The sequence below is a fragment of the Arsenicibacter sp. R0_47 genome (assembly GCF_057652235.1).
Genome location: NZ_JBYFCJ010000003.1, coordinates 401,935 through 459,605, shown reverse-complemented (window position 1 = coordinate 459,605; position 57,671 = coordinate 401,935). Strand labels below are relative to the sequence as shown.

The following is a 57,671-nucleotide window of genomic DNA, read 5'->3' as shown; positions in this document are numbered from 1 at the left end:
CCCCTATCTTCAGTTTGCCTGTTTTGGCGGCAGCATCGTATGAATCAATAGTATAACTCCCTGAAAAAGAATTGACGGATGACTGCCCGTAGAGTTTTAACTCTCCTTTATCACCGGCACTCTCCTGCGTAAACGTCACATTCATCTCCTGCACTTTCCCTTCGTTCATAAAGCCGCAAGCGGCATCCATCGCATCCCCCATCAGTACATTTTTCAATACCCAGGTTCCTTTCAGATCATCTGCTTTCGTTACAACTGAGGCAGCCTCATCTTTACACCCCGCTGTCCAGCTCATCATTACCAAGCCTAACAGACAATAAACCAGATTCTTCATAGTAGTAAGCTATTTTAAAATGAAATAACCTACTTATGACGGAAAATCGTAAGCAGGTAACAGGTATACAGGTTACCGCAGCCACCCATCAATAATCTCATAGCCAAAGCGGAAAATCAGACCAAAGACTACAACCAGAAACAGCATACGGATAAACGAGCTACCGCGAAAAATGGCGGTCCGGCTACCGATATACGAGCCCAGCATGTTGCAGGCCATCATCGGTAAGGCCAGTTCATAGGCGATGTGGTGATTCATGATGAAGAAGCTCAGCGACGAGACATCGGCAACAACATTGATGATCTTCGCCGTTGCTGATGACCGCAGAAAGTCAAAGCCAATGATACTGACAAAGCCAAACACCAGCAGGCTCCCCGTTCCCGGCCCGACAAAACCGTTGTAAAAACCGATGACCATCCCAACCAGCAGGCTGTAATATGGCAACCGCTCCGGCGATACCCGCAGTCGTTCCTCCTGACCAAGATTTTTATTCTGATAGGTGTAGATAGCAATGGCTGTCATCAGGACAAGAATGACGGGTTTCAGTACAGCCGCACTGATCAGGCTCGAAATCTGCGCGCCGGTATATGACATGACCGCCGCCCCAACCGCTGCCCATGTAACTGCACGCCACGGAACCTCCACTTTCCGGATATACTGACTGGCCGCTACGGCAGTACCCATGAAAGACGAAAACCGGTTGGTTCCGACCACGCGCGGCACCGGAAACTGCGGAAATAAAATGAATAATACCGGAATCTGAACCAGCCCTCCTCCCCCTACCACAGCATCAATAAAACCGGCTAATAAGGAAGCGGAGCATACAATAAGAATTAAAAAACTATCTGTTTGGGCCATATGGCCCAAAATTAGCACACATGAAATTATACTTTTAGAAGAATTTGCACTTTTCGATGTTTCACGCCCTTTAGCAAATCATATTGTAGAGAAAGAGTTATCCCTTTTTTATAATTCTTTGCGTGAAACGTAGTTGGACATTTCCCGTGTGCTATTGACTCATGTATCATTTTTGTCAAACTTAGGTAGTCCAACGGTTTATGTTTCACTTTAACAATCGTGGATATGAGACTGCAAATTCATGCTGTTCATTTCGCAGCCGACCAGAAGCTGCTTGAGTTCATTCAGAAAAAACTGAATAAATTAGAAACCTTCCATGACCGGATAACCGGCGGTGAAGTGTTTTTGAAATTAGAAGGTTCTGAAACCAATAAAGTAAAAGATAAAATCATCGAAGTCCGGTTACACATCCCCGGTAAAGACCTCTTTGTAACCGAGCGCGACAAGTCATTTGAGAGCGCCACAGACCGCGTCCTTGAAGTCCTGAAGGACAAACTTGTCCGCACAAAAGAGAAACGGAATGACTTCTCAAGTCCGGCCATCGCCGAAGCGCGGGAGCGCATGGAGGTGGAAGAGACTGAAGAAATAGATGACCTCTGATTATTCCTGATCCTGAATAAAGAAGGCCGCCTTAATCACTTAAGGCAGCCTTCTTGTTTTATTAACTGAAACGCAACTAAAGATTAAACGATTCTTTGATCGCGTCGACGTAGTCCAGTTTCTCCCACGTGAACAGTTCCACTTCAAGCACCTTCGTTTCGCCGTTTTGTGCGAATGACTTCTTCACAATCTGATTCTGACGGCCCATGTGCCCATAAGCAGCTGTTTCTGAATAAATCGGGTTACGCAGTTTCAGGCGTTTTTCGATGGCGTACGGACGCATGTCAAAAATCTTCTCGATCTTCCGGGCGATTTCGCCGTCAGTCAGGTCAACTTTCGCCGTACCGTACGTGTCGATAAACAAACCACAAGGCTTCGCCACACCAATCGCATACGAAACCTGTACCAGCACCTGATCGCACAGACCGGCAGCTACCATGTTTTTCGCAATGTGACGGGTTGCATAGGCAGCCGAACGGTCAACTTTCGACGGATCTTTACCCGAGAACGCACCACCACCGTGAGCGCCTTTACCACCGTAAGTATCTACGATGATTTTCCGGCCGGTCAGACCCGTATCGCCGTGCGGGCCACCGATTACGAACTTGCCGGTTGGGTTAATGTAATACGTAATATCGTCGTTGAAGAGCTCCTGCAATTCTGCTTTCAGCTTCACCTTCACGCGCGGAATAACGATGTTGATCACGTCTTCGCGGATACGCTCCAGCATGGCTGCATCATCAGCAAAGTCGTCGTGCTGTGTTGATACAACAACGGTATCGATCCGGATAGGCCGGTGGTCGTCGCTGTATTCAATCGTTACCTGTGACTTGGCATCCGGCCGCAGATACGACATGATGTTGCTGTCGTGGTTACGGATGTATGACAGTTCCTGCAGGATTTTGTGGGCCAGATCAAGCGCCAGCGGCATATAATTGTCCGTTTCGCGGGTAGCAAAACCAAACATCATTCCCTGATCACCGGCTCCCTGTGCGTTGGCTAATGTTTCAAAATCTTCCGTCGTTACCTGACGGTCAACGCCCTGGTTAATGTCGGCCGACTGGTCATGGATAGCCGAAAGGATACCGCATGAGTTGGCTTCGAACATGTACTCGCTCTTGGTGTAACCGATTTTACGGATTACATCACGGGCGATCTTCTGTACATCCAGATACGTGTTGGTTTTAACCTCACCTGCCAATACAACCTGTCCGGTTGTTACCAGCGTTTCGCAAGCAACCTTGCTTGATGGGTCAAAAGCCATGAAATGGTCAATTAGTGCATCGGAGATCTGGTCGGCTACTTTATCAGGGTGTCCTTCAGAAACAGACTCGGACGTGAAAAGATATGGCATTAGTAGGCAAATTTGTCTGATTAATACGCAAAGGTAAATTATTTTATGTATTGCATCAGCACCCTTTCCGGTTTCTCACCCATAGTCCGGCCGGATTCCCTGACTGTACGCTATTTATGCTGCTGTTCATAGTGTATGCGTAGCATATCTTCGCCAAAATCATTGGTTAAGTCCCTGACTACTGAATGGATATGGTTTGCCTGATTCTGGCTGTTATCGTATTCGATCAGGATCGTCGGGCCGTGAATCCGGTAGTACTGACCCTTCCCCGGCCCGAAACCCGGCTCGCGGTCGCCCGCCCAGGCAAATACCAGCTGATCCAGTCCAGCCTGCTTGAGTTTATCCAGTTGCTGGTTCTTCAGCGTCACATGGTAATTATCGAGGTACGTCCCCAGCAATTGCAGAAACGCTTTTTGCTGCGCACCGGTTAATTCACCGTAGGGAATTCCCTCCTTCTTGTCAATACTGGCTTTCCGGGTATTGGTGGTTACGATATCGCCCGGACACCGTTCTGAAATAACGGCTTTCTTCAGTTGCTCTTCCGTCAGTGCATTCAGCAGTTTGTAGGCCAGATCGGCCTCCTGTTGCAGGATAAATTTACCTTTCTGCGGCACCTCGGCCCGGACAATGCCCGGATTGCTACCCATAAAGGCCGGTGTGAAGCCAATGATTTTCCCGTTCAGCAGCTGAAACTGAAGGGCCACGTGGTGTCCGTCAATCCGGAAGCTCCACGGGGCTTTGGCCTGGTCGGGATCACCGAAGATGGTAAAATAGTAGTTTTCAGGATCGCGGTAGGTGTCGTTGGGCGGGCGGTTCTCCACAACACGCAGGACATTTTCCAGATCAATAATGGAGGTTACTTTCTGATAGCCGGTCTGACTGAGCAGGGTCTGTAGCGCCTGCATAGCTGCCGTACGCTGCTCCGGCGTCATTTTTTTAATCGGCAGGCCTTTTCGTTCGCGGGGTACGTAAAACCAGTTATACCGTTCCTGGTCGTCAAAGGCAAATACCGCCAGTTGCCGCTGTTCGGGATTCAGCGAATGAACAAATTGCTGCACCGCCGGTGTGGTTGATTCCGAAGACCTCTTCTGGGCATACGCAGCTGAGGCGGCCAACACGAGCAGCAAACACGATATAGAAAAGGATTTCATAAGGCAAGGGGCTTTCCGGAAAAAGCAGACGCCATCGAAGATTTACCCCAGGTAAAGTGTAAAACGGAATGATATTCCGTTCTATGTTTTTTACTCACAGAACGGAATATCATTCCGTTTTACAGGGCTACAATTCGCGGATGCGGATGTTGCGGTACCAGACTTTCTCGTCAGGGCTGTGGTTTTGCAGGGCAATTTTCCCTTTGGCATGGGCCGTGGCATATGGCCAGCTGGCAAATTTGCTCTTCGCTACGTCGGCCTTCCACTTATCGGTGCCGTACTCGTAGTCAACTACCTTTTTCCCGTTCACGAAATGCTGTACGTGGCTGTTATCCACCACAATCCGGCCTGTATTCCATTCGCCGGCGGGCTTAACAGCGTTCATATCGGCCGGCTCATAAATATCGTAATTGGCACCGGTCAGCTGACTACCTTTCAGCTTGGCACCATTGCCCAGCGGGTATCCCTTATCATCAATGACCTGAAACTCGGGCCCGGACATATAGGTTGACTTAATCTGCGCATCGTCAATTACTTTGTATACCACCCCGCTGTTGCTTTTTGGCGGAATCTTAAACTCAAACTCCAGATCGAAGTTGCCGTATTCCTTGTCGGTTACCAGGTCGCCGCCCGTACCATCCGGTGTCAGCGCACCATCCTCTATCGACCAGCCGACTACCTTGTCTTTGTGGTAGCTGTGCCAGCCTTTAATTTCTTTTCCATCAAAAAGCGTCGTCCATTTACCAGGTTTCGTGGCCGTTGTTGCTGCAATAAACACAGCAACTGCCAATACACCTGAGATAAGGAAAGAAAGTCGTTTCATCGGTTTACCAGATTTGGTTTGCTATAAAAGAAAACAGGGTTGAAAGCCTACGCTTCCGGGCCAAAATTTAAGCTCTTTCGCGCAGGGTTTCAACCCTATTTACTGAATATTTACTAAATCCGGCTATGTCGCCATTTCGCGGGCAATTTCCGGATCGTTGTAATTCCGGTCAAGATTATCCGTTGACTTACCGTCAGCCGGCGAAACGTCCGGATCTTCGTCCATATCCGCCTTTTTTACCGAGGCTTCGTCCAGCATTTCACGCGGTTGCGTCTGAAGCTGTGCAGCTTCCTGCGGCCGTTCACTTGACTGATAGTCAGTCGGTACATGGGCATCGACTTCATACGGGTGCGATGAATCACCGGTTTCCGGATCTTCTTCCATACCGACATCTTCCATACCAGGAATCATGGTATTACCGGTCAGGGCTTCGCCGGGTTTCACCTTTTCCGGCTCAATTTCGTCATGACCTACCGGCGGATTATTTTTCGGGATTGCCTTCCCGGGCAGTTCGATACCGAAATAGGTCGAGGTAAAGGTTACGTCGCTGCCATCTACAGCGACCGCATTTATTTCATGCGAGCGGCCGGGCTGTGTCGGATCCTGGATTTCGGGTTCCGTATTCGGCATCGGGTTTGGCGTTGGCAGTTCCGGCTGCGGGTCGTGCGGTACCGGAGGCTGCGGCGTATCCGGGGCCGGTGGTACTGGATTGTTCGGGTCAGGCACCGACGGCGATGGCGACGGAGGCACCATATCACCCCGTACCGGCATGGTACTGTTTACGGTCCAGTAACCGGCGGTAGGCGTCACCTCATCCTCATCACCGGCCTCAACCGTTGTGCCGGCCTCGGGATTGTCGGTAATGCCGGCTTCGGCGATGCGCGGTTCGTCTGAATCGTTTTCGGTTTGTTCAAACCCGTTACCGACCCGCAGGGCTGCCGCCGAGCGTTCGTATGTAGTATCGTCAGAATTTTCGTCAAAGCTTTGCAGCGCGCGTTCTTCATCGCTGCTATAGCGATTCCGGAGCTGTTCGTCCTGCACATCGTCGTGCGTATCGCCAATAGGCTGCAGACGTCCATCGACCAGTTTTACCATATTGGTTTCGGCCTGGTCGGCACCGTACATTGATTCGGCATTCTCGTTTGAGACCATATTGGCCTGCTGAGCGCCATCGGAAAGGGCTGATGAATTTGGCATAACGTTGATGATTTAAAAGACGGTTAGTTCATCCCTGATTACTGTTAGTTACTGATTTGCAGCTTGTTTCGTAGTCAATACTACTACAGAACAATCAGCAACTCAGCAACCGGTACAAAAAACAGCTGGTAACTAAGCATCTGAATATATAAACTTCATGGATTAGGAAAGGTTTTGTAAACGTGGCATTGTATTTGTACTGATTCGGTTAAACAGCCTTAACTCAGGATGTAAAGACAAAATCAGGTATGAAACGGATTGTACTTATTGGTATTGGTTTGCTGATTGGCGGTCAGTTGTATGCGCAGAAAGCGTTCATTTTGAACCATCAAAGCAAAAACGGTTTTTTGAACGTGAACGGAGGGGTGAGCTTGCCAACAGGAAACTTCAGCAATAAATCATCTCAGAATGACCTGGCTGGCATGGCCCTCAAAGGGTTTACCAGCAACGCCTCGGCAGGCTATCGTGTTGCCGGACCGGTTGGCCTGATGGTTCGCTATGAGCGCACCCGCAACCAGATGGATGCCTCGGGCATGTTAGATCTGGTTTATAAAGCAGATGGCTCCTCGTGGTCGGCAAAAGCCGGTCAGTGGTCGCTGAGTACGGTGATGGCCGGACCTTATGTGAGCATTCCGGCAGGGCTGTTTACTATTGATGTACGGGCCATGGCCGGTCAGCTGACGGCTACATGCCCTGCCACGTCGATGGAAGGCAGCTTCGGAGATATTCCGATTGCGGTCCGCACAAACTCAGCCCTGTCGAAAGCCACGGCCTACGGCACCGGTCTAACGGTACGCTATCGGTTAGGCACCAGCTTTGCCGTGCAGGTAAACACCGACTATAGCCACTCAAAAGTTACATTCAGCGAAATGACGACATCCAGTTCTTCGGGCTTCGACCGTGAACAGACAGCGACGTATTCCAGCCTGAAACCGATCTCGTTTGTCAGTGTTTCGGCCGGTCTGACGTTCCTGTTCGGTAACCGCAACCGGGTGTTCTAAGCTAAACCAGCATTTATTCTCTCGCTATAAAAAATGCCCCTTCCCTGTTTCGGCAGCGGAAGGGTTTTCTGTTTCTGCCGATTTTTACCCTGATAATCAAGCCGGTTTTTCAACCGTCTGGCCATGCTGCGATCTGTTCATCCCTAATTTCTTGCAACCCCTGCCCTAATGCGGTAGTTTAGCAGCAGAACGACTTCTTAAACGCTATGACACCGCTACGCCGCAGGGCTATCATCCGACAGATTAAAGACATTTCGATTGGCACTACCCTCAGCCTTGCTCTGCTCAGCAGTACGGCTGTGCTGCAAAGCTGCGGCAATAACCGCGACGACAACCGTGATTCGACCTATGAATCGTCGGGATCATCGGATCGTTTCGGTAAAGGTGTAATGACCTATATCACGGAAAACTCACCAGGCAATTTCAGAATTACCGACGAGGTACAGGTTGACCCCTCAAAAGCCGGTGCCATTGTCAACTACCACGACGGGCACCGCGATACGCTGAGCGTTGAAGCCGCCCGCCGGCTGGTCCAGAGCGATCCGTCAACCCGTACGTATTTCAACAATCCGTCATCGTATCACACGCACCATAGCAATGGTCTGGCCAATGCACTGCTGTGGGGTGGGCTGGGCTATATGATCGGCCGGTCAACCGCCCCGCAATACCGCGACTATGAACGTCGGTACAGCTCCGGTTTTTATGCCAGCCCGCGCGTATATGAGCAGAGCAGCCGCGTCCGCGAGAGTGTGCGTACGTCACGGGTCAGCAGCAGTCGTCCGTCCGGTGGCCGCAGCGGTTTCTTCAGCCGGATGAGCCGTGGTTTCTCTTCATAATCTTAGTACTACCCACATGGTATTAACACGAAAAATGGCTACAGGCCCGGATCAGCAAGTGCATAACATTGGCTGGGACTGGATGCTGGGCACCGATACATTGCCCTACCTGGTCAACGAACAGGTTGTGGTGTCGCCGGAAGAGGCTGATGCCTACTACGAAGCGGCCAATCAGCTGTTTGATATGTACATTAGGGCCGGGCAGCATATAATTGATCATAACCGGTTTGCGGAAGCGGGTATTCCGGCGAACCTGATTGACCTCATCCGCTATACCTGGGACGATGACCGGCAGATTCACCTGTACGGACGTTTCGATCTGGCAGGGGGTATCGGGTATCAGCCAATCAAGCTCCTTGAATTCAACGCCGATACAGCCACCTGCATTCCGGAAACCGCCGTTGTGCAGTATGCGCACCTGAAAGCCAACAAGCTCGATGAAAAGCAGCAATTCAACGCCGTATACGAAACGCTGGTCAGTCAGTTCCGGTATCTGCGGCAGCAAAATCCGGACATGGACCCGAGCCTGCTGCTGTCGGCCATGCGCGACGCCCCCGAGGATGATGCCAACGTTGCTGTATTGGGTGAAGCCGCACGGGAGGCAGGTTTCGATGTAGCGTTTGCCTATATCGATGAAGTGGAATTTTCGGCAACCGACGGGGTATTCCGGCACGACAGCATCAGCGGCAAGTTTGTACGCTACGATTACTGGTTTAAACTCGTTCCGTGGGAATACATTGCCGAAGAAGAACCGGAACTGACAACGATCCTGACCGAAGCCGTACGCAGCCGGAAAGTGATTGTACTGAATCCGGCCTATACGCTGCTGTTTCAGACGAAATATATTCTGAAGGTACTTTGGGAGCTGTTCCCGAACCACCCGTTGCTGCTCGAAACCGGCACCACACCGCTAACCGGCAAACCGATGGTCGAAAAGGTACTGTTTGGCCGGGAAGGGGCTAATGTCAGGATTCTGGAAGCCGACGGCAGTCAGCGCCTTGCCGTTGAGGGGGAGTACGGTGACTATCCGAAGATTTATCAGGCGTATACTGAATTGAATAAAGATGAAGCCGGCAACACCTATCAGGCCGGGGTTTTCTTTGCGGGTGAAGCGTGCGGACTGGGATATCGCCGGGGCGGATTGATTCTGGATAACGGCGCGCAGTTTGTCGGCCACCAGATTATGTAAAAAAAGTAAGGAGTAAGACCAGCGTGTTTTCCGAACAACTGATCTTACTCCTTTTGCCTGGCAACGTTCATGGCTTATTTTTCTACGTTAAAATGCAGACGGGCCGTATATGTATGCTCCGGATCTGCATCGGGAAGGTTGACCTTACGCCCTGTAAGCTGCTTGATCAAACTGGCATTTACCGACTCATTTCCTGAGTGGACAAGCAGTTTTGAAATACGGCCTTCATCGCTCACATTAAACTGAATCACGACGACACCGTTACGGTTTGTTTGCTGTAACTCTTCGGGACACGAAATGTAGGTCGACAGTTGCTTTTCCAGCATTGCCTTTGCCTCTTTCGGCTCCGCTTTTTTCACGGGTGTATGCCGCGGAGTGGCATACGCGCCTGCCATCAATAATACCATGCAACCAGCTAGAGTGAGTACTTTTTTCATGTCTTTTTCCTGATTTTATATTGTTTTTCTGCCGCCATCACCTGTGTCAGCGTCTGTACAATATTACTAAAAAGTTAACGCAATGTTAAGCCAATGTTAAGAGAACGATGAAAACTTAACATTGGAAAATAACAGCAAATAATCAAATCGCTGTTTATCAGCAGATTGACATTTTCCCGTAAAATAACACACATAATATTGGGTTAACAAAAAAGCCTGCACTTAGTGTAAGTGCAGGCTTCGCAACAAGGCAATATGGATTACTGACCTAACAAAATCTTGTTTGTCACTTCCTGATCAATGGTAATGTAGCCGGGGTAGTTCACCTGCTTACCGGCCAGATCCAGCGTCGGTTTGATTTTGATCGTTAGTTTCGTTGGTTTCGCATTGGCTGAACCAGCCAGATTACCCAGAAACTCCGTAAAAGCATCGCGCGTTTTCGGGTCGGTCAGCAACTGGTAGGCGTTGGCGTTTACCCGAACCGGAACACGGGTACGTCCGCCGCCCGGCGGCACCTCAATACGCTGGTTCAGGAAACCGCTGAACAACTCGGTACCCGCCAGAATAATTTTATATTCCAGCTGGTTAATGGCCGCCAGCCGGTTGGTCGGATTCAGCACGTCCAGATTAATCCGTGCATCCAGCGGAACACTGCGGGTCAGAATCCCGCTGGCGATCCGCGGAAATTTCAGCGGATTCAGGTCTTCGGGGTTGCGGAACTGGCGCACATCGTACCCCGCCACAAAAATAGAATCAGCCGACACTATGGAATACCGGCAGTCGCCGAGTGCTTTGGCCTGTGAAACCTGTTTATTAACGCCACATTGGCTTAAGAGCAGCGGCAGCATGGCCACTGCCAGCAAAATGAATCGTTTCATGCGTCTATGTCGAATTTTAGCCGTATCGGCACCACGAAAGTAGTGGTTACGTCATCTTTGACAAGCCAAAAGGCGGTTGGTTTATCCAAAGATTCTGATTCTACGGTTATTATTTCTTAATAAACACCATTTGTACCCGGTCAGCCTTCGCGATTTTCTTCCGGAAGTCGACCCACTCGGTATAGGCAGTAGCCGGATAGCGGCCGCTGTGCATGGTTACCTTACGGGTATACACCAGTGTTTCACCCTTAACGGTAGCGGCAACGGCGTAGCGGCCAAACCTTGATTCGATCGTCACCGGCTCCAGCATAAACTCCGGTGCATAGCCCTTCGGCAGCTGATAGGTAATCGTATCGGCATCGTCAAACTCGTATTCGCGGCCCAGCACCAGCGCAAACTTCCTCGGCTTATCCATCGGCGTTACCGCCGGCAGGTGCGACATCAGGTTGAGGGGCACAAACATCCGGGTACCGCTCGGGTTACCCCACCGCCGGACATGGAGCGACAGTTTTTCACTGACCACCGGAATCCGTTTAGGATCGGCCTTAAACGCATACTGCTCCAGTTCAAACGCCGGAACCTGTATACTTTTGATTACCCAGCTCCGCTGATCGGCCTGACTCAGGTAATTCATCACATCCGAATACGACTCCTGCTGAATACCGGTATAAGCGCTCAGCACCTCGGCTTTCGCTTCCCCGTCGTCCTGAAGAGCTACCTGAATACGCCGGTGCTGCAGGTTGTCGGCCGCTTTGTAGACGGGCGTCTGTATGAGTTTACCGCCGTCGGGCAAGACAATCAGCGCATGGCGCCCGCCGGTAAACGTACCCATATAGCCGAGCGGATTATGCTGGCTCGTACATTCGAGCCAGAGCGTATCGCGCCCGTCGGGCACGCACAGGATCACGTGGTTAAACTGAAACCCCGGAAAATCAGCGTGGATATCAGCCGCATCCTTACCGGCCCGGATAATGGTTTCGTAGGCCGGGATGTTAATTGCCTTCAGCAACGCCTTTGCGTAGTTAGTCAGTGCCTTGCAATCGCCGTATTTACTGGCAGCTACCTTGCCGGCTTCTATCGTCTGCCAGCCACCGATACCCAGCTGAACCCCTACATAGCGCGTCTGGCTCTGTAGAAACGCATATACGCTGGCTACCTTACCCGCCGTTGTTTTTTCTCCGGCCGTCAGCTGGATAACCTGCTGACGCAACTCCTCGGGAATGACATCACGGCCTTTATTCAGATTGTAGTAAAACCGGCCGATATCCTCCCAGGTCTGTAGCTTACCTTCATACCCCTGCACCTCAAACTCGGCCGGTGCCGTTAAGACAATCGGCAGAAACTCCTGCGCTTCCGGTGAAAACGGCTCTTCCTCCACCGGCAGTACGTTGGCAACCGACCACTGATAGAGCGTCCGGTTGCCGTCCTCGCTGATCTGCACCGGCTTCGCCATGTTGTATTCCTTGTAACGCAGCGCCTGGCCTTTCGGCATATCAACCACAAACGATGCCTGTTCGACAGCCAGGTATTCTTTGGCCTGCGGAGCCCACTGCGGGTAGAACATCAGGTTCCGGCTTGTCTGCTCGATGGTAAACTCAACCGTATACGGGTAGCTGCTCTGCTTCGGAAACTGCGCGATCTTCATCCGGTTATCGCTGAACAGGGTCCCGTCATCCGTAGCGCTATAGTCAACGATCTCGTTTTTCTTTACCTTTTTGACGACCTTCCCGGCCGCATCATAGAGCGTCCCCTCAATGTTGTTTACCTTCGAGAGTTTATCATAGGGCACTCTCAGCATCGCATGCGGGTCACCGGTCTTATCAAGAATGGTGATGATGGTATGGGTCTTTTCAACGGCTTCGCCCGGCGATTTTACGGTATAACTGGTTTGGGAGCGACGGACAACGGCATGCGCATTGGCCTTTAACGGTTCCGGAATAGCCGATGCCTTGTATTCGTCCTGACTCCATGCAGGCGCGCCAACAGACAACGTCCCTGCCAGTAACAGCAGGAAACGAAACGGGTGTTTATTCATGACTGGCTGGTGGTTGTATTATTTTTTTTCTGCTACGGGAGCGGTTCGTTTGATTACGACCTGTTCGGCCTGCTTGGCAACGACCTTATCAAAAAACTCACGCAGCATCTGGTACTGCTCTGCATAAAACCGGCCTTTGCGCAGCAGCATGCGGGAGGTAACCGTAAACCGGTTGCCATCAACCGCGACCTGATACGTAAACCGGCCCTCGTTTTCCGGCAACGACATCACCATTGGCTTAGGTGATTCTTCGACTTCATAGCCGGCTGGCAGTATAAAGGTGGTGTAGTAGGTTTCATCCATCGGTACACCCATATCCACCGGAAAAAGACGCTCCGGCTCCTTAAACGGATTCGAAAACCGCGCTTCGGTCAGCATCGGCCTGATGTACATCCGGTCACCGGCGCGCTGGCAGCCATCCGGAATCTCCAGCATATAGGTTGCCTCAAAGCCGTTTTCAACCTCGCTGACGTTGTTAAACGCAACCTTGTTGATCTGCCAGGCCGGCCGGCTTTTCCGGATACTTTCCAGGTATTTAGCTTCACCGTCTACCACATACTCCCGGCGGTGCTTCAGGCCGCTGTACCCGTTATGCGTTTTTTTCAGGGTGCCTTTCAGGTCGCCGCCGGTGCTGATGGTAAACTCCCCGCCGGCGACTTCAACCTCGCGTTCTACCGGTACAATCGGCAAAAACCGGCTGTCGCGGCCGGCGACCAGACGCCCGTGCCCGTTCAGGCATTCAAATGGCAGCATACCGGTTTTCAGAAACGGGTCTGTGGCGTCCAGCAGCATGTCTTTTCCGTTTACCATCACATGGGCCACCACATAGTTAAACTGGCGCAGCAGCGCATATTCTTCCATCACATGCCCGTGTGAACGCGTGCTGAGAATAACCGGATTCGCCGGTAAATCCAGTTGCCGCAGCAAGGCAATCAGCATCAGATTAATATCTCCGGCATCGCCTTTGCGATCGTCAAAGGCTTTTTTGATGCTATACGAAAAAAAGCTGTTCGACTTATCCCAGATGACCTGCGAGCTGATGAACTGACAGGCAGCCCGCAGGCGTGACAACGTATCGGGATTTGTTTTGATGATAGCTCTGGCCGCATCTTTCAGAAAACTACCTGCCCCGTTGAACTGCCCCGAAAAGGAACTTTCGGCCAGCAATGTTTTATCCATATCGGCCCAACTCACCGATATTTTACGCGGAAAAGACCCCGGAATCGAATAGCTGGCCAGTTCAAAATCAATTTTCGAGATATAGTCGTTCGGGGTAGTAATGAATGCTTCATCACGGAATGCCGGTGCATTTTGTACCACAAAGCGGTAAGACTGGCCAGTTGACCCGTTTTCGTTAATCGCCAGTTGCAGGTACCCACCCATAATCATCTTGTAATAGAAGTATGCATAGACATTGATCCGGTACTCGCTCCAGAGCACCGGAATCCGTTGCTGGAATTTCCACGTCCGCGGGTTATGGTTCACCGAAAACGGGGTTGTTAACCGGTAGCGGTACTCAATAATTGAGCCTTCACGTACATTCGGCAGCGTAAACTTCTGGATTGAAAATTCGTTTGAGACCTTTTCGATAAATACTCCCTCTTTGGTAAGCTTATCGGTCTGGATCGTACCACCGGATTCATTATAGGTAAATCCGTCGATGTTATTCACAAACTCTCCCGGACCACCTTTTCCCTTAAACAACGGAATTTCCACCGTTGCGTGGTCATAGCCGGCTTTGCGCCGGATTTTTATACGGGTCTGGTATTCCAGAATAATCTGAATATCATTTCCGGCAACAGAGAAGTGAACATCGCCCCGTTCATAGAGCACAACGGCTTCGGCCGTCGAGTCATTTTTAGCTACTTGCTGTGAGAAATCAGCGGGCGTGATTCTGCCGAATCGGATGTCAGGGTCGGTTACGCTGGCCTCCTTTTTCTGGGCAATTGACAGATTTACCCAAAGCAGGCAAAACAAAAAAACAGCCGTAAACCGGTGCGGTAAGGTAGAGTTGCAGAACATACGGTGCGACTAATAGATCGTGGATGAATTACGGAGCAAGATATTCTTTTTTGTCCATAACGTTTCCAGGCTTTTATTAATATGTATACAAAAAAGCCAGTCGTATTGACTGGCTTTTTTGTAAGCAATATATCGGCTAATCTGATCAGGGATTCGCGCTGAAAAACTGCATTGTCGCCAGCAGGAAATCCGGCAGGGCCGTATCGTGGCCTTTACCCGGTAAAGGGGTCAGCGTAACATTGGTCGCCCCTTTAGCCTTCATGGCATTGTAGGCGTTTTCTGAATTCAGGTAAAACACCAGCTGGTCGCTTGTACCATGCGTCAGCAGCGTCGGTGTTTTCGGCACGAAATTATACACGTCGTTATCCTTGAGGGCGGTCAGGAAACCGGTATCCGTGCCGTCGTTAAGGCCTTTCCTGAAGCTGTCCGTCATGATTGTGTTCAGGCTTACACCAACCGATGCAGACCGTCCCTGAGCCTGAATCTGGGTAGCATAGGGCTCTTTGAAGAAATCAGTCATCGGCCGCTTCAGGTTGTATAGCCGGTTGTAGGTTGTCAGTACCCAGATATACAGGCTATTGGCCGAAGGCGCTCCCGCTGTGGTATTATTAACCAGATACTTTGTAAAATTCGTCTTGTCATAGGCTCCCGCACCACAACTTGACGCTTTCAGCTGAAACGGACTGTTGCTCAGCTGTTCCAGTTTCTGCTGAAGTGCCATCGTCGCAAAACCACCTTCCGAATAACCGGCAATGTAGAGTTTGTTGTTCCAGCTGACGCCATTCGTGGCGACAAACTCCTTCGCCGCCATCAGCATGTCCAGACTCGTCGCCCCAAGGCTTTCACGGTGTTCATACGGGTGTTCGGTCTGCTGGCTGGCACCGTAGCCCAGGTAGTCCGGATACACGACAATGTAGCCCAGCGCAGCCGCAAACGGACCAACCAGCGTGGCCTCTGCTCCTGCCGAGAATACCGACGGTGCCTGGCTGTTGGTGGTTATGGTCCCATGCTGTACGCTCATCATCGACAACGCTCCCGAGCGGTCGGGCACCAGTACCAGTCCCGACGCATCAATGGCCGTGCCATCAGTGTTTTTGGTGTGGTACGTCAGCCGGTAGACCGTGCATCCGTTCTGAATAAACGCGCTGACCGGAACACCGGCCGCCAGACCAGACTGCGTGATCTGCGTAATAATCTGTTCTTTGGTCAGCTGGGTAATTTTTTCGCTGCTGACCAGATACGAATTAGCCGGATTCGGGTCTTTAGGCGTACACGACGCTACCAGCAGAATCATCCACAGGCCAACCCAGGCACTCACTTGACGGGATAAGAATTTCATAGATGTTTTTTGTGCATTACAGGAAGCAGGCTACGACCGCATCTGTGCCCGAAAGCTACCGATGTTTCAGCACACCAACACGCCCGCATTCAGCTGATACAGGACAAGTTGAGCAATGTGGCAGCGTACCCGTACAAATATACTTACCAAAAGGCATAAGCAGTCGGTTTACATCTATCCACCGGTCACGCGGGATGCGGTCTTCCAGTATGGTTAACGTTTGTTCGGGCTGTCTGGTATGCACAAAACCCCAGCGGTTGACCACGCGATGCACATGCACGTCCACACTGATTGCCGGCTGGCCGGTTGCAACGCCCAGTGTCAGGTTCGCGCATTTCGGCCCCACGCCTTTGAACGACGTTAAGGCAGCATACTCCGCAGGCACCTGACCGGCAAATTCGTCGGTTACGCGACGGGCGATGCCAAGCATGGTATAGGCTTTCTGGTCGGGATACGTGGTTCCGGACAAAAGCCGGGTGAGTGTTTCCACGTCCAGTTTCAGCAACTTTTCCGGCGTGCGGGCCACCTCAAATAACCGCAGCGAAACCGGTATCGTGGTTTCGTCCAAAGTCCGGATCGAAATGATGCAGGACATCAGCTGCTCAAAAACCGTAGTATAGCCCCGGTCAGCCAGTTCGAACATAGCTGCTTTCGGAAACGGCCGTACCGCTTCCTCAATCCGGGCAAACAGGCTGGTTATATCGACGTTCTCGTTCACGCCTTGATAACCACCATTTCGACCCGGCGGTTTTCAGGACGTTCTTTCAGGCTCTTATTCGTATTGATCGGCCGCGACGGGCCATAGCCAACCGTTTCGATACGGTCAGCCGCGATTCCTTTCTGAATGAGGTAGCGCTTCACCTCATTGACCCGGTTGCGCGACAATTCAACGTTGGCGTCGAAATCGCCCAGAATATCCGTATGCCCTTCCAGCCGAATACTCATTCCCGGATTCTCCCGCATTACCTTCAGCAACCGGTCCAGTTCCGGAAATGACTCTATTTTCAGGTCATATTTCGAGGCGTTGAAGTAAATATTTTTCAGAGTGATTTTAGCACCGGCCTCAATCGGCACCAGACTAACATCATGCACTTTATCGGATTTGAGCACGGTAACCGTATCAGTCTGGCCAAAATACCCTTTGGCCGATACCGTTACCGCATAGACAGACAGGGCTTCGGCATTAATCGAAAACTGCCCGCTGCCCGGCTGACTGCGCACCGAATCGGCCACCCCACCGGTACTTTCGGCTCCCGAGATCAGGCGGTAACTGATGTTGGCAGTAACGGGTTTCCTTGTCTTCTGATCCAGCACCGTCCCCTTCAGCGCCAGTATCGGGGCAGCAACAACCGTATCCGCAGGTGGTGGAGTTACCGGTGCCGGTCTGGCCTGTACCGGCGGTTTTGCAGGCGCTGGGGTTGCCGGTTTCGGTCTGTTTACCGGCGGCTTCTTCCGAGGGTTAATAACATGAACGCCCCAGAAATTAAAGCATATAGTGTTTGCCTGGCGTCGGTCACTGCATTCAAATAGGTCAAAGGTTGTGATGCCTGGAGCGAGCCGCTCGAAGTAGACAGCAAAATCAACACGTTCTCCCTCCACAACACTGCGGCTTCTGGCTGTCGGAATATTTTCGGCTTTGATAAATTTGAATGATCGTGCTCCCTGATCGGCATATAGCCTGGCCCCTGGCTGAAAATTGATTGTTCTTGGAGTATTGCTCAACTCAGGCGGCAGCTTCAAGCCAGGGATTTCTTCTCCCTCCAGAAAAGTCATGTAGATTATTGTGTATTTATCCGTGAGTTCAATTCGCCGGATCTTAATCAATGGGTCATTTACATCATCAACCCTCGGGCGGTCTGTTACATACTCTACCTGCGCATTTACTGTCACTGCCATGAGCAGCAGCACGGTCAATAGCCAATATAATCGCTTATTCATTCGTTCGTGGAGCATTTGTTTACCCAGTCTAAACGTTTAGATCAGCCGGTGTATTTCAATTCATACCCAAGTCCAAAATACAAAAATCCCGGAACACCTTACAAGGTGCTCCGGGATTGATACCCGACTAACTAAAGGGTCGATTATTGCAATACGTTCAGGCGATAGAGGAACGGTGAGCTATAAAATGCCCCCCCTGTAATATTTACACCTGTGTTTGCAGCAGAATAAGACTTACCATTTGTAAGTTTCATTACCGCTGTTATTTCAAACCGGTCACCGGCAGACACATCAGCTGCGGTCAGCTTAGTAGCCGTTAAAGCTTCTGTTCCTGTTACACTGATTGTTGCTCTCGGATAACCAGTTGTCGGATCTTTAGCAAACGTACTGGCGGCCAGCGATTTAAGAGCAACAACAGCTGTCGTTTTATCACCGTTGGCAGGGGTTGCATCAATAAACCGGATAGACAGGTCATAACTGGCAAACAGTGCGCCTTTGTCAGGCGTAACAGCCTCTGCCACAAACTCCATTTTTGTACCGGACATATTTGCCTTACTGACATTAAATGTTGTAGCGGCAACCGGATATGGAGATACCGTTCTCATGTATCCTCCACTCTCAAGGTTAAAATCATCCAGCTTATCAATCATTTGTGTTTTACATGAAATAATTGACAAACAGCCGGCTGCTAATATGAAAAAAATCTTTATGCGTTTCATAGAGCTAAATTTTGCATGTTAAACGTAAGCAAACTACTTAATGAATCCGGCAGGGTTGTTGTCCCAGAAAACCTGCACAGCGACGTTTGCTTTTTGTTTTGCATTCGCATTACGGGCAATGAAGGAAGTCGGATAATAATATGAACGCGCAAACTGACCCGGGTTCGGATCAAGCGCAGGCTGCTGGTTGGCCGGCTTGCCGGTACGGCGATAGAGGTTATATGACTCAATACCATTTCCGTACAATGCATACCAGTATTCTGTGGCCACCACATTCAGCTTCGCATCCGGTGTTGCCGCATTGTCATAGTCAGCCATTACCCGGTTAACATACTTTGTTACTTCGTCAGCCCAAACGATTTTCTGGTCAGCTTCGAAGGTTGCGATCTTGCCGGCCTCTGTTGTTCCAAGCGCCATCGCCCGTACATCTGCCATTGATTTTTCAACCGCAGACTTCAATAAAGCCTTTGCATCGCCGGTTGTCCCTAAGGTTATAGCCGCTTCTGCCAGCATAAAATCAATAAATGATCGCATCATAATCGGGTGCAAACCTGCCCCTCCGGCACCGGCACCCAATGATACCGGCCGGCCGGCATCGTTATCATATAGACCGCCGGCAGGATACAAGCCCCACGCCGTACGTCTTAATCCATCTGGTGGAATACCTTCGTTGCTGAGATGGTCACGTCCCCAATAGCCCACTGTGGTTGGAAGGCAGAAAACGTCATTTGGTCCGTAATGAGCTGGTTTCTGGTTAGTGATACACCGTAACTCGTTTACATCTTTCGTATTTACAGTTACCTGACGATAGAAGTAGAAACGAATCCGCGGATCCTGGAAACCTTTGCTCTGATACATGCTACCCATATACGAGTTTGACTGGTAATCCCCCCCTCCTGTCGGTGAGTACTGACCGGAATATCTTGGATGACGGGTATCCGGGTTTGTCAGGTTTGTCCCAAATTTAAACACGAAGTTCTGCGCAGCTGTCGAGATCAGTTTTCCATCAGCGATAAGGGCGTTGATGCCTGATGTTGAGCCTGTTTTATCAACCAGGCGGCGATTAAGCAGTAATTTCAGTTTCAGGGCATTTGCTGCACGAATCCAGCTGTCGGCAGTCCCTCCATAATAAAGGTCTCCGGTAGCACCTGCCTTTGACTTTGCATTAAAGTTTTCAACAGCTTTGTCCAGGTCAGCAATTGCTGCGGTATAAATACTGGCTCCGGCGTCTGTTTTAGGGTTAAAATTGGCCGGATCAAGCGCTTCAGCATACGGTACATCCCCGAAAGCATCCACCATGTTAGCCATCACCGACGCACGGATGGTACGGGCAATACCTGCATGCACGAACAGTTCACTTTTTTCAGCCAGCGGAATTAATGCTTTCACATCATTCAGAATACCGGCATAAGCAGTTGTCCAGGTGCCGTTAAAGTTGCCGGGAGCAACGGCGTTATCATAAAAAGCCGATCCCTGATTCAGCATACGCGTTAAGCGCATTCCCGGATCGCTCATCTGATTGAAGTGGCCGGCATAACTGACTTCAATCTGATTCAGTAAGTAATTTATATCCGTATTACTTGTAGTTACTGCATTCGGATTATCTAACAAATCCAGCTTGCAAGAACTAACCAATACCGACATAACTGCAACAAGTGGTATTATTAGCCTTTTAAACATGGTTAAGAAAATTTATATCGTTGATAGACCAAAGTCGTTGATTAAAATGTCAGTTTCAAGGTTCCGCCTACCCGACGGGCACTTGGCCCTGTCAGGAACTCAAATCCCAGACCATTGCCTACCCCTAAACCAAGGTTATCGGTATCAAAATTCAGACCTTTAGGGATGTACAAAGCTTTGTACCAGAGGTTGTTTCCTGTAAAAGCCAGCGATACTCCTTTGAAGGGCAGCTTGCTAACCAATTTTTTAGGCAGCTGGTATGACACAGAGGCTTCCTGGAGACGGATTGTTGATGCATCAAAAATCCGTCCCTCGTCTCCGAAGAAATAAACGTTATTGAATCCGACATCTGAAGCTGTCACCTGAATATCATTTGGTGTGCCATCTGCTTTCACACCAGGGAAGATATAGGTTTGAGCACGGTCATAACCCTCTTCCAGCGAGTTATCAACCGTCAAACCACGGCCTAACAATGCACCTGCAGAAGACGAATACATAATACCACCATGGCGATATGACAGCATAAAGTTGAATGTCAGACCTTTATAGCTAAAGTCATTGATCCAGCTCGTAACAAACGCCGGGTTAGGGTCACCAAGGATTACCGGAGATGTTGTTGCCTGCAGGTAGCCCTGGGCATCAATCAGGAACTGTCCCTTATCGTTTCGACGGAATCCGGTACCTTTTATAATATTAAATGGCTGTCCGACGATGGCGTAGTTACCTAAAGCAGCTCCAAATCCTGTGACCTGAACCTCCTGCAATGTTCCGCCAAGATCCAGTACTTTTGGCTCGTTCCGTGAATAAGTCAGTGTAACATCCCAGGCAAAATCACCACGGCGTACTGCCGTTCCGTTCAGGCTCATCTCAAGCCCCTGGTTTCTGATTTTGCCAATATTAATGGTCGTTTGCGTAAAGCCGGTTGCATCGTCCAGCGGTGAATTTGTAATCAGATTCTTCGTAATACGACGATATGCCGTGATGTCAAAGCCAATCCGGTTGTTAAATAACTTACCTTCCAGACCCAGCTCATACTCAGTGTGCAACTCAGGTTTCAGATTCGGGTTACCAAGCGTGTTATCTACCGAGTGTGTCTGCACGGCATTCCCCGAGCTATTCAGCCAGCCACGGGCACTCTGATTCAGGATATTACGGGTACTGTACGGGTTAGGAAAACCAGCCGACGTTCCGTAACCAGCCCGTAGTTTGAGGAAGTTAAGCGTGGCAGACTGTAATCCTTGAATTGCCGTTGTCGGTACAAAAGAGACACTACCCGAAGGATAAAAAATGCGGCGGTTTTCGCGCTCAACAGTAGATGTCCAGTCATTACGGCCTGCAAGGTTCAGGAACAGATAGTTGTTGAAATCAGCTGTGATTTCGCCGAAAACACCCATTCGTGTCTGTTCGCTTGTAAAGTTTGAGGCGACGTTGTCAATAAAGTTTGAGTGACGGAACAGGTTTCTGGCTAACTGGTTCTGGCTTGTCACATTATACAGGCTGAAGCGGTCATTCCGCAGGTTCCCGCCCAATTTTCCTGAGAACGAGAACTTTTCGCTTACGCTCTTATTGTATGACAGGATGACGCTGTTGTCCCAAATTGTATTTTTGAAGTTCAGCGTGTTATACAGACCGTTTACCAGCTGGACACCGCCCTTGTTGAGCATAAACTCCTGAACTTCATCATATGTATCCAGACCAACTTTGTAGAGCAACGTCAGGTCTTTCCCCAGATCATAGTTGGCTGTAGTTGCCATGAACACACGGTTAACTTTCCCTGTGGTCTTGTAGTTCTGCAATACCCATCTTGGGTTTGGAATATCGTTACCGCTACGGAAATAGACAGAGCTCCCGTCTGTAGGGTTTTCATACGGCCACCCCATTAAGTCTACCTGACGCGGTGTATACATCACGTTGGCCAGTACCGAAGGGAAATCATTGGCATTATTCCCCTGACCTGCGCTCAACGGCGGAGAATACTGATCGGTATTGGCAAAGTTGATTGACGTATTCACTGACAATCTTTTTGTCATCTGCGCATTTACCCCTAAGCCAAGATTCAACCGTTTCAGCCCGTTATTCGGAATATACCCCTGCTCATTGTTATAGCCTGCCGAAACATTATAGCTTACCTTCTCACCACCGCCTGAAATATTAAGGGAAGTATTAGCAATCTGCCCTGTACGGAAGAAATCCTTAATGTTGTTAGGGAAGATCTGCATTTTGTACGGACTCACGGAAGCCACATAATCTGCCATAGCAGCCCGTGTTGCGGCTACCGACAAAAACGCATACGGGTGATTGGTTAATGCAGTATTAGTATTCTGTGACGGATAAATCGACGCCTCCTCCAGCGTCGGTCCCCAGTTACTGAAGAAATAACCAAGGTTCTGCTGGAAACCACCTACGTACTTATTTTGGTATTTGGGTAAGTGTGCCTGATTTGTGAAATAAGACTGAGTAAGTGTAAACTCCGTTTTACGGGCTTTCTTAGACCCATTTTTAGTTGTTACCAGAATTACACCGTTCCTACCCTGATCACCATAGGTTACGGTCGCGGCCAGGCCTTTCAGAACGGTTATATTTTCGATATTGTTCGGATCTAGATCAAGGAACCGGCTCGATGATGATTGTCCGCCTCCGGTAAAGCCCCCGCGCGTGTTCGTATTTGAGTTAAACGGAACACCATCTACCACGAATAGTGGCTGAACCGAACCGGTAATTGACGAATAGCCACGAATGGTAATGTTTGTACCCGTACCGGAGACCCCTGATGTTGCCGTGATATTTACACCCGGTACTTTCCCTTGTAATACCCGGCCAACATCCGCCTGTGGCCGGTCCTGTATCATCTTGGTATCAACCGCCGTCACAGCATAGCCCAGGGCCCGCTTTTCCCGCACAATCCCCTGGGCAGTTACAACAACTTCCTGCAGACTTTTGGTATCACTTTCCAGTGTGATATCAATGATTGTCCGGTTACCGACAGGAATTTGTTGTGTAACTGTACCCACAAAGCTAACAATCAGCACATCACTACCAGACGCCATCAGGGTGTATCCGCCCTGTGCATCGGTGTTGGTTCCCTTGGTCGTCCCCTTCAGCACGACTGACACCCCAGGCATAGGCGAGCCGTCTTCCGACGAAACCACCTTTCCCGAAATTTTCCTATCCTGAGCCCACGACGGAACCCAGAGGCAGCATACGAAAAGTAAGCTCACCAGTAGAAATTTTCTCATAGATGAAGATAAAATTAGGTTAAGAAAACGTAGATAATTTTCTACAAATTTAAACGTACCCCCTAATAAAACAACTGATAGATTAAAATTAAATTAATAGTATATTATTTTACCTATAAAGAAGTTGACAAAATATTATATTAAATATACTTACAAAAACTACTTTATCTAAACAGAAGCCTTAAAATAGTATACATCTAATCATTGGTCTTACCATAAGAATAATTATAAAAATAATAAAAATAAAAACAACAAAACTGAATCTATTTATACTTAAAAGTTCCATATAGTGTACATATTAGTAAACACTATCTACACTTTAACTAATATAAAATTAATTATATTCTACTTCTTTTAAGTAAAACACAAGTATACTTATAGACAAGTATCTGTATGACGACACTGCAAATTGGTTGCACGATACAAACAAAAAAGCCTCTCAACGTTTAAATAGCTGAGAGGCAATGGCAAAGGAAAAAAAATATCGTTATACCAGCTGACGGGCAGGTGCAGCGAGCATTTTACTGATCTGTTCTTCGATAGAATGAGTATAGGTATAACCGATGCGGAACAGATCACGCGCCCGCCGCACATCAAAAACATCAAATTTTGCCAGCTCCGGCGGCTCAATCAGGACGTTACACCGGGCAAAACGATCTTTTGTTTTGCTTTGTACGGCCAGTACCAGACTACGTTCTACTACCCCGCGGATCGATGTAACCGGTTTCTGCCACTGTACCGGGTTACAATGGGAGCCAATAATGTAATCTACTTTATTTTCGAGCGCTTCGACAGGCATATTATTGAGAATGCCGCCGTCAATATACTGTTTCCGGTTCAGCAGCATGGGTTCAAAAATACCGGGCAGACAACATGAGGCCAGTATAGGCCTGATGAGTTCTCCGCTGTTAAACTCCGTTATTTCGCCCTGATTCAGGTCAACCGCGACAACATGCAGCGGTATATTGAGCCCTTCGAACGAATCATGCGGAAAATACTTCTGGTAGACCGGAAAAGCGGTGTCAATCCGCAGCAGGCCCATGCGGTTCCAGGCCGGCCGCAAATGCCTGAAGATACCGGCGCTTTCAATAATCCGGAGCCCTTCGTCGGGTGGATAACCTGCGGCCAGCAACGCCCCGGCAATAGCCCCGGCACTCGTACCCGAAACACGGTTTACAGTTACGCCTTGTTCCTGTAATGCTTTAATAACACCCAGGTGCGCAATCCCGCGCGCGCCGCCTCCTGATAAAACCAAGCCTACATTCATATTGATGGGTAAGACTTAATAATGTCTGTTTGTGTATAAAAGGTGTATATACTACCAGCAACGACGAAGCCAGGCATTTAGTTTTTCAGGAACTTAAGTCTCAGATAAAATCTGCCAGGCGGCCGCTGTCTTTTAGCCGGACACCTTTTTCGGTACGTTCGACGGTAGCCGCTTCCGTAACGGGATCGTGTTCAAATACCAGCACCCATTGCTCTTCGGCCGCTTTATCCAGTAAACGTGCTTTCTCATCCATCGTCAGCAACGGCCGTACGTCGTAGCCCATTACGTAGGGCAACGGAATATGAGCCGATGAAGGGATGAGGTCCGCGCAGAACAGGATTTTTTTACCACCCGCCTCAATCAGCGGAAGCGTCATTTTTTCGGTATGGCCGTCAACAAATTCCGTTGTCAGCCCGTCCAGCCCAAGCGGTATTTCATCTAGGAACCGCAGTTGCCCACTTTCCTGCAACGGCATCAGGTTTTCTTTCAGGAACGACGCCCGCTCCCTCGGATTCGGATGAATAGCCCATTGCCAGTGGGCAGCATGCACCCAATACGTTGCATTGGCAAACGCCGGACGAATGGCCTCACCGTCGCGGAGGGTGGCTCCGCCAACGTGATCAAAATGGAGATGGGTCAGTAAAACGTCGGTAATATCGGCGGCATCGTAACCCGCTGCCCGGATCGACGACAGCAGGGTGGCATCGCCGTGCGGGTCATAGTAACTGAAAAACTTTGCGTCCTGTTTATTACCCATTCCGGTATCTACCAGCATCAGCCGGTTGCCTTCCTCGATGAGCAGGCAGCGCATCGCCCAGGTGCACAGGTTTCGCTCATCGGCAGGGTTCAGCCGGTTCCAGATCGATTTAGGGACAACACCGAACATAGCGCCTCCGTCCAGTTTGAAGAGGCCGGTATCAATTGTATGCAGTTTCATGTGGCAGTAAGGTTTAGGGGAGCAAATAAAACAAAATCCCCGCCGGATTTAGTCAGCGGGGATTGCTTTATGTGGGCCAGCCAGGACTCGAACCTGGGACTTACTGATTATGAGTCAGGCACTCTAACCGACTGAGTTACAAGCCCGTTGCTATGGTTTCAACCGTAATAGCCCTGCAAATTTACAATTTTTCCGGACAGGATAACCAGAATTTCTGAAAATTAGTTAACCGGTCCGGCTTTCCGGGAGTTAGTTAACAGTACGTTTCTCAGTATCAGAAACGAAAGCACGCTATTTTTCTGTTTCTTTACCGCGAACCTGCGCAATCACAACTGACCATCGTCACGCAGCCGATTTACCTGATGTCAGCCATTATAAAACGAAAAATACTGAACGACCCTGTCTATGGGTTTATTACCATACCGAATAAACTGCTGTTTGATCTGGTGGAACACCCCTACTTTCAGCGGTTGCGCCGCATCAAGCAGCTGGGTTTATCGGAATACGTGTATCCGGGTGCTTTGCATACCCGTTTTCACCACGCCCTGGGTGCCATGCACCTAATGGGCGAAGCGATTCAGACACTGCGCAGCAAAGGCCACCCGGTTTCGGATGATGAATGTACGGCAGCCCAGGCAGCTATTTTATTACATGACATCGGTCACGGCCCGTTTTCGCACGTGCTGGAATCCTGCCTGCTCAGCGATGTACCGCACGAGGCGGTTTCCCTGTTATTGATGCAGGCCCTGAACCGGCAGCTGGGCGGTGGCCTTGACCTGGCCATCCGGATGTTTGAGGGCACCTACGAACGGCCGTTCTTTCATCAGCTTATTTCGAGTCAGCTCGATATGGACCGCATGGATTACCTCAACCGCGACTGCTTCTATACCGGGGTGGCTGAGGGCACCATCGGAGCTGACCGGATCATTAAAATGCTCGATCTGGTCGATGATCAGCTGGTGGTAGAAGCGAAAGGAATTCTCAGTATCGAAAACTTTCTGAACTCCCGCCGGATCATGTACTGGCAGGTATATCTGCATAAAACGTCGATCTGTGCTGAATCGATGCTGATTCAGGTTTTCCGGCGGGCCCGCTTCCTGATCCGGCAGGGCGCTACGGACCTGGTGGCCTCCCCGGCTTTTCTGCTCTTTCTGACGCACGATATTTCCCTGAACGAGTTCCGCGAAAACCCCGGCTACCTCCAGGCATTTACGCAGCTCGACGATCATGACGTCTGGTTTTGCCTGAAAGCCTGGACCACGCACAGCGACCGGATCCTGTCGACCATCTGTACAATGCTGGTCAACCGGCACCTTTTTAAAATCGTATTGGCTAAAGAGCCGTTTGCGCCCGAATTAGTTGCTGAAATTGAGGCACAGCTCCGCAAACAGGGCCTTACCGACGAAGAGCTTTCGTATTTTATGGTACAGGGTCAGGCGACCAATGCCGGTTACCTGCCTTCGGGCGATACGATTGATATTAAGCTCAAAAGCGGTCAGATTATTGACATTGCCGATGCCTCTGACCTGCCGACAATCAAGGCGTTAACCAATATTGTGCGCCGGCATTACATCTGCTGGGCACGGGACTTATCCAATACGCAGCTGGCTGAGCAGCCGGCCGGATTTACCCGCTGACAGTTAGTTGATTCCGCTATGCTTACGTACGCGACAGCCTGGTACTTGTACGCGGTCAATATTTTTTTAAATTATTCGAATAATCATCCGAATAATCCTATTTGTTATCTACCTTAGCGGCAAAAAAACCGTTCGTAAATAACGGTTAGTAAGCGTTACTCTAAAAGCATGGAGTTTACAGTCAGGCAGATTGCAGCACTGCTGGATGGAAACGTTCAGGGTGATGATTCTTTATCAATCAATACCTTAGCGAAGATTGAAGAGGGCACACCCGGAAGTATTTCGTTCTTATCCAATCTAAAATACGAGCCTTTTTTATATACGACTCAGTCATCGGCAGTCATCGTTGACCGTACATTTGAGCCTAAAAAACCGGTATCTGCTTCGTTAATCTTTGTAGAAAACTCCTATTCTGCATTCACAAGATTACTGGAAGAATATCACCGTTTTATTACCTACAGCCGCTCCGGTGTCGAACAACCTTCGTTTATCGGAGAAAACAGCCAGACCGGAGAAGCTGTCTACAGAGGTGCCTTTTCTTACATCGGCCGCAACTGTAAAATCGGCAAAAACGTCAAGATTTATCCGAACGCCTATATCGGCGATAACGTGACCATCGGCGACTCGTCGATTATTCATCCGGGCGCCCGGATTCTCGATAACTGCGTGGTTGGCAGTCACTGTACCATTCATCCGAACGCGGTTATCGGCAGTGATGGTTTCGGCTTTGCGCCGCAGCCGGACGGCAGTTACAAGACCATTCCGCAATTAGGTAATGTTATCCTGGAGGATTTTGTGAGCGTGGGGGCTAACACCACCATCGACTGTGCAACGATGGGATCAACCATCATCCGTCAGGGCGCTAAACTTGATAACCTTGTTCAGATCGCTCATAACGTTGAGGTTGGCAGGCATACGGTTATTGCGGCCCAAACCGGCGTTTCGGGATCAACAAAGATCGGCGACCAATGCGTAATCGCCGGTCAGGTTGGTATTATCGGCCACATTTCGATTGCTAACAAGACGAAAGTCGGTGCCCAGTCGGGTGTTATGAAACCGGTTACGGAAGAAGGGGTATCGCTAAACAGTTCACCGGCCTTCGATCTGAAAGAAAGTATGCGGGCAATTGTGGTTTACCGCCGTCTGCCCGACATAGAACGAAGGCTGATCAGTTTAGAAAAAAAGATTGGAAATTAGGTATCTGATACCGCCATAACCCTTGATCAGATACGAATCATTAAGCTATGAATATCAAACAGCAAACAATCCAGAAATCCGTTTCGGTGTCGGGCGTAGGTCTACATACGGGGGTATCTGCCACGATGACTTTTCTCCCTGCGCCAACGAACCATGGATTTAAGTTTCAGCGTACAGACTTACCGGGTCAGCCTATCGTCGATGCCGACGTAGACAACGTCGTTGATTTGTCGCGCGGAACAACGATCGAGCAAAGCGGCGCCCGCATTCATACCGTCGAACACACACTGGCGGCGCTGGTTGGTTTGCAGATCGACAATGCACTGATTCAGCTGGATGGTCCCGAACCACCGATTATGGACGGCAGCTCTATTAAGTTTGTAGAGGCGTTACTGGCGGCAGGTATCGAAGAACAGAATGCAAACCGGAACTACTTCGAAGTTACGGAGGCCATTCACTACCAAAATCCCGAAAAAAATATTGAGATTGCAGCATTGCCGTTGAATGATTACCGGCTGACGGTAATGGTTGACTATAACTCGCGGGTTATCAGCAGCCAGCATGCAACACTCAATGATATTACCCAGTTTGCCGACGAAATCGCCAGCTGCCGTACTTTTGTTTTCCTGCATGAGCTGGAAGCCCTGTATAAGCAGAACCTGATCAAAGGCGGTGACCTGACCAATGCCATTGTTATCGTTGACCGTGAGGTGGAAGAAGGCGAACTGGATTACCTGGCGGCCCTGCTCAAGAAGCCTAAGGTGGGCGTTAACCGGAAAGAAGGGATCCTGAACAACCTGGAGCTGCACTATCCGAACGAAATGGCCCGTCATAAACTGCTGGACATGGTGGGTGATCTGGCGCTGGTTGGCCGTCCGATTAAAGGACAGATTCTGGCAGCCCGACCGGGCCATGCGGCAAACGTGGCCTTTGCTAAAAAAATAAAGAAACAGATTCAGAAAACGGCACAGAATCAGGTTCCGCAGTACGATCCGAAGCAGCCGCCGGTGATGGACATCAGCAAAATTTCCGGCCTGCTGGCACACCGCTACCCGTTCCAGATGATCGACAAAATCATCGCCCTGGATCAGACAAGCGTGGTAGGGATCAAGAACGTAACCATGAACGAGCAGTTTTTCATGGGCCACTTTCCCGGCAATCCGGTTATGCCGGGCGTGATGCAGCTCGAAGCCATGGCACAGACGGGCGGCATCCTGGTGTTGAGCCAGGTTCCGGATCCTGAAAACTACTGGCCATATCTGATCGGTATCGAAAATTGCCGGTTCCGCCGCAACGTTCTTCCGGGAGATACCGTTATTTTCCGCTGCGAATTTACCTCACCGATGAAACGCGGTATCGTAAAAATGCAGGGACGGGGTTACGTAGCAGGACAACTTGTCTGCGAAGCCGATATGATTGCCAGTCTGGTAAAGAAAAAGTAACCTGGTGATCAGTGTTAATCAGTTCGTGTCTACTCTACACGCTGATCCGCTGATTGCTGACCACTAAGAAACATGATTCAACCATTAGCATACGTCCATCCGGAGGCTAAAGTAGCACCTAACGCTATCATCGAGCCTTTTGCCATTATTCACAAGGACGTGGAAATTGGCGAAGGAACCTGGATCGGTTCTCATGCCGTGATCAACGAAGGCGCACGTATCGGTAAGAATTGTAAAATTTTTCCAGGTGCTGTTGTTTCTGCTATTCCTCAGGATTTAAAATACAAAGGTGAATATACCCTGACCATCATCGGTGACAATACGACCTTACGGGAGTATGCCACTATTAGCCGGGGCACCGAAGAACACTGGAAAACTGAGATTGGCTCACACTGCCTGATCATGGCTTACGCCCACGTTGCCCATGATTGCCGGATCGGCAGCAACTGCATTATCGGTAATACCGTACAGATGGCCGGCCACGTAACACTGGGCGACTGGGGTATTATCAGTGCCTTCAGTGCGGTTCACCAGTTTGCGCAGATCGGAACCCATGCCTTTATCTCAGGCGGTTCGCTGGTTCGTAAGGACGTGCCTCCGTTTACGAAGGCAGCCCGCGAACCGCTGACCTACGCCGGTATCAACTCGGTTGGTTTACGCCGCCGCGGCTATACAAACGATCAGATCAACCAGATTCAGGAGATCTACCGCTACATCTATCTGCGCGGATTAAACAACGCAGAAGCTCTGAGCGCCATTGAACTGGAACTGCCTCCTTCAGATGAGCGGGATGAGATTGTGAATTTTGTCCGCAACTCAGAGCGTGGAATCATGAAAGGCCCGGGCGGTAACGACCGCGACTAGCCTTTTCGTTGCTGATTGTTTCTGCGTGCTGCGTCGGTTCTCTGACAAACAGCTATCACCAGTAACAATCAGCAACGACCAACCACCATTTTAGTAAATAGCAGGCCGTTTTTTATCCGATCATCCAGATCCGGTCGGCTTCATTCCCCTGCTCTTTCCACTCGACCAGTACCCGCTGCGACTCCAGCGTATTTACCCGCATACCGGTATAGTCCGGTTTAATCGGCAGGTCGCGGTTATAGCGCCGGTCAATTAATACCAGCAATTCTACTTTACGGGGTCTTCCGAAGGCCGTCATGGCATCCAGCGCCGCACGGACCATACGGCCGGTAGCCAGCACATCGTCAATCAGAATGACATTCTTATTTTCAATCAGGAAAGGCACCTGTGTTGTATTCGGCCGTAAGGGCGAATCCCGCCGGCGGAAGTCATCGCGGTAAAACGTGGCATCAAGGCGGCCAACCTGAATGGTTTTACCCAGAATCCGGCTCAACTCACGGCTTACGCGTTCAGCGAAGTAAATTCCCCGGGGCTGCATACCCAGAATAACTGTATTATCAAACGTCTGATGTGTCTCGATCAACTCCTGGCACAACCGGCTGATAACAATCTCCAGTAAAGGGCTGCTTAAGATAAGGCGTTGTTGGTTCATAGGTCAAAAATAGCGGTTACGGGTTTGTGGTTTGCGGTTTAGGGTTAGTTTTTCAAAGCAAGGATTGCGATTTTTGCTTTTTTCGCTGCAGATAAACAGACAAAGATGAAATTTTTACTTGTCGGACTCGGTAATATCGGTGCTGAATATGCACTTACCCGCCACAATGCCGGTTTTATGGTTCTCGACCGCTTAGCGGCTCAACATGGATTCAGTTTTTCCCTTAACCGTCTTGCCTACACCGCTAAATGGTCTTATAAAGGCAAGCAGCTTTTTTTTATAAAGCCGACCACCTACATGAACCTGAGTGGTAAAGCCGTGCAGTCATACATGCGCCAGGAAAATATTCCGGTTGAAAACCTGCTGGTTATCACGGATGATAAGGATTTACCGTTTGGTAAATTACGCATGAAGCCTAAAGGCTCTCCCGGGGGCCACAACGGCCTTAAGCATATTGACGAAGTGCTGGGTACGCAGCAATATGCCCGCTTGCGGTTCGGTATCGGGAATGATTTTACCCGCGGCCGTCAGGCCGATTTCGTTCTTGGTCAGTTTCCTGAAGCCGAATTAGCCGAATTACCGCTGTATTTGGACAAAGCCGGCGATGCTGCCCTTGCATTTTGTACTATGGGCATACAAAACACGATGAATAATTTCAACCAATGATATGATTTTTTAAAGAACTTTTACTTTTTTCAAAAAAAAATTTTGCATTGATTAGTCATTTTTACACAAAATATAATTCCGATTTTAAACCCAAAACAAACACTAATTCAGAAAAACAAACATCAAACAAGGCTTTATACTTTTATTTTATTCCGATTTCATGGTTCTTAGATTTTGTAATCTTCAAACTTCTACAGACCTTTGTGCGTTCTCAAAACAAAAACAAAATAGAACAAAACAATGAAATCGCGTGTTATCTTTGCATCACTGATTCTTGGATTAGGATTACTGATCACTAAGGCAAGCGCGGCTACCACCATCACTGATGATAGCCCGGCTTCCAAAACGCCGGCAAGCGCAATGCTAGTCAATGGTACAGAAAAGCAATTCGCCGCTTATGTAGAACAGAAAGCGCAGCTTTTCAGCCAGGGAAACGATTGGCAAAACTTTATGCGGGTTGTCTCGTTATATAATAATAATCCAGTCTCAGTTTTATCTGTCAGTGCTGCTGACCGTGACAAATTCAATGAGGCTGCGTCACAAGTAACAAAAGTACTGGCTAAGCAACCGGCAGACACCGAAACGGTACGCTGGATTAAGCAGGCCGACTTTACAAAACGGGTAATTAATTACCTGTGGTCAACAGAGGCTCAAATTCAGGAAGCTGCTGATTTATAATAGGTTAATCCTAAAAAATCAGACACATTCCGGAACGGAAATGGGTAAAAGTTAGTTTTTCATGTAGAAAAGGTTAAGGGTTTAGGAATAGTCAGTATAAGGCTCTCTGCGAAGATCAGGGAGCCTTATCTTTTTTATATCCCGTCAAACATTACCTTTACAGCATACGTTATTCTACGTATCTTTTCCCATCCGCTCGATGAAAGCACTATTCTTATCAGTCTGTCTGGGTTGTACTGTTGTTTTTGCGCAGGCACAATCCGTTCCGAAAAAAACTACCGCTGCCTTACCAGCCGTTTCCACCGACCTGAAGAAGCCGATTCCGTTTGACCCGCAGGTAAAAACCGGAAAACTAGCCAACGGCCTTACGTATTACATCCGGAAAAATGCCGAACCCAAAAACAGGGCTGAACTACGGCTTGTGATCAAAGCCGGTTCGGTACTTGAAACGGATGCCCAACAAGGGCTGGCCCACTTTATGGAACACATGGCCTTTAACGGCACGAAGAATTTCCCTAAAAATGAACTGGTCAGCTTCCTTCAGTCATCAGGCGTTAAATTTGGGGCAGACCTGAACGCCTATACCAGCTTCGACGAAACGGTGTATCAACTACCCGTCCCTACGGATTCGGCCCGGCTGTTTGAGCGCGCGTTTCAGATTCTGGAAGACTGGGCCCATAACATTACACTCGATCCGGTTGAAATAGATAAGGAACGGGGTGTCATTCTGGAAGAGTGGCGGCTCGGGCGCGGTGCGCAGCAGCGTATGCGGGACAAGTACTTCCCGCTTATCCTGAATAACTCTCAGTATGCCAACCGGTTGCCGATCGGTAAAGAAGATATTATCCGGAACTTTAAGCCGGAAGTATTGCAGCAGTTCTACAAAGACTGGTACCGGCCGGACCTGATGGCAGTGATTGCCGTCGGCGATTTTGACGTTGCGAAGGTAGAACGTATTATTAAAGAAAAATTCAGCCGTATTCCGGCCGTTGCATCTCCTAAACCGCGAACTGAATACACAATCGCTCCTCATCCGGATTCAAAAGTGGTTATTCTGACCGATCCGGAGCAACCAAATACCGTTGTACAGGTAATTACCAAACGGCCGGAAATCAGGGAACGTACGCTCAACGACCTGCGCGAAAGCCTGAAACGGAGCTTGTTCAATGCCATGCTGGGTAACCGGACGGAAGAACTGACCCAACAGGCTGATCCTCCGTTTGTATTCGGATTCAGCAATTACGGTGGCTTTCTGGGTAACCTTGATGCCTTCACCTCGGTTGCCGTACCCAAAGATGCAACCGGCGTTGAACGGGCTATCAAAGCTGTCATGAACGAAAACGCACGGGTACAGAAATTCGGCTTTACGGCTACTGAGCTGGCCCGCGCAAAGCAGGAACTGTTAAACGGAGTTGAACAAACCTATAAAGAACAGGACAAAACCCGTTCCTCAGCACTCGTCGGACAATACGTCCAGCATTTTCTCGACGGCGACCCGTCGACCGGCATTGGCTATTATTACGAATTTGTCCGGAAAAACCTGAACGGAATTAGCCTGCCGGAAGTCAATGCTCTTGTCAATCAATTCATTGTCGATACGAACCGTGCCGTAATCGTGATGGCTCCCGAGAAAGACAAGGACAAACTGCCGACAAAAGAGCAGGTGCTGTCGTATATCAACAGCACCGGTCAGAATCTGACGGCTTACGTTGATGAAACGGTTAATAAACCGCTGCTGGCTAAAACCCCTACCCCTTCGCCGGTAACCAGTGAGAAAAAGATTGCTGACATCGGGGTTACTGAATGGACGCTGAAAAACGGCATTAAAGTCGTGCTTAAACCGACCAATTTTAAAAACGACCAGATTTTGTTCTCAGCCATCAGCAAAGGCGGAACATCACTCTATGACCTGAAAGATTTCCAGAATGCCCGGTTCGCTTCTACCCTGATCTCGCAGGGCGGCACCGGCGAATTCAATCAGATACAGCTGGGTAAGTTTCTGGCCGGCAAATCGTTAAGTGTTTATCCGTATATCAGTGAGCTGAATGAAGGTATGAGCGGCTCCGCATCGCCTAAAGACCTGCCGACCGCTCTTGAGCTATTGTACAGTTACTTTACGCAGCCCCGCAAAGACCCTGATGTCGTTAAAGGCTTTTTGTCAAATCAGCGCGGCCTGCTGGCCAATCAGCTCGCAACGCCAACACCTAATAAGGTATTTCAGGATACAGTGCAGGTAACGCTGGGGAACCATAACCCGCGCCGCTATCCGCTGAAACCTGACGATCTGGACCAGATTGACCTCGACAAAGCCTTTAAAATCTACCGGGAACGCTTCGCGGATGCCGGTGACTTTACCTTTTTCTTCGTCGGTAGCTTCGACGAAAAGACCATCCGGCCGCTGATTGAGAAATACATCGGCGGTTTACCAACCGGCGGTACGCATGAATCCTTCAACGATTTAGGCATACGTGCCCCGGAAGGTCAGATCACTAAGACCGTTTATAAAGGTATTGATCCCAAGAGCACCGTCCAGCTGGTATACAGCGGCAATTTCACCTGGACACCGGAAAACGCCACACAGGTTGACGCCCTGAGCGAAGTCCTTGAAATTAAACTGCTTGAAAAACTACGGGAAGAAGAAAGCGGGGTCTACGGTGTCAGTGCCAGCGGTTCATACAGCAAGTTTCCGGTTCAGCGCTACAGCTTCCGGATCGGCTTTGGCTGTGCACCGGAAAATGTTGATAAGCTAATCAGTAAAACACTGGAGCTGATTAATGAACTGAAGAAAAACGGAGCCGATCCTAAAGACATCGCTAAGTTTAAAGCCGAGAGTATGCGGGAGACCGAAGTTCAGTTAAAAGAAAATAACTTCTGGCTGGGCTATCTGACCAATCAATACTTCAACGGTGATGACTTATCGGAAATTCTGCACGAAACCGAACAGTTAAATAAAGTTACACCAGAGAGTACTAAAGCTGCCGCTAATCAGTATTTCGGTACTAATTTTATTCAGTTTATCCTGCAGCCGGAGAAAAAGTAATCACTCTGAACGGTTTTTTATATTTAGGTAGTCTACAGGTTAGTAGACTACCTATTTTTTTGGCTTTTCTGATCAAAAAAAAAGAGAAAAAAGCTAAAAAAGTCATCAAAACATAAAAAAGCCCCGTTTTGACGATAATTTCGCTATCCTGGAAAGGTCTAAAAATAAGTAGATTTCGTACAGGTTTATGCTTTCTCACTATATCTAACCTCTGATCTCTTTAATGCATGAAGCCATACGCTACTTATTCTGCCGAAGAGCTAGCCCTCGACGACCTGTTCGTTCGTTGGGTAAAGCACCCTTCGGACACAGAAGTAGTCAGCTTCTGGAACACCTGGTTAGTGAGGCATCCTGAGTGCTGCCATACGGTTGAAGAAGCCCGTCAGCTGATCCTGACCTTCTCCGCACCGTTGTCCGATGATCAGCTTGTGGCCGATGATATTTCAACGCTCTGGCGGCGCATCCGGGTATCCCTTCAGGAGATAGATGATGTAAAAACATTACAACCCAATATTCAGAATGTCATTGCCTGGTGGTACTTCATCCGTACCGTTGCCGCGCTGATTGGCATTGTTCTTTTTGTCGGGTGGGCCTTCTGGATTCAGTGGAACCCGCCTTTACTGACGATCCGTACGCAGGTAACCGAGAATCAGACTGTCCGTCTTCCTGATGGCTCCCGGGTACAACTACACCCCAACAGCCAGCTGAAGTATGCCCATCAGTGGACCGAAGAGAATCCGAAAGCGGTCTGGTTAACGGGTGAGGCTGATTTTGAGATTGCCCGCTGTGCCTTTAAAGCACCGGATCAGCAATTCCGCGTTCATCTGTCTACACTGACCCTTTCGTCGTGTAGTACAACGTTCAGGGTTTCCGATTGTGATTCCGACACACGGGTTACCCTGGTTACCGGTACACTGGATGCCTTTCTGCCAACTAAAAAAGAATCTTTTTCCCTTAAGCCCGGCGAAACAATTGTCGTCAACGATGGAAAGGTGACCATTATCCGGTCCGGGCACGCCGTAGCAAAACTTGACTAACTATAAATAAACGTTTACCAACCTAATTCTTATCTTAATTTATCATGAAACACGTTTTCCGATCTGAGCATCGGTCGGGTGCGCAGTCTCTGCGCCTGACAGCCATGTGCATGGCAGCCGGTCTGCTTCTGACCGCGCCGGTTCTGGCAGCAATGCCCCGGCTTAATTCTGCTACAACCCAAAGCCCGATGCAGGAACGCACGATAACGGGCAAAGTGACCTCCTCCGATGATAATGCACCATTACCGGGTGTAAACGTGTCCGTAAAGGGGACAACACGCGGTACAACTACTGACGCATCAGGCACTTACCGCCTGACGGTACCGGCTGGCAATATCGTACTGGTCATTTCATCAGTAGGTTTCATGTCTCAGGAAATAACACTGGGCAACCGCGCTTCTGTTGATGTCAAACTGCAAACGGACACACGGGCACTAAACGAAGTTGTAGTCGTTGGTTACGGTACGCAGAAGAAAAGCCAGACCACCGGTGCGATCACCTCTGTGGGTGCCAAGGAAATTCAGGAGATGCCGATTACAAACCTTGGTCAGGCCCTGCAAGGCCGGGCGGCCGGGGTAGACGTTACACAAACCGGCTCAAAACCAGGTACCGTTCCGAAAATTCTGATTCGCGGCCGTCGTTCATTTAGTGCCAGTAACGATCCACTGTATGTAGTTGACGGGATTCCGCTATCGGCAGGTTATGAAGACATGAACCCGAGCGATGTGGCCTCTATGGAAGTACTGAAAGATGCGACCGCAACGGCCATCTACGGTGCACGGGGTGCCAATGGTGTCGTACTGATTACGACTAAGCGGGGTGCGCAAAAAGGGAAAACAACCGTTACCTATGATTCATACGCCGGTGTTTCTAAACCGCTTGATAAAGTCAATCTGTTCAGTGGTCCGGAGTTTGCTGAATATGTGCGTGAAGCTTACCGGGCAACCGGTGGCTATAAAGATGCCAACGGTAATGCTGTACCGACGGGGGTTGCCGATCCGGTTGCCGATGCCAAAGTAGCGGTATTAGGCGGTGACCCTGCCGTTGCCAAAGGTATTGCCAACGGCACTAGTACCGACTGGCAAAGCCTGATCCTGAAAAACGGGGTAATGCAAAACCATTCTGTTGGCGTTCAGGGCGGTACAGAAAAAACACAGTTCTACATTTCGGCCGGTTATTTCCAGGACAAAGGTATTTCGGATGGTCTCGACTTTACCCGTTATTCGCTGCGGGCTAATATTGATCATCAGGTAAATAAAGCCTTGAAAGTCGGGATTTCGTCATACATGATGTATAGCCTCCGTAACGGAGAAAACCTGAACCCATACGGCTTTACCATTCAGCAAAACCCGCTGGCAGTACCCTATGACGACAAGGGTAATCTCATCTTCTCACCAACGAATGACGCTCTGCTGACTAACCCGTTATATGAAGTTATTCCGGGTGCTCAGGTTGATCAGACAAAGCGGTACCGGATGTTCAACAGTATCTTTGCCGAAGTTAAGATTCTGGACGGTCTGAAATACCGTGTCAACTTCGGACCGGACTTTACGCTGGCACGCTGGGGCCGCTTTATCGGTGCTGCTACCAATGCCCGTAAATTTGGCGATCCGCAGGCTACGAATGAAAACCGCTGGGGCTTCAACTGGACACTGGAGAATATCGTAAACTATACGAAAACCTTCAAAGATGTTCATAACCTGAACGTTACACTACTCCACTCAATCCAGCGCGATAATTACGAAGTATACCGCGCAGATGTACAGGGTGTTCCGGCAGAAACGCAGCAATTCTACAATATGGGGGCAGCCAGCTCAGTACTGGGTACCGCCAGTTCGCTGACGCAATGGACGATCAACTCGTACATGGCCCGGGTGAACTATGACTTCAACGATAAGTACTTGATTACGGCCACTATTCGTCGTGACGGATCGAGCCGTTTCGGGGAGAACACAAAGTACGGTAACTTCCCCGGCGTTGCTTTAGGCTGGAACGTAAGTAATGAGCCATTCCTGAAAGCAGTTCCATGGGTTGACCTCCTGAAACTGCGCGCCGGCTACGGGGTAGTAGGTAATCAGGCAGTAAGTCCTTACCAGACACAAGGCTTACTGTCACGGACGGCCTACGCGTGGAACACAACCGCTGCTTTTGGTTTCCGTCCGAACACAATTGGTAACCCTGACCTACGCTGGGAAACATCTGCTACATCGAATATCGGTCTTGATTTCAGCTTCTGGAGAGGCCGTCTGCAGGGTTCACTGGAATTGTATCAGACCAATACAACCGCTCTTTTGTTAGCCGATCAGCTGCCGGGCTCAATTGGTTTCGGTGCCGTAACGCGTAACGTCGGTGAAACCCGCAACCGTGGTATCGAACTGGGCTTTACAACCTACAATATCAACTCGCCTTCGGGCTTCAAGTGGAATACGGACTTCCAGTTCACCAAGAACACCGAGGCTATCCTCTCGCTCTACAACGGAAAAGTGGATGACTTAGGAAACGGCTGGTTCATTGGCCGCCCGCTGAGCACTATTTTCGATTATAAGAAAGTAGGTATCTGGCAGGCGGACGAAGCAGACAAAGCCAAATCATACGCCAGTGAAGTTGGTCAAATCAAAGTGCAGGATACGAACAACGACGGCAAAATCAATGCCGATGACCGTGTCATTATCGGTTCCGACGTTCCGCAATTCAGCAGCGGTATCACCAATCGCTTCTCATACAAAGGGTTTGACCTCTCGTTCTTCTTCTTTGCCCGTGTTGGTAACATCATCCGGAGTGAATTCCACCGCAACAACAACGCGCTGGCTGGCCGTTATCAGCAAATTAAAGTTGATTACTGGACACCAAACAACCCGACAAACGAGTTCCCGCGTCCGAAGAGCAACCAGGAGTTCCCTGTGTACAACACAACGCTGTTGTACTTCGATGGTACGTTCGTCAAACTGCGGAACATCAACATTGGCTATACGTTTACACCGGCAATTGCTCAAAAGCTCCACATGGAATCACTGCGTCTGTACTCAAGCATTCAGCAGCCGTTCATCTGGGCTAAATACCGGAGCAAATACAACGGCGTTGACCCTGAAACAACTGGTTTAGCAGCAGGTGGTACGGGTGTAACGCCGGCAACAACCGTGTTCACTGTTGGTCTTAATGCACGCTTCTAAAACCGGTTTCGTGTAAGACAAACACATTAAACGTACAGAATCCAATGAAACTTAATTATATCTCAAAATCAGTTAAATTATTTGGTCTGGCAACCCTGTTGCTGACCGGCCAGTCGTGTAAGGATGTCCTGAAGGAAGAAGTAGTTTCTGGCATCGGCAACGATTACATGAATACAACAAAGGGCTTCAACGACGCTCTGAATGCGGCTTATTCGACCCTGCGCTATTATTATGGAACGCAGCAGGGCCTGACCATGACCGAATACGGAACCGACATATATGCGACCGGCGCGGACGGTGGTTACAAAGGTTTTCATTTCTATGACGGTCAACTTAACCCAACCGTAGATTACCTGACTAATACCTGGGATGAGCTTTACAGAGGCATTAACACGTGTAATGCCATCATCGGGCGCGCTCCGAGCGTAGCCGGCGTGGCCGAAGCAACAAAAAAGATCCGTGTGGCGGAAGCCAAATTTTTACGGGCGCACTATTACTATCTTTTGCTGATGCAGTGGGGTGGGGTTGACCTGCGTCTTACCGAGACGCTAGCCCCTACAAAAGAAACAAAACGGGCTTCTGAAGCAGACATGTATGCAGCCATCATCAAAGATCTGAACGAAGCTATTGCCGATCTGGACGCAAAGGCACAGTCAACAGACTATGGCCGCGCTACCAAACCGGCAGCCGAAACTCTGCTCGCCAAAGTGTATCTGGCAAAAGCGTATTCAACGTCAAAAGCGGCAGATGATTTCAGCAAGGCTGCGGCCCTGTGTAAGTCCGTAACTACTAACTATGGCTACAAACTGCTTGATGACTTCGCGAGTGTATTCGACGAAACCAACCAGCTGAACAGCGAGGTAGTCTTCGCGGTACAGTATACGTCTGACCCGCTGACGAACCTGACCAACAACACCGGTGCCGTAAACGGCGGTAACAACCTGCACCTGTTTTTCGGGATGCAGTATGACGTTCAGCCGGGCATGAAACGTGACGTTTTCTATGGACGTCCGTTTAAGCGCCTCCGTCCGACAGCCTACTTGTTAAATACTGTCTTTGCCGACCGCATAAACGATTCGCGTTATAAAAAGACGTTCCGTGATACTTGGCTTAGCAATAACCCCGGGTCGTTTAATGCGGCTGCGTTTGATGACTCAAAAACACGGGTAACTTTTGCAGCGGGTGACACAGCGATCTTTATTCCAGGTGTCGAATGGACAAAAGCGCAGCGGGCAGCCAAAAAATACCAGGTGCTGGTTCCTAGTCAATATAACGAAGCCCTATTCCCTACTTTAACAAAATTCTTTGACACAAAGCGTCCTGATCTGACCTACGAAGCCGGTAGCCGCGACTACTTTGTGTTCCGTTTAGCAGACGTTTACCTGATGCTGGCCGAAGCCTCACTGGGTGCAGGTGCAACTGCTGATGCGGTAACGGCAATTAACGCTGTTCGTTACCGTGCAGGCTGGCCAGGCAAAAAAGATAATATGCTGGTAACTGCTGCAACACTTGACCTGGTCATGGAAGAACGCGCCCGTGAACTGGCAGGTGAGCAAACCCGATGGATTGACCTGAAGCGGTGGGGTAAGCTGGTAGAACGTGTAAAACTGTATAACCCACAAGCAGCAAACATCCAGAGTTTCCACTTATTGCGCCCGATTCCGCAAACACAGATTGACCGTAGCGCGAAAGGAGCAGACGGCAAATCGGTATTCGCTCAAAACCCGGGCTACTAACCATTTTGTGGTTTTACAACGCCTGAAACAACCCGGAAACCAGTGGTTTCCGGGTTGTTTCTTTTTCCGGCATTTTGCTGACAAACTGAGTATGAATGCACTTTGTACTTCTTTTTCTGACAAACCAATCTAAGCATTTTTGATCGCTGACACCCGTACGCTGATGTCCGTCAACGGCGGTTGTGTTTAATTCAAGACATAGTTATGCAGGATTCTGTAAACAGACGCCGGTTTCTTCAACTCTTTGGCGGAGCTGCCCTCACCGCATCCATCAGCGCGGATTTATTAGCCGGTTCGCTCAAAAAAAGCGACCTTAAAATTGCGTATTCTGCCATTACCTGGGGCGGGAAAGACGATCAGGCCATCAAAGACCTGGCCTCTCTGGGCTTCAAAGGCATTCAGTTGCGGGCCAATACGTTTGGACCCTACCGTAACAAGCCTTCAGAGCTCAAAGCGCTGCTGGACGAACACAAACTGACGCTGGCCATGTTCTCAAGCGGCAACGTTGAGGTAGATCCGGCGAAACTGCAGAGTACAATCGATATGCACGTAGCGCACGCCAGCTTCGTAAAGGCGCTGGGCGGCTCGGCCTTCCAGATGACCAACAGCCTCCGCAAAGGCGGTGTGGCGCCGACCACCGAAGAGCTTAAAAAACTCACGCAGGTCATGAACGAAATCGGGAAGCAAACAGCCGATCTGGGCGTTCAGGCGGTGTATCACAACCACATGAACCAATGGGGTGAGACGCCGGAAGAAGTGGATGTAATTGTGCAGAACATGAATCCGAAATACGTGAAGCTGCTGCTCGATATTGCGCACTACAAGCAAGGTGGCGGCGAACCGGAAAAAGCCGTGAAGCAGTATAAGGACATGATCCACTCGCTTCACCTGAAAGACACCATGTCGCCCCTGCCCGACAAACCCGATAATCCGAAAGCCTATAAGTTTGTGGAACTGGGACGCGGCAACGTCAACGTACCAGCCGTTTTCAAAGCCCTCGACGATATCAAATTCAAAGGCTGGGGCGTTGTTGAACTCGACGGTGTGCCCGAAAAAGACAAATCGCCGCTTCAGTGCGCCGAAATCAACAAGGAATACATCACTAAAACATTGAATCACCCACTTTAACAATTGTGATTGAGCCATTGAGCGAATGAGTGACCTCTTACAGCGCTTTCATGTGTGCTAAACGCTTCACTCAAGCACTCAATCACAAATCACTCATTAATTATGAAATCTCTCATCCTGACCGGCATGGTGCTGGCGGTGCTGGTAGCGGCCGGGCCGCCGCAGGCACCCAATACATTAACGGCAAAAGAAAAAAAAGACGGCTGGCGGTTGCTGTTCGATGGTAAAACCACGAACGGCTGGCGCGGTGCCTATAAAGACAAATTCCCCGAAGCCGGCTGGACTATCGAAGATGGTACGCTGACGATTGCAGGGAAAGACGGCCGCGAATCGCAGAACGCGGGCGATATCGTGACGAACGATGAGTTCACCAACTTCGACCTGATGTTTGATTTCAAACTGACTGAAGGTGCCAACAGCGGGGTCAAATACTTCGTACCCGAATACTCGCCAAAGCCGTCGGGTTCGGCCTACGGCCTCGAATTTCAGGTACTTGACGATGCCAAACACCCGGACGCCAAAATGGGCCGCGACGGTAACCGGACAATCGGCTCGCTCTACGATCTGATTCCGGCGGTGAAAGACAAAGTGGTAAAGCCAATCGGCGAATGGAATCAGGGACGTGTCATCGTAAAGGGGACGCACGTTGAACACTGGCTGAACGGCCACAAGACAGTTGAGTATGAGCGGGGCAGCGAGGCATTCCGTAAACTCGTCGGCATGAGTAAGTACGCTGCCGCTTCGTATAATTCGCACGGCCCGTTCGGCGAAGCCCCTAAAGGTCACATTCTGCTTCAGGATCACGGCGACCGGGTGTTTTTCCGCAACATTAAGATCAAGACCCTATAGTCTGAATAAACAGATAATGAGTAATGTAAAACAGATTGCATTATACATTATCCATTAGCGTTTAAACCAACCCTTTAATTTAATTCATTCGTTAAAAACGATTAATCATGGAAAACCGCAGAGATTTTATTAAAAAATCGGCACTGGCAGGCTTAGGCATGAGCTTCTCTGCCAGTAGCTACGCCCGCATTCTGGGAGCGAACGAACGCGTACGAGTAGGCGTAGTTGGTTTCTCAGACCGTTTCCGCAGTGCCCTGGCGCCAAGTTTTGCCAGCCACAGCAAAGATTTGAATTTTGAATTTGTTGCCGTATCAGACATCTGGAGCCGCCGCCGCGAAGAGGCAGCATCGTTCCTGAAAGGAAAAGGCTGGGCCAGCGACAATTTCGTACAGTGCCGCAACAACGAAGAATTATACGACCGCAAAGACGTTGACGCTGTCATTATCTCTACGGCCGACTTCCAGCACGCCCTGCACTGCGCCGAAGCCGTTGAGGCCGGCCGTGACGTGTATGTGGAAAAACCGTTTGCCGAATCGCTGGAAGACGCCCGTAAGGCACTGAAAGCCGTTGAAAAATCAAAGAAAATCGTACAGGTTGGTTCGCAGCGCCGGAGTACACCAAACTACTGGGCCGCCAATGATTTCATTAAATCCGGGAAATTCGGTGACATTATCATGGTCGAAATGACGTGGGATGTAAACCAGCCGGGTCGCTGGCGCCGGCCGAAACTGGTGTCGGAAATCCGCAAGGAAGATACGGACTGGAAACGCTTCCTGATGAACCGCCCGATGGTTGACTGGGATCCGCGTAAATACTTAGAATTCCGCTTATTCTACCCGTATTCATCCGGTATTCCGGGCCAGTGGATGTCGCACCAGATTGATACCGTACACTGGTTCAGCGGTTATGAACACCCGCGCAGTGTGGTGGCCAATGGCGGCATTTATCTATGGAAAGACGGCCGTGTGAACCCGGATACCTTCACCGCCGTATTCGATTACGGTCCGGACAACGATAAATCGAAAGGTTTCCAGGTAATGTATCACTCACGGATGACCAACGAAGCCGGTGGTACGAAAGAGCTGTACTACTCAAACGGTGGTATGATTAACCTCGATACCAATAAAATCACGCCGGAAGGTGGTCTGGAAGAACGCTATGCCAAGGAGATGGGCATGAAAGCCAACCTCCTGACGGAGCAGACGCTGCCGACAACCGGTGAAAAAATGATCACCTCGGCGAACACTGGCGCGGACCCGATGACCTCACGTCACATGCGCAACTGGATGGAGTGTGTACGGAGCCGCAAGGAGCCGAATGCACCCGCAAAAGCAGGTTTCAACCACTCGGTAGCCAGCATCATGTCGACCATCGCCTTCCAGACCGGCAAACGCGTGACGTACGATAATATCAAGCAGGAAATTCTGGCAGATGGCAAAGTGGTAAAAATCTAGGCTGGTCATTTTCACAATCCATCGTCACTATGAAAAAAGCCTTATTACTGTGCCTGGTCGCCTGTACGATGGCTATGGCACAAAAGAAAGCGCGGATTCAGATCACGCCCAATGACGCTCAGAAGAAAATAGAGGTCACTATAGACGATAAGCCTTTTACGGCTTATATCTATCCGGGACCCGATGTGCTGAAAAAGCCGGTGCTGTACCCGATCCGGACGGCAGGCGGCAACTTCATCACCCGGGGCTGGCCAATGGACCCGCGGCCGGGCGAGCGTGTTGACCACCCGCACCACGTGGGGATGTGGTTTAACTACGGCGATGTAAACGGCCACGACTTCTGGAACAACTCCAACGATGTCAAGGGTCATGGCGGCCCGTTCGGAACGATCGTCCACACGGGTGTCAAGTCAATGAAAAGCGGCAACGATCAGGCTGAACTGACCGTTACGGCCGACTGGCTTGACAAGGACGGTAAACCGATGCTGAAAGAAGAAACTACGTTTATTTTCCGTGGCAAAGGCAACGAGCGTTCCATCGACCGGAGCACGACGCTGAAAGCGCTGGATAAAGATGTTGTTTTCAAGGATAACAAGGAAGGAATGGTCGCTATCCGGTTAGCACGCCAGCTGGAACACCCGTCGAACAAACCTGAGGTCTTTACCGACGCCAACGGTATTGCCACAAAGGTTGCCCAGATGGATAACAGCGGCGTTGTCGGCCATTATCACAGCAGCGAAGGCGTAGAAGGCGAAGATGTCTGGGGCAAGCGCGCCAAATGGATGAACCTGACCGGCGAGCTAAACGGCGAGAAGGTGTCCATTGCTATCTTTGACAACCCTAAAAACGTTGGCTATCCAACCTACTGGCATGCCCGCGGCTACGGTCTGTATGCGGCAAACCCGCTCGCGCCAAGTGTATTCACCAACGGTAAGGAAGCCGCGATGAACTATACGCTGCCAGCCGGCAAATCCGTCACCTTCCGGTATAAGGTTCTGATTACATCAGGCGCAGTATCGGATGCCACACTGAATGCAATGGGCCGGTAAGTATCCCTTATTGCTGATCATATAAGCCTGTAAAACGACCTGTTTTACAGGCTTTTTCTTGCCACCATATAACACAAATAACTGATAAACAAATACTTAAAATCAATTATACATCTATTTCGCCAACTGGCATACATTTTGTTACTGAGAGTCGTATAACGACAAAAGTCAACTCAGTATGTTCTGTTTTAGATCTTGGTGTACTGGTTGGTTCTGGGCTAGACTTTTTGTTTTCACCCTGACCCCATCCGCTTTACTCCTGGCACAAGCTCCCTGTACAAAGCCTGATGCGGGCCAGGATATTACCATTCAGACACCCGCCTATAAACTGCCGAACGCGCCTGCCAACAACTTCTGGTGTCCGGTAACGACCAATCCGGCCAGTGCGACCATCAACGCTCAGACAGGGCAGATCAGCGGGATGACAACACCCGGTAAATACCAATTTGTGTTATCGTCGATTGCTGACGGGATGACCGGTCACGCAGGACAGGTACTGCCCCAGGATGGTCAATTGCAGAAGAATAAACTAAGTGGCCTGGAAGTACTGAATAACGGGGTTATCCGCGTAGGCGTTGACTCGCGGTATGGCGGTGCCATTACGCACCTTGCTTCGGCAACCGGCCCGAATATGGTGAATAACTTTGACCTTGGCCGGCAAATTCAGATTGGTATTTATGATGGGCCGGTCCCCTATACACCACCGGGCGTTGAGTTTGATCAGGGCTGGGCCGCTGGTCTGGGCTATAATCCGATCCAGGCCGGCGACGTTTTTCACAACCCTTCTGAGGTCATTGCCTTCGAAAAGCGGGACAATCTGCTATATGTTAAAACGATTCCGAAACATTTCCACCTCAAAAATTACCCGGGCGAAGCGTATATTGAACACTGGGTACGTTTACAGGGAAATGTGGTAAAGGTACACGTCAAGATGACGATGTTCCGCGCCGATAAAACCCAGTATCAGGCCCGCGACCATGAGTTTCCCTGCATGTACCTGAACGGACCGTATAACCACATCTGGGGCTATTCGGGCAATAGTCCGTTTACGTTCGGACAACTGGAGCACGTAACACCGCCGATGGATTTTGCTAACTTTCACGTGAGCGAACCATGGATGGCTGCTACCGACGCCAATGGGTTCGGAGCGGGTTTATATTCACCCAAAAACTATTTCTGGCGGAAGGGATATTTCGGCCGTGAATATGTCGGCGATGAGTTTTACAGCGAAACATCGTATGTAGCAGCCACCCCGTTTGAGCAGCTTGACCATAACTCGGTTACGGAGTTTGACTATGAACTGGTAGTGGGGCATATCAACGACATCCGGTCCTATATTTACTCACAGCCGCGGCCGGCAACCGGCCCCAATTACCGTTTCAACAACGGCCGGAAAGGCTGGCATTACTTTGACGTGCATGATACCGGCTGGCCTATCAACGGCTACCTGAACGTACAGCTGGATGATAAGCAGCGGAATCAGATCAAATCGCCGGCGGCGTTCTGGCAGGGTAAAGACAACCCGAAAATCTACATCCGCGCAGCCTTCAAAACCCAGCATGATAAATTCCGCTTTTTCTGGCGAACAGTGGAGGACAGCGACTTTAAAGGACTCGGTAACCGGTTCAAGGACTTTACCATTCAGAACGATGACCAGTTTCATACGTACGAAATTGACCTGTCGCAAACCGACTGGATGAATGTAAACATCAAGCAGATTCAGTTCCGGCCTCCGTGGGACGGGCCGGATGTAAACGGTACGGTCAAAATTGAGTGGGTCTCCACCAGTCCCGACGGGCCGCCGGCTGACCTGAGTGATGTAAGCGGCAATGTTTGTTCAGATACCATCACCATCACGGTTAATGCGCCGGTACGCCCGCAGGCAGGTGCTGATCAGGTACTGGTTTGTAACGGGACACAGGCGCCTGTCTCAGCAACACTGACGGCGGCTACCGACGGAACGGCATGGCGAATACTGAGTCAGCCGGCCAGTGCATCAGCCGTTATCAATGCACAGGGATATGTATCGAATCTGCTGAAACCGGGGAATTATCGGTTTATCCTGCAAAACACAAGCTTTACCAATCTGGCTGATACGGTTCAGATTTCGGTTCCGGACTGTTTACCGCCGTTTATGCTGACCGGACAGGTGTTCAAAGATAAGGGCGGTACAGCATCAAACGGAGTACTCGATGACGGAGAAGCACTGGTAAAAGGCGTGGCACTCTCCTTATATTCTGACCCTAACGGCGACGGAGATCCGGCAGACGGCGTATTAATCGCCAGAACGACTACTGACGCCAATGGCCGTTATTCGTTTGCCGGCCTGTCCAGTAACGGTACTTACGTACTCGTTTTTGACAACAGCAATTTTACGCCGAATCAGCTCTTATGGGGATTGCAGAACAGTACGCTGCTTAAACAGACCAGCGCCGGCTGGGTCAGTAACAGCATTAACGGCAGTATTCCGATAAAGCAGGGCGTTAACCCGCCGGTAATACAGTTCACTATCGGCTTCCTCGATCCCTGCCAGGGAACTACTCCTGAATGTGTACCTATTTCCGTAAGAAGGCTACGCTGATGATTCTATCTGGCATGAATTTTGGTAACATTAAATAGCGCTTCCTTTAGCTCCATTTAAGTTACCGTTAATAGCATTTCAACACCTAAACAGTGTGTATAATGCCGTATTTCTCTATTCCGGAGGAATGCGGCATTTTTTTTGCCCCTTGCTGAGCCAAATACAGGCACTTTGGCATCGAACACTTTAAAGGAATGGAACTAAGTAACGGTAAAAAAATCATGCACACGCTTACTCCCTGATACGCTGACTGACAGCGCCAGCTAACTCATTTGTGTACATCAGAAAAAACATCGTCTTCAGGCGATGCAGGGTTTTTATTGCCTTTACCAAAGCAATGATGCGTATGAAAATAGACAACTACCTCCACTCAAAAGACATTCGAAAGGAGCATATTTTGTTGAAAAGGCTGGTTCTCTGCCTTCTTTCCTGCTTCTTCATAAACATGCTGACGGTTCACTCTGCTTCTGCTCAAACGGGTAGCTGCGGTATCACCGTCTCAACGACAGCAGGCACCTGTGCCAATAATATGTATACCTTGTCGGGTATTGTTAACCTGACAAATACACCAGCCGGCAGCCTGACGATTATCGACGGCAATGCAACGGTTGAAGTCAGTATACCGGCAAATACAACATCGGTTGGGTTTACACTCAACAATTTAACGGCCGGAACCGGAACGCACGTCGTCACGGTTTTCTCGTCGGCAACAACTTGTGATGCGGCTGCAGGGGTTTACGAAGCCCCCCCTGCCTGCGCCACAACGCCCTGTTCGATTTCGCTGGTTACGAATGTCGGCGAGTGTGCAGCGGCAACTAACACCTATTCGCTAACCGGTATCCTGACAGCCGGTACCGTTCCCAGCCCGCCGCTCACGGTTACCATTACAACCGGTACGCGTACCATCGTACAAAGCCTTACGGCCAACAATAACAACTTTGTTTTTGTCCTGAATAACCTGCCGTCAGACGGCCAGTTAAAAACCATAACCATTGCGAGTTCCTCCCTTGAGTGTCCCGGCATTACGGATACCTATGCCGCTCCGGCCTCCTGCTCGGTAGCCAGTCCTTGTTCTGCTACGATTTCGTTATCACCAACGGCGTGTAATTCTGTCAATAACAGTTATACATTGAACGGGCTCATCAGTATTGCCAATGTACCGGCATCAGGAACAATTACCATTACCAACGGTTCGCTCACGGCTACTTCACCCCTATCCGTCAGTATCGGAACCTATGGATTTACCTTCAACAATCTGCCATCAACCGGCGGCACAGGTACCATTAACGTAACCTTCACCGGTGCCGATTGCGGGCCGGTCAGTCAGACGTATGCCATTCCGGCCTCGTGTTCGGTTGCCGTTCCGTGCTCCAAAACACTGACATTATCACCGACGGCCTGTAACGCAGCAACCAACAGCTACACCCTGAACGGGACAGTCAATGTAGCCAACGGTCCGGCATCGGGTATTCTGACAGTATCAACGGCCGGAGCCAGCATCACATTTGCGGTCGGTCAGGCAAACGGCAACTATACATTCAATTTCGGAAACCTGCCGGCAAACGGCGCGTCAGGTACGGTAACAGCCTCATTCTCCGATACAGGCTGCGCACCCATCACACAAACCTACACGGCCCCTCTCGCCTGCTCGGTCGCCCAACCCTGCAGCCTGTCACTGGCACTGACGCCGGGCAGCTGTAATTCAACGACCAACGGTTACTCACTGACGGCGGTGCTTACAGCCAGCAACATTACTCCACCGATGACGGTCACTATCAGCGGAGCCGGATTTGCTTCGTCAGTACAGACGCTGACGGCGGTGAATACCATCTTCAGCGTCAACATCAGCAACCTCTCCGCAGATGGCTCTGTCAAAACGATTTCGGTAGCTACCTCATCTACCGACTGCGGGGCCGTCAGCCAGACCTATACCGCACCGGCAGCCTGTTCGGCAGCAGCTCCCTGCTCCGTCTCGCTGGCCGTTAGTCCCGGCGCGTGTAGCTCAGCCACAAACAGCTATACGCTTTCCGGTGCAGTCTATGTTGCCAACGGCCCGTCCTCGGGCTCATTAACGGTCAGCAACGGATCAGCGACCGTAACGTTCCCGGTATCACCAACGGTAGGTACGTACTCATTCAACTTCACAAACCTGCCTGCAAACGGTGCAACCGGAACCATTACCGCAACCTTTACGGGTACTTCCTGCGGGCCGGTCAGCCAGACCTACACGGCCCCTGTCGCCTGTTCGGTCGCCCAGCCTTGTGGGTTGTTGTTCGCCGTAAATCCTACGGCCTGTAATCCGGCCAACAATACCTATGCGTTAGAAGCCACATTGATAGCGAATAACGTCACCCCGCCGTTAACCGTCACGATTACCGGTGCAGGTGCACCGATTGTTCAAAGTCTGACGGCGGTGTCAAACACATTTAATTTTACGATTGTCAACCTCAGCTCTGACGGTCAGTCGCATATGCTCTCGGTAGCGACATCGGCTACGGCCTGCGGATCCATCAGCCAGACCTATACCGCGCCAGCCGCCTGTACTGCTGCCGCTCCGCCATGCTCCGTCTCGCTGGCACTGAGCCCCTCGGCCTGTGATGGCGTCAGCAACACATACTCCCTCACGGCAGTGCTCACGGCCAACAACATTACCCCGCCGATGACCGTCACCATCAGCGGAGCCGGTTTCACTTCGCAGGTCCAGACCCTGACAGCCGTCAACAACACATTCTCCCTGGGCATCAACGGACTCAACGCCGACGGTTCGCTAAAAACCATCTCGGTCACGACATCCGCCACCGCCTGTGCCGGCATCAGCCAGACCTACACGGCACCGGTCGCCTGTACAACGGCCGCTCCGCCGTGCTCGGTCTCGCTTACCCTCGCTCCGTCGGCCTGTAATCCGGCAAACAACAGCTTTACGCTTTCCGGTGCGGTTAACGTCGCTAACGGACCTGCGTCGGGTGTGCTCACCGTCACGAACGGGGTGCAGAGTGTGACCTATGCGGTTGCTGCTAACCTAGGGACCTACTCGTTTAACTTTAACGGACTGCCGTCAACCGGAGCAGCCGGAACGGTCACCGCTACGTTCTCAGGCACATCCTGCGGACCGGTCAGCCAGACCTATACCGCGCCAGCCGCCTGTAACGCTGCCGCTCCGCCATGCTCCGTCTCGCTGGCACTGAGCCCGTCGGCCTGTGATGGCGTCAGCAACACATACTCCCTCACGGCAGTGCTCACGGCCAACAACATTACCCCGCCGATGACCGTCACCATCAGCGGAGCCGGTTTCACTTCGCAGGTCCAGACCCTGACAGCCGTCAACAACACATTCTCCCTGGGCATCAACGGACTCAACGCCGACGGTTCGCTAAAAACCATCTCGGTCACGACATCCGCCACCGCCTGTGCCGGCATCAGCCAGACCTACACGGCACCGGTCGCCTGTACAACGGCCGCTCCGCCGTGCTCGGTCTCGCTTACCCTCGCTCCGTCGGCCTGTAATCCGGCAAACAACAGCTTTACGCTTTCCGGTGCGGTTAACGTCGCTAACGGACCTGCGTCGGGTGTGCTCACCGTCACGAACGGGGTGCAGAGTGTGACCTATGCGGTTGCTGCTAACCTAGGGACCTACTCGTTTAACTTTAACGGACTGCCGTCAACCGGAGCAGCCGGAACGGTCACCGCTACGTTCTCAGGCACATCCTGCGGACCGGTCAGCCAGACCTATACTGCACCAGCCGCCTGTACAGGAACCACGCCGGTTTGTAACCTGTCACTGACAGCCGGACAGCCAATCTGTAGCCTGACGGCAAACACGTATTCTGTCAGCGGCATCGTGACCGTTACGAACGGATCGGGTAGCCAGACGCTGACAATATCGGATGGCATCCGGAGTACGACCCTTGTGATTACGGGTAGCGGATCAGGCAACTTTGTTCTGACCAATCTGTCGTCTGACGGAGCCACACATACCATCAGCGTTGTGTCTTCAGCAACGACCTGCGGAACGGCAAGCCGTACTTATACAGCACCAGCCAACTGTCAGGGACCATGTCCGCAACTGACGTTGCTTATCCTGAACAATGCCCAGATCTGCAACGGTCAGTGTGCGTCGTTCAGCATCAGTACTGATGCCACAGGTATTATTGAACTCGTACAGTTTACGACACCACAAACGGGTACATCGGTATACGCAGGCGGCTTTGTACTTGGTGAAGGAACGCCAACAAACGGTGTGCTGGTGCTGCCACAGGGTATTCCGGGGCTGAGCCTGCCACAGAACAACGGCACTACGCCGCTAACCTACTACATTTATGCACGCCTGAAAACACCGTCGGCCGACCCGAACTGCCGGCCATCCGGCGAAGCACAGGTAACGGTACTACCATCACCGCAGCTGTCGGTGACAAGTCTGCAAACGTGCAGCAGCAGCACCACACGGCAGGTTGTTTTAAGTGTTGCCGGCAGCGGTACGTATGTCGCCGCTTTTGGCATGGGTGTCAACGCAGTAAGCTGTGGACTGCGGAATGTAACCGGACAGGTTGCCTCACTGACCATAACCGGCGGAACCGCCACTACAGTGACCTTACCAGTTGATTTTGTTGGAGGAGTTCTGGTGTCTAACCTGACAACAGGCTGCCAGACGCTGTCGGGCATTGCCGCCGTGACGAATTTCCCGGCTCCGGCCTTTACGGTAACCGCAATACCGGTCAGCTGCTCAGACGTTGTTGCCAATGCAGATGCCCGACTCAGCCTTGGCAACCTGCAGAATGCGGTTTCATACCAATACGTATCAGGAAATATATTCAGTTCAGGAACGGCGATACCGGCGGCTCCGGCCACGATTCCGGGCAATGGCATTATTGCCACCGGCCTGGCCAATCCGACAGCAATAACCGGTCAGCCATATACCGTGCGGGTGTACAATGCTAATGGCTGCTACACCGATCAGACAGTAACTCTAACCCGTAAAGATTGTGCTTGCCCGCCTGCGGAGTGTGTGCCCGTCACCGCTACCCGCATCCGGTAAGCCACGACAATAGCAGAGAGAATATGCTGAGTCAAAAAGCCGTTCCCATATTGAGGAACGGCTTTTTTTAATGGTTAGCACATTATTAATTGAGATGCACCAGAGAAGACTTGTAAACGCGCTGCGGACGGGTCTCGCACCACTGCCGGAAGTTATCCGACACACCGGTCGCCTTTTCCAGTTCGGCATCAATCTGCCGGAGCAGGAAAAACAGCTGATGAATGTGCAGCCACTGTTTCCTGAGGTCATCTGGTGTCATGTGGGCGGCAGCCTTGGCCCTTGTTTCCGACGTCAGTTTGCGAAGGCTAACCCGCAGGTGATACCGGATAATCATCAACCGGCTGGCAACCGACAGATCACCGGGTAAACGCTCCAGGTAATTAATTCCCATTGACAGTAAAGAGTTACGCTGCTGCAATTGCTCAGAAACAACCATCCAGGCTTGTTCCGCCTTAAGCGATTCGTAGGTGATTTTTTGAGTCATGGTTACGGTGAAGTTTACTGATAACAAATATATCGTTTTGACTGACTAAAAAAATAGGCTAAGTATATTTTTTGGCAAATTTTAAAACATTAAAGTTTACTAATACAAAATATTAGATCATCTTTTCACGGTTTGGTTTAGTCCTTCTTTGGCAAAGAATTAATTTTTCGGGAAACCCTTAACGCAAATTTGTTTGTAGTTTTAGCCAAATCCTTTTCCGATCATGATGCAACTACGTAGCTACCGTTCAGGCCTTATACTGTTTTTCACGGGTTTTCTGGTCCTGTCGGGGCTTTTATGGCCACAACCGGCGCAGTTATCGCCCGAAGCGATCAGGCAGGTTGCCCGACCCGGACAGGAGACGATTCTGGCCGGGCAGCTGACCCCGCTTACCGGAAAGCGGTTTCCGAATGCCTATGTGTTTACCGGCGCCGTACGCCGCCAGCTGGCACAGTATAACGAGCAGATGAAGGCACAGCAGAAATGGGACCAGCAACTGAGCGATGATTATCTGCTCTCTCTGACCAAAGCCGCCATAACCGGCCCTTTGAGCACCCGAAGCGGTGCATGGCTCTGGTTCCTCCTCAGCATCGGGTTGTGTACAACCGGCGCATTGACGGCTATCCTTTCTGAACGGCATCAGAAACCATCGACGATCAATAACGGGATATTTAATAATCCGGCGACGAACCGTGGCTGGATCGGCTGGGCAGCCGGCTCTTTTCTGATTCTGTTTTACATCGCCCTCTATTTCTATCCCGAATACCTCACCAACTGGATTTTGCTCGTTGACCCGATCAAACAGGCTATGACCGGTCAGCCCGCCAGCCAGTGGTTCCTGTACGGATTCATCTATACGCTTGTCATTCTGGTGATGGGCGTCCGGATGCTGATCCGGCACCGGCACAATGCCTATCAGCAACTCCGGACGGTATCGGTCATGTTTTTTCAGACGGCCTTTGCCTTTCTGATTCCCGAAATTCTCACACTGCTCCGGCAACCCTACCAGGACCTGAAAAATTTCTGGCCCCTCGATTATTCCTTCTTTTTCGACTACCGCATCAATGAGAAATTACAGGCCGGCAACTTCGGAATATTCATGCTGGTCTGGGGTATTATGCTGACCGTTGTGGCAGTTCCGGTTCTGACATACATCTATGGTAAGCGCTGGTATTGCTCATGGGTATGCGGCTGCGGCGGCCTGGCCGAAACCGCCGGGGATCCCTTCCGGCAGCTATCCGACAAAAAACTGAGTGCCTGGAAAGCCGAACGCGTACTGGTGCATGGTGTGCTGGCGTTTGCCGTGATCATGACCGGACTGGTTTTATTTACCTACTTTACCGGACAGTCTGCCCTGTTCGGCGTATTGAACTCCTACAGCCTGCGCAGTGCGTACAGCTTCTCCATCGGCGCCATGTTTTCGGGGGTTATTGGTACGGGTCTCTACCCCGTTTTCGGCAACCGCGTCTGGTGCCGGTTTGGCTGTCCGCTTGCGGCCTACCTCGGGCTGGTGCAGCGGTTCAAATCCCGGTTCCGGATTACGACCAACGGCGGGCAGTGTATTTCCTGCGGGAATTGCTCTACCTACTGCGAGATGGGCATTGATGTGCGGTGGTACGCCCAGCGCGGACAGGACATTGTCCGGTCGTCGTGCGTTGGCTGCGGCATTTGTTCGGCCGTTTGTCCGCGCGGTGTCCTGAATCTTGAAACCGGCACCGTCGACAGCCGCCGGATCTGACGTTTACAGCTGACCTTGCTCAGTTCTAGCCAGCTGAACGTGCTCTTCCGGATTAAGGCCAAAACGCTCCCGGTATAGCTGGCTGAAATACGATACTTTTTGATATCCGACTTGCATCGATACCTCTTTTACCAATATTCCCGGTTGTTTTTCAAACAGATCATAGGCTACCTGAAGCCTGACCTCCTGAATAAACTGTCCCGGCGAAAAACCCGTTAACGCCCGCACCCGGCGGTTGAGCTGCCGCTCGCTGACATTAGCCATGTCGGCCAGCAATTTAATGTTAAAAAACTGATTAGAGAGGTTCTTACGCACCGTTTGCTGCAGCCACTGTATCCAGGTTGCCTGTTCACCGGCAGCAGCTTCGGTATCCTCTATAACCACTTCCTGTAACCAGCCGGCCTTTTCTTCGCTGCGGCGGAGCAGGTTCTGCACCCGGGTCAGTAGTTCGGCTTCGTAAAATGGCTTGGTCAGGTAATCAGCTACCCCCAGCCGCAAGGCCTGCAGCCGGCTTTCCAGATCCGTTCGGGCAGTCAGTAAAATAACCGGTATATGCCGCAAATCAGCATTCGTACGCAGTTCGCTGATCAGGGTAAGCCCGTCGATTTCCGGCATCATAATATCTGAAATAATCAGGTCGGGTAGTTGTTCTTTAGTAAGCGGACTTAATGCATCCAGCGCCTGCTTCCCGTTAGCAGCGCATTGCAGATAATAGTATGGAGACAAAATGGTTCTGGCATAAAGCAGCATATCTGCATTATCATCCACCAGCATCAGGGTTAACCCGGTTTCTGGTTTGACTGCTATCCGGTTCTGTTCAGACGGCGCAACATCAAGGGGGAGCCTGACCGGTTTTACAGGTACTGCCGGTTCAACCGCAAACTCAAACGTCCGGACCGGGTACGTCACCGTAAATGTACTCCCCTGCCCAGGTAAGCTGTCTACCGTCAACTGCCCCCCCCACAACCGGCAATACTCCAGACACAGCGCCAATCCGATACCGGTTCCGCCCTGTAGTGGTTTACCCGGTTGATTCGACTGAAAATAGCGGTCAAAAATATGAGGTAAGTCGTCGGGATGGATACCGCTGCCGTTATCCAGGACAGCTATCCGGATATCTTCAGCTGTTTTCTCCAGCCGCACATGCACATACCCGCCCATAGCGGTGTGCCGGAGGGCATTGGCCAGCAGATTTCGTAAAACAGTCTCAAACTTTGAGACATCCAGCAGCATCGGATATGGCGTTTCGTTGCCCGCAACGCTGAGCCTGATGCCGCTATGCCGGGCCTGTGCCATAAAGCTCATCACTACCTGACTGAGCACCACCTGCGCATCGGCGGGTTGCTCCGTCAGTTTCAGTTCATGTACATCCAGCCGTGACAGATCGAGCAAATCGTTTACCAGTG

General features: G+C 50.4%; 42 protein-coding genes and 1 tRNA gene (2 of these 43 only partly in view). 21 read left to right on the top strand and 22 right to left on the bottom strand.

Going from position 1 to position 57,671, the window contains the following annotated elements:
• Window positions 1-334, bottom strand: the 5' portion of a protein-coding gene (locus AC23NW_RS08000; RefSeq protein ID WP_487448765.1) for an META domain-containing protein. Its footprint begins 218 nt before the window's first position; the window shows 334 of its 552 coding nt (coding positions 1-334); it begins with the start codon at window positions 332-334; its stop codon lies off the left edge, out of view.
• Window positions 335-406: 72 nt separating this feature from the next.
• On the bottom strand, window positions 407-1,192 hold the full coding sequence (locus tag AC23NW_RS07995; protein WP_487448763.1) for a sulfite exporter TauE/SafE family protein: 786 nt from the start codon (window positions 1,190-1,192) through the stop codon (window positions 407-409).
• A 225-nt stretch (window positions 1,193-1,417) separates the two neighbouring features.
• On the opposite strand from AC23NW_RS07995, the gene AC23NW_RS07990 reads away from it, so the two are divergent.
• Window positions 1,418-1,792, top strand: a complete 375-nt coding sequence (locus AC23NW_RS07990) for an HPF/RaiA family ribosome-associated protein (RefSeq protein WP_487448762.1) — start codon at window positions 1,418-1,420, stop codon at window positions 1,790-1,792.
• A gap of 76 nt (window positions 1,793-1,868) precedes the next feature.
• Here AC23NW_RS07990 and metK read toward each other — a convergent pair whose 3' ends face one another.
• From metK to AC23NW_RS07970, 4 genes are all read right to left on the bottom strand, one after another.
• Window positions 1,869-3,146, bottom strand: coding sequence for a methionine adenosyltransferase (gene metK / locus AC23NW_RS07985; RefSeq protein ID WP_293845173.1), 1,278 nt, complete (start codon window positions 3,144-3,146; stop codon window positions 1,869-1,871).
• Window positions 3,147-3,256: 110 nt separating this feature from the next.
• Window positions 3,257-4,297, bottom strand: a complete 1,041-nt coding sequence (locus AC23NW_RS07980; RefSeq protein WP_487448760.1) for a DUF3500 domain-containing protein — start codon at window positions 4,295-4,297, stop codon at window positions 3,257-3,259.
• Between the two features lie 127 nt (window positions 4,298-4,424).
• Window positions 4,425-5,120, bottom strand: a complete 696-nt coding sequence (locus AC23NW_RS07975; RefSeq protein WP_487448758.1) for a 3-keto-disaccharide hydrolase — start codon at window positions 5,118-5,120, stop codon at window positions 4,425-4,427.
• A gap of 123 nt (window positions 5,121-5,243) precedes the next feature.
• Window positions 5,244-6,317 carry a hypothetical protein gene (locus AC23NW_RS07970; RefSeq protein ID WP_487448757.1) on the bottom strand — a complete coding sequence of 358 codons (1,074 nt, stop codon included), beginning with the start codon at window positions 6,315-6,317 and terminating at the stop codon, window positions 5,244-5,246.
• 248 nt (window positions 6,318-6,565) lie between these two features.
• Between AC23NW_RS07970 and AC23NW_RS07965 the strand changes: the two genes are divergently transcribed.
• The 3 genes from AC23NW_RS07965 to AC23NW_RS07955 all read left to right on the top strand — a co-directional run bounded on the left by AC23NW_RS07965 (window position 6,566) and on the right by AC23NW_RS07955 (window position 9,343).
• Window positions 6,566-7,318: a hypothetical protein gene (locus AC23NW_RS07965; protein WP_487448755.1), complete on the top strand. Its 753-nt coding sequence runs from the start codon at window positions 6,566-6,568 to the stop codon at window positions 7,316-7,318.
• 206 nt (window positions 7,319-7,524) lie between these two features.
• Entirely contained in the window at window positions 7,525-8,154 is a 630-nt protein-coding gene (locus tag AC23NW_RS07960; RefSeq protein WP_293835304.1) for a Cj0371 family chemotaxis-regulating polar lipoprotein, read from the top strand.
• Window positions 8,155-8,170: 16 nt separating this feature from the next.
• The gene (locus tag AC23NW_RS07955) at window positions 8,171-9,343 is read left to right on the top strand and encodes a glutathionylspermidine synthase family protein (protein ID WP_487448754.1); all 1,173 of its coding nucleotides are present in this window, start codon (window positions 8,171-8,173) and stop codon (window positions 9,341-9,343) included.
• A 74-nt stretch (window positions 9,344-9,417) separates the two neighbouring features.
• Here the strand turns inward: AC23NW_RS07955 and AC23NW_RS07950 are convergent, their stop codons facing one another.
• From AC23NW_RS07950 to AC23NW_RS07890, 13 genes are all read right to left on the bottom strand, one after another.
• Window positions 9,418-9,780 (bottom strand): hypothetical protein, encoded by a 363-nt coding sequence (locus AC23NW_RS07950; RefSeq protein ID WP_293835298.1) that lies wholly within the window; start codon window positions 9,778-9,780, stop codon window positions 9,418-9,420.
• A 260-nt stretch (window positions 9,781-10,040) separates the two neighbouring features.
• Window positions 10,041-10,658, bottom strand: coding sequence for an LEA/WHy family protein (locus tag AC23NW_RS07945; protein ID WP_293835296.1), 618 nt, complete (start codon window positions 10,656-10,658; stop codon window positions 10,041-10,043).
• A gap of 109 nt (window positions 10,659-10,767) precedes the next feature.
• Complete coding sequence (locus AC23NW_RS07940) at window positions 10,768-12,693, bottom strand: DUF3857 domain-containing protein (protein ID WP_487448752.1); 1,926 nt, start codon at window positions 12,691-12,693, stop codon at window positions 10,768-10,770.
• 18 nt (window positions 12,694-12,711) lie between these two features.
• Window positions 12,712-14,715, bottom strand: a complete 2,004-nt coding sequence (locus AC23NW_RS07935; protein ID WP_487448750.1) for a DUF3858 domain-containing protein — start codon at window positions 14,713-14,715, stop codon at window positions 12,712-12,714.
• 145 nt (window positions 14,716-14,860) lie between these two features.
• Window positions 14,861-16,054, bottom strand: a complete 1,194-nt coding sequence (locus tag AC23NW_RS07930; protein WP_487448749.1) for an alpha/beta hydrolase family protein — start codon at window positions 16,052-16,054, stop codon at window positions 14,861-14,863.
• A 55-nt stretch (window positions 16,055-16,109) separates the two neighbouring features.
• On the bottom strand, window positions 16,110-16,772 hold the full coding sequence (locus AC23NW_RS07925; RefSeq protein WP_487448747.1) for an endonuclease III domain-containing protein: 663 nt from the start codon (window positions 16,770-16,772) through the stop codon (window positions 16,110-16,112).
• Window positions 16,769-17,992, bottom strand: coding sequence for an OmpA family protein (locus AC23NW_RS07920; RefSeq protein ID WP_487448746.1), 1,224 nt, complete (start codon window positions 17,990-17,992; stop codon window positions 16,769-16,771). Before AC23NW_RS07920 ends, AC23NW_RS07925 begins: the two co-directional genes overlap by 4 nt.
• 143 nt (window positions 17,993-18,135) lie before the next feature.
• Window positions 18,136-18,711 (bottom strand): hypothetical protein, encoded by a 576-nt coding sequence (locus AC23NW_RS07915; protein ID WP_487448744.1) that lies wholly within the window; start codon window positions 18,709-18,711, stop codon window positions 18,136-18,138.
• A 33-nt stretch (window positions 18,712-18,744) separates the two neighbouring features.
• Complete coding sequence (locus AC23NW_RS07910; RefSeq protein ID WP_487448743.1) at window positions 18,745-20,196, bottom strand: SusD/RagB family nutrient-binding outer membrane lipoprotein; 1,452 nt, start codon at window positions 20,194-20,196, stop codon at window positions 18,745-18,747.
• 236 nt (window positions 20,197-20,432) lie between these two features.
• Complete coding sequence (locus AC23NW_RS07905; protein WP_487448741.1) at window positions 20,433-23,627, bottom strand: SusC/RagA family TonB-linked outer membrane protein; 3,195 nt, start codon at window positions 23,625-23,627, stop codon at window positions 20,433-20,435.
• A gap of 487 nt (window positions 23,628-24,114) precedes the next feature.
• The gene (locus AC23NW_RS07900; RefSeq protein ID WP_487448739.1) at window positions 24,115-24,894 is read right to left on the bottom strand and encodes a patatin-like phospholipase family protein; all 780 of its coding nucleotides are present in this window, start codon (window positions 24,892-24,894) and stop codon (window positions 24,115-24,117) included.
• Between the two features lie 100 nt (window positions 24,895-24,994).
• Entirely contained in the window at window positions 24,995-25,831 is an 837-nt protein-coding gene (locus AC23NW_RS07895) for an MBL fold metallo-hydrolase (protein ID WP_487448737.1), read from the bottom strand.
• A gap of 72 nt (window positions 25,832-25,903) precedes the next feature.
• Window positions 25,904-25,977 (bottom strand) — tRNA-Ile (locus AC23NW_RS07890).
• A gap of 216 nt (window positions 25,978-26,193) precedes the next feature.
• Between AC23NW_RS07890 and AC23NW_RS07885 the strand changes: the two genes are divergently transcribed.
• From AC23NW_RS07885 to lpxA, 4 genes are all read left to right on the top strand, one after another.
• Window positions 26,194-27,468 (top strand): HD domain-containing protein, encoded by a 1,275-nt coding sequence (locus tag AC23NW_RS07885; protein ID WP_293835268.1) that lies wholly within the window; start codon window positions 26,194-26,196, stop codon window positions 27,466-27,468.
• A gap of 168 nt (window positions 27,469-27,636) precedes the next feature.
• Window positions 27,637-28,665 (top strand): UDP-3-O-(3-hydroxymyristoyl)glucosamine N-acyltransferase, encoded by a 1,029-nt coding sequence (lpxD, locus tag AC23NW_RS07880; protein WP_293835267.1) that lies wholly within the window; start codon window positions 27,637-27,639, stop codon window positions 28,663-28,665.
• A 47-nt stretch (window positions 28,666-28,712) separates the two neighbouring features.
• Complete coding sequence (locus tag AC23NW_RS07875; RefSeq protein WP_293835265.1) at window positions 28,713-30,107, top strand: bifunctional UDP-3-O-[3-hydroxymyristoyl] N-acetylglucosamine deacetylase/3-hydroxyacyl-ACP dehydratase; 1,395 nt, start codon at window positions 28,713-28,715, stop codon at window positions 30,105-30,107.
• A gap of 72 nt (window positions 30,108-30,179) precedes the next feature.
• On the top strand, window positions 30,180-30,971 hold the full coding sequence (lpxA, locus tag AC23NW_RS07870; RefSeq protein WP_293835263.1) for an acyl-ACP--UDP-N-acetylglucosamine O-acyltransferase: 792 nt from the start codon (window positions 30,180-30,182) through the stop codon (window positions 30,969-30,971).
• A gap of 112 nt (window positions 30,972-31,083) precedes the next feature.
• Here lpxA and pyrR read toward each other — a convergent pair whose 3' ends face one another.
• On the bottom strand, window positions 31,084-31,623 hold the full coding sequence (gene pyrR / locus AC23NW_RS07865) for a bifunctional pyr operon transcriptional regulator/uracil phosphoribosyltransferase PyrR (RefSeq protein WP_293835262.1): 540 nt from the start codon (window positions 31,621-31,623) through the stop codon (window positions 31,084-31,086).
• 105 nt (window positions 31,624-31,728) lie between these two features.
• Between pyrR and pth the strand changes: the two genes are divergently transcribed.
• The 12 genes from pth to AC23NW_RS07805 all read left to right on the top strand — a co-directional run bounded on the left by pth (window position 31,729) and on the right by AC23NW_RS07805 (window position 54,043).
• Window positions 31,729-32,289, top strand: coding sequence for an aminoacyl-tRNA hydrolase (pth, locus tag AC23NW_RS07860; RefSeq protein WP_293835260.1), 561 nt, complete (start codon window positions 31,729-31,731; stop codon window positions 32,287-32,289).
• A gap of 240 nt (window positions 32,290-32,529) precedes the next feature.
• Window positions 32,530-32,967, top strand: a complete 438-nt coding sequence (locus tag AC23NW_RS07855) for a hypothetical protein (protein WP_293835259.1) — start codon at window positions 32,530-32,532, stop codon at window positions 32,965-32,967.
• Between the two features lie 199 nt (window positions 32,968-33,166).
• The gene (locus AC23NW_RS07850; RefSeq protein ID WP_487448734.1) at window positions 33,167-36,007 is read left to right on the top strand and encodes a M16 family metallopeptidase; all 2,841 of its coding nucleotides are present in this window, start codon (window positions 33,167-33,169) and stop codon (window positions 36,005-36,007) included.
• 227 nt (window positions 36,008-36,234) lie between these two features.
• Window positions 36,235-37,044 (top strand): FecR family protein, encoded by an 810-nt coding sequence (locus AC23NW_RS07845; RefSeq protein WP_487448732.1) that lies wholly within the window; start codon window positions 36,235-36,237, stop codon window positions 37,042-37,044.
• A gap of 152 nt (window positions 37,045-37,196) precedes the next feature.
• A complete protein-coding gene (locus AC23NW_RS07840) occupies window positions 37,197-40,214 on the top strand; it encodes a SusC/RagA family TonB-linked outer membrane protein (protein ID WP_487448926.1) in 3,018 nt (1,005 codons plus the stop codon).
• A gap of 44 nt (window positions 40,215-40,258) precedes the next feature.
• Window positions 40,259-41,950: a RagB/SusD family nutrient uptake outer membrane protein gene (locus tag AC23NW_RS07835; RefSeq protein ID WP_487448730.1), complete on the top strand. Its 1,692-nt coding sequence runs from the start codon at window positions 40,259-40,261 to the stop codon at window positions 41,948-41,950.
• Window positions 41,951-42,154: 204 nt separating this feature from the next.
• Window positions 42,155-43,078, top strand: a complete 924-nt coding sequence (locus AC23NW_RS07830) for a sugar phosphate isomerase/epimerase family protein (protein WP_293835251.1) — start codon at window positions 42,155-42,157, stop codon at window positions 43,076-43,078.
• A 102-nt stretch (window positions 43,079-43,180) separates the two neighbouring features.
• Window positions 43,181-43,927: a 3-keto-disaccharide hydrolase gene (locus AC23NW_RS07825; RefSeq protein WP_487448728.1), complete on the top strand. Its 747-nt coding sequence runs from the start codon at window positions 43,181-43,183 to the stop codon at window positions 43,925-43,927.
• Window positions 43,928-44,034: 107 nt separating this feature from the next.
• The gene (locus AC23NW_RS07820; protein WP_487448726.1) at window positions 44,035-45,381 is read left to right on the top strand and encodes a Gfo/Idh/MocA family protein; all 1,347 of its coding nucleotides are present in this window, start codon (window positions 44,035-44,037) and stop codon (window positions 45,379-45,381) included.
• A gap of 29 nt (window positions 45,382-45,410) precedes the next feature.
• Window positions 45,411-46,430 (top strand): DUF6807 domain-containing protein, encoded by a 1,020-nt coding sequence (locus AC23NW_RS07815; RefSeq protein ID WP_487448724.1) that lies wholly within the window; start codon window positions 45,411-45,413, stop codon window positions 46,428-46,430.
• 178 nt (window positions 46,431-46,608) lie between these two features.
• Entirely contained in the window at window positions 46,609-49,011 is a 2,403-nt protein-coding gene (locus AC23NW_RS07810; protein WP_487448723.1) for an SdrD B-like domain-containing protein, read from the top strand.
• 445 nt (window positions 49,012-49,456) lie between these two features.
• The gene (locus AC23NW_RS07805) at window positions 49,457-54,043 is read left to right on the top strand and encodes a beta strand repeat-containing protein (protein ID WP_487448722.1); all 4,587 of its coding nucleotides are present in this window, start codon (window positions 49,457-49,459) and stop codon (window positions 54,041-54,043) included.
• Window positions 54,044-54,128: 85 nt separating this feature from the next.
• Here the strand turns inward: AC23NW_RS07805 and AC23NW_RS07800 are convergent, their stop codons facing one another.
• Window positions 54,129-54,527 (bottom strand): hypothetical protein, encoded by a 399-nt coding sequence (locus tag AC23NW_RS07800; RefSeq protein WP_293842729.1) that lies wholly within the window; start codon window positions 54,525-54,527, stop codon window positions 54,129-54,131.
• A gap of 226 nt (window positions 54,528-54,753) precedes the next feature.
• On the opposite strand from AC23NW_RS07800, the gene AC23NW_RS07795 reads away from it, so the two are divergent.
• Complete coding sequence (locus tag AC23NW_RS07795; RefSeq protein ID WP_487448925.1) at window positions 54,754-56,265, top strand: 4Fe-4S binding protein; 1,512 nt, start codon at window positions 54,754-54,756, stop codon at window positions 56,263-56,265.
• 3 nt (window positions 56,266-56,268) lie between these two features.
• Here AC23NW_RS07795 and AC23NW_RS07790 read toward each other — a convergent pair whose 3' ends face one another.
• Window positions 56,269-57,671, bottom strand: the end of a protein-coding gene (locus AC23NW_RS07790; RefSeq protein ID WP_487448721.1) for an ATP-binding protein. The gene runs 2,818 nt beyond the window's last position; the window shows 1,403 of its 4,221 coding nt (coding positions 2,819-4,221); the start codon falls outside the window, past its right edge; its stop codon occupies window positions 56,269-56,271.

Excerpts from the sequence above, each read along its gene's own strand:
- AC23NW_RS07825 (WP_487448728.1), top strand. The coding sequence starts at position 43,181 with ATGAAATCTCTCATCCTGACCGGCATGGTGCTGGCGGTGCTGGTAGCG.
- AC23NW_RS07975 (WP_487448758.1), bottom strand. The coding sequence starts at position 5,120 with ATGAAACGACTTTCTTTCCTTATCTCAGGTGTATTGGCAGTTGCTGTG.
- AC23NW_RS07795 (WP_487448925.1), top strand. The coding sequence starts at position 54,754 with ATGCAACTACGTAGCTACCGTTCAGGCCTTATACTGTTTTTCACGGGT.
- AC23NW_RS07840 (WP_487448926.1), top strand. The coding sequence starts at position 37,197 with ATGCCCCGGCTTAATTCTGCTACAACCCAAAGCCCGATGCAGGAACGC.
- AC23NW_RS07815 (WP_487448724.1), top strand. The coding sequence starts at position 45,411 with ATGAAAAAAGCCTTATTACTGTGCCTGGTCGCCTGTACGATGGCTATG.
- metK (WP_293845173.1), bottom strand. The coding sequence starts at position 3,146 with ATGCCATATCTTTTCACGTCCGAGTCTGTTTCTGAAGGACACCCTGAT.
- AC23NW_RS07955 (WP_487448754.1), top strand. The coding sequence starts at position 8,171 with ATGGTATTAACACGAAAAATGGCTACAGGCCCGGATCAGCAAGTGCAT.
- AC23NW_RS07855 (WP_293835259.1), top strand. The coding sequence starts at position 32,530 with ATGAAATCGCGTGTTATCTTTGCATCACTGATTCTTGGATTAGGATTA.
- AC23NW_RS07940 (WP_487448752.1), bottom strand. The coding sequence starts at position 12,693 with ATGAATAAACACCCGTTTCGTTTCCTGCTGTTACTGGCAGGGACGTTG.
- AC23NW_RS07805 (WP_487448722.1), top strand. The coding sequence starts at position 49,457 with ATGCTGACGGTTCACTCTGCTTCTGCTCAAACGGGTAGCTGCGGTATC.
- AC23NW_RS07960 (WP_293835304.1), top strand. The coding sequence starts at position 7,525 with ATGACACCGCTACGCCGCAGGGCTATCATCCGACAGATTAAAGACATT.
- AC23NW_RS07845 (WP_487448732.1), top strand. The coding sequence starts at position 36,235 with ATGAAGCCATACGCTACTTATTCTGCCGAAGAGCTAGCCCTCGACGAC.
- AC23NW_RS07900 (WP_487448739.1), bottom strand. The coding sequence starts at position 24,894 with ATGAATGTAGGCTTGGTTTTATCAGGAGGCGGCGCGCGCGGGATTGCG.
- pyrR (WP_293835262.1), bottom strand. The coding sequence starts at position 31,623 with ATGAACCAACAACGCCTTATCTTAAGCAGCCCTTTACTGGAGATTGTT.
- AC23NW_RS07820 (WP_487448726.1), top strand. The coding sequence starts at position 44,035 with ATGGAAAACCGCAGAGATTTTATTAAAAAATCGGCACTGGCAGGCTTA.
- AC23NW_RS07945 (WP_293835296.1), bottom strand. The coding sequence starts at position 10,658 with ATGAAACGATTCATTTTGCTGGCAGTGGCCATGCTGCCGCTGCTCTTA.
- AC23NW_RS07970 (WP_487448757.1), bottom strand. The coding sequence starts at position 6,317 with ATGCCAAATTCATCAGCCCTTTCCGATGGCGCTCAGCAGGCCAATATG.
- AC23NW_RS07965 (WP_487448755.1), top strand. The coding sequence starts at position 6,566 with ATGAAACGGATTGTACTTATTGGTATTGGTTTGCTGATTGGCGGTCAG.
- AC23NW_RS07800 (WP_293842729.1), bottom strand. The coding sequence starts at position 54,527 with ATGACTCAAAAAATCACCTACGAATCGCTTAAGGCGGAACAAGCCTGG.
- AC23NW_RS07910 (WP_487448743.1), bottom strand. The coding sequence starts at position 20,196 with ATGCTGAATCAGGGATCGGCTTTTTATGATAACGCCGTTGCTCCCGGC.
- AC23NW_RS07830 (WP_293835251.1), top strand. The coding sequence starts at position 42,155 with ATGCAGGATTCTGTAAACAGACGCCGGTTTCTTCAACTCTTTGGCGGA.
- lpxA (WP_293835263.1), top strand. The coding sequence starts at position 30,180 with ATGATTCAACCATTAGCATACGTCCATCCGGAGGCTAAAGTAGCACCT.
- AC23NW_RS07875 (WP_293835265.1), top strand. The coding sequence starts at position 28,713 with ATGAATATCAAACAGCAAACAATCCAGAAATCCGTTTCGGTGTCGGGC.
- AC23NW_RS07905 (WP_487448741.1), bottom strand. The coding sequence starts at position 23,627 with ATGAGAAAATTTCTACTGGTGAGCTTACTTTTCGTATGCTGCCTCTGG.
- AC23NW_RS07995 (WP_487448763.1), bottom strand. The coding sequence starts at position 1,192 with ATGGCCCAAACAGATAGTTTTTTAATTCTTATTGTATGCTCCGCTTCC.
- AC23NW_RS07895 (WP_487448737.1), bottom strand. The coding sequence starts at position 25,831 with ATGAAACTGCATACAATTGATACCGGCCTCTTCAAACTGGACGGAGGC.
- AC23NW_RS07915 (WP_487448744.1), bottom strand. The coding sequence starts at position 18,711 with ATGAAACGCATAAAGATTTTTTTCATATTAGCAGCCGGCTGTTTGTCA.
- AC23NW_RS07885 (WP_293835268.1), top strand. The coding sequence starts at position 26,194 with ATGTCAGCCATTATAAAACGAAAAATACTGAACGACCCTGTCTATGGG.
- AC23NW_RS07930 (WP_487448749.1), bottom strand. The coding sequence starts at position 16,054 with ATGAAATTCTTATCCCGTCAAGTGAGTGCCTGGGTTGGCCTGTGGATG.
- AC23NW_RS07850 (WP_487448734.1), top strand. The coding sequence starts at position 33,167 with ATGAAAGCACTATTCTTATCAGTCTGTCTGGGTTGTACTGTTGTTTTT.
- pth (WP_293835260.1), top strand. The coding sequence starts at position 31,729 with ATGAAATTTTTACTTGTCGGACTCGGTAATATCGGTGCTGAATATGCA.
- AC23NW_RS07935 (WP_487448750.1), bottom strand. The coding sequence starts at position 14,715 with ATGTTCTGCAACTCTACCTTACCGCACCGGTTTACGGCTGTTTTTTTG.
- AC23NW_RS07990 (WP_487448762.1), top strand. The coding sequence starts at position 1,418 with ATGAGACTGCAAATTCATGCTGTTCATTTCGCAGCCGACCAGAAGCTG.
- AC23NW_RS07950 (WP_293835298.1), bottom strand. The coding sequence starts at position 9,780 with ATGAAAAAAGTACTCACTCTAGCTGGTTGCATGGTATTATTGATGGCA.
- AC23NW_RS07835 (WP_487448730.1), top strand. The coding sequence starts at position 40,259 with ATGAAACTTAATTATATCTCAAAATCAGTTAAATTATTTGGTCTGGCA.
- lpxD (WP_293835267.1), top strand. The coding sequence starts at position 27,637 with ATGGAGTTTACAGTCAGGCAGATTGCAGCACTGCTGGATGGAAACGTT.
- AC23NW_RS07980 (WP_487448760.1), bottom strand. The coding sequence starts at position 4,297 with ATGAAATCCTTTTCTATATCGTGTTTGCTGCTCGTGTTGGCCGCCTCA.
- AC23NW_RS07810 (WP_487448723.1), top strand. The coding sequence starts at position 46,609 with ATGTTCTGTTTTAGATCTTGGTGTACTGGTTGGTTCTGGGCTAGACTT.
- AC23NW_RS07920 (WP_487448746.1), bottom strand. The coding sequence starts at position 17,992 with ATGAATAAGCGATTATATTGGCTATTGACCGTGCTGCTGCTCATGGCA.